This window comes from Kitasatospora sp. NPDC059327, from assembly GCF_042752535.1.
Lineage (GTDB): Bacteria > Actinomycetota > Actinomycetes > Streptomycetales > Streptomycetaceae > Kitasatospora.
Genome location: NZ_JBHYYB010000058.1, coordinates 1 through 57,667, shown reverse-complemented (window position 1 = coordinate 57,667; position 57,667 = coordinate 1). Strand labels below are relative to the sequence as shown.

Genomic DNA, 57,667 nt, shown 5'->3' with positions numbered 1-57,667 from the left:
GAGCCGGGTGCGGTGAAAGCCGCAAGCCCGGTTCGGGAAGGGGCCGCCGGAAAAGGACCTCACCCAGAGGCACCTCGCCGGCGGCCTACTTCACGCGTCCTCACCCCCGAGCAGCAGGCGCGAATCCGCCTTGATGCGGAGCACACCGAGTTCCGGTTCGAGACCGCGCACACCTGGCACTCGCTCATGGAACCGGACCGCTACCAGCGCCTCCTGCAGGTCCTGCGCGCCCACCGCGCCGAGCGGGCGCTCTACTTCGAACGCCCCTCCTCGGACGACAACTTCGAGGGCATCATGGCCCTCGTCACCGATCCGGCCGGACACCTGCTGCTGCACCACCGCGACGACAAGCCCGGCATCGCCTGGCCCGGCTACTGGACGCCGATCGGCGGGTGGCGGGAAGCCGACGAGACCCCCGAGCAGACCGCGGCCCGGGAGATCCACGAGGAAGCGGGGATCACCGTCACCCGCATCCGTCCGGTCCCCGGCCCGCAGCACGAGCTCGTACATCCGCTCACCCGCGTCCTGCACGCCACCTGGGACGGCCCCGCCTCGGACCTGCGGCTCGGCGACGAGGGCCTGGCCGTGCGCATGGTTCCCCTCGACGAGGTGCCGCTACTCAAGGTCCCGCCCTACATGCAGCACTACCTGCCGCTGATCACCGGCGGCCTCCCCTTCGAGAGGACCGCGTGAACCCCCGAGTCCACGCCGAGCCTCCGGCCGCGGGCGAGGACCCGTTGACGCTGGTCGTCGGCGTCCACCTCGTCCTCGCCGACGCCGGCACCGTGCTGCTCGGCCGGCGCCGCAACACCTCGTTCGCGAACGGCATGTGGCACCTGCCCGCAGGTCACATGCAGACCCGCGAGACGGTCACCGGCGCGATGTGCCGCGAGGCCGAGGAGGAGCTGGGCATCCGCATCGCCGAGGAGGACCTCGTCCTCCTCCACACGCTGCACCACCTCGACCCGGACGACGGCCGCTCCCGCCTCCAACTGTTCTTCCGCCCCCTGCGCCACACCGGGCGGATCCGCAACGAGGAGCCGCACAAGTGCGAGGAACTGCGCCGGTGGCCGCTCCACGCGCTGCCGGCCGACACGGTGCCGTACACCGCCCATGCGCTCGCCGAGATCGGCCGCGGCAGCACCCTGTCCACCGTCGGGTGGACCGCATGAGCGCCGCCGCGGTCCCGGACGACGTGGACCGGCTGTCCAGACCCGCCCTGACCCCCTGACCACCGTTTCCCAACCAGCCTTGGAGGTAGTGCTGTGGAGAGCCTGCGGCAGGCCGTGTCCGTCATCGCCCACGACCGGGACAACAGGCGGGTGGCGCTGATCCGCTACGCCGCGAACAGCTGGAGCACGACGCCCGTCTGGACGATCCCGGGCGGCAAGGTCGAGGTCGGCGAACGCCTCGACGAGGCCGCCGCCCGAGAGCTGCACGAGGAAACCGGCCTGGTGGTGGCGCCAGGGGACCTGCGGCTGGTCCACACGGTCCAGGTCAAGCAGGGGTGGGACGGCAAGGGCCCGTTCCTGCTGGTCGTGTTCCTCGCCACCGCCTGGGCCGGGGAGCTCACGAACACCGAACCGGACAAGCACCTCGCCGTTCAGTGGGCCCCGGCCGACGCCCTGCCGCTGCCCATGTTCCCCACCTCCCACAGCGCCCTGACCATGTACCTGACCGGCGGGCGCGGGTTCTCCACCCACGGCTGGGACGGCTCGTTCGACCCGCGCGACCTGGTCGGAGCGTGAGGCAGGTGGGCCGCCACCGACGACCCCCCGACCCGCTGCTGCCGGCCGACACGGACGCCCGCCTCGACGCGATCGCCGGCCGCCGCGCGGTCGTGGAGGAAGGCGTCGTCGTCTTCCCCCAGTCCGCCGTCCCCTACGCCTACCGCACCGTCCACCGCCCCGACGGCGGCGTCGACCGCTACCTCGAACGCCTCGAACCCCCGTCCCCGCACCTGCCCCTGTGACCGCGCCACCCGGAGGAACCACCTTGCCCCTGCTGCCCGTTCGCCCCGCCGGCCCCGACGACGCCGACGAGCTGCTGCGCCTGCGCGTCGCCGTCCTCGACGGCGGCCCGCTCACCGAACAGTGGCGCACCACCTTCCGTGACGACATGCACGAGCGCCTCGGTACCGACCCGAACCTGCTCGCCTACGTCGCCCCCGCCGAGGAGGGCCTGGCCGCCTGCGCGATCGGCATCGTCTACCGCGGCTACCTCGGACCGGCCTTCCCCACCGGCCTCTGGGGCCGCATCCACACGGTGGCGACCGACCCCGACCACCGGCGCCGCGGCCACGGCAGGGCCGTCACCACCGCACTCGTCGAGGCGTTCAAGGCCCGCGGCTGCGGCTCGATCGAACTGCGCGCCACCGCCGCCGGCGCGAGCCTGTACCGCACCCTCGGCTTCGAGGCCCTGGACGGCTTCATGACGTTGCGCCCCGGCCCGGGCGGGTGGGTGCGCTGACCGCCTTCGACCTCGACGCCTACAACGACCAGGCCCGCAACGGGCCGTGCTTCATCTGCTCGATGCTCGACGGCGTCCCCGGCTACGAGCACCGGGTCGTCCTGGACGACGGCGACCACGTCGCCTTCCTCGACCGCTATCCCACCCTGCCCGGCAAGGTGCTGGTCGCTCCGCGCGCCCACGTCGAGGACACCATCGGCGGCCTCACCGAGGACCGGTACCTCGAACTCCAGCGCGTGGTCCACCGGGTCGCCACCGCACTCGCAGCGGTCGTCCCGACCGAGCGGGTGTACGTACTGAGCCTGGGCAGTATGCAGGGCAACTCCCACGTCCACTGGCACATCGCCGCCCTGCCACCCGGCGTCCCCTACGAGCGGCAGCAGTTCCACGCCCTGATGACCGAGGGCGCGGGCGTCCTCGCGGAAAGCCCCGAGCGGGACGAACACCTTGCCGCCGCCCTGCGCACCCGCCTCGGCGGCCCGGACCCCCAGGGGACCTGACCGCCGAGCGACCCTGGCCTGCTTCGCCCCCGCGCCCCGCCGGCTGGCCGACACGGACGACCGGCCCTGATCACAGCCGCCACCCGAAGGAGAGCGCTTGAAGACCCGCAAGCCCACCACCGAACCCGACGGGGACGTCTCCGCCAGCGAGCAGTTCCTGTTCGGCGGCCGGCTGCGCTACGACTACGGCTTCACCTCCCACGAGCAGACCATGCTCACGATCGGCTTCCTCACCGTCGCCCGCCAGATCCCCGGCCTGCTGCGCACCGCCCTGCGCCTGGCGTGGCAGGCCGACCGCACCGCCCTGGTGGTCGTCGCCGTCGCCGAGACCGGTCGTGCGCTGGCCGCCGCGTTCGGGCTGCTGGCCACCAACCGGGCGCTCGGTGCCCTGTTCGCCCAGGGCAGCGCGGACCGGCTGCTGCAGGCGGCGCTGCCGGCCGTGCTCTCCGTCGGCGCCGCCTCCGCCCTGGCCGCGCTGCTCGGCATCGCCTCCGCCTGGGCGGGCGACCGGCTGGAACCCAAGACGGAGCGGGCGGCGACCGTCGCGTTCCTCGGCCGCGCGGCCCGGGTCGAGCTGGCCTCCCTGGAGGACCCGGAGTTCAGCCGGCTGCTGGAGTCCGCCCGGTTCGGCACCGCAGCGGTACGCCGCCTGATCGGCCAGAGCATCGCCGTCCTCACCGCCCTGCTCGGCCTGGTCGCCGCCGGCGGGGTGCTGCTCACCCTCGACCCGGTGCTGCTGCCGATGCTGGTGCTGATCGCGGCGCCGAAGGGCTGGGGCGCGGTGCGCTCTGCCCGGCGCCGCTACGGCTCGGTGATGGCCTGGCTCCAGCACCACCGGGCCGCGGCCATACTCGCCCAGCTGATCACCCAGCCGCACTCCGCGCCCGAGGTCCGCGTCCACGCCATCGGCCCGTTCGTCCTCGGCCACTACGTCGCGATGGCCGAGGCGTCCGAGCAGGAGCAGAACCGGCTCGCGCGCGCCACCGCCGGCACCTCGGCGCTCGCCTCCGCCCTGTCGGGGCTGGCCTCCGCCGCGACGTTCGCCGTCCTGGGCTGGCTCGTCCACGACGGGCAGATGGCCCTGGCCGTCGCCGGTACCGCGGTCGTCGGCATCCGCACCGGCGCCGCCGACATCACCTCCCTCGTCAACACCGCCAACGGCCTCTACGAGGAGGCGCTGTTCGTCGCCGACCTGGAGCGCCTGCAGCGCGAGGCCGAACGCCGCGCCATCCCCACCGGCGGCACCGACCTGCCGCACCGCCCCGAGGCGATCACCCTGGAGGACGTCGGCTTCACCTACCCCGGCCGCAGCACCCCGGCCCTGTCCGGTGTCACCCTCACGATCCCGCGCGGGAAGGTGATCGCCCTGGTCGGGGACAACGGCTCCGGCAAGTCCACACTGGTCAAGGTCCTCTGCGGCCTCTACCTGCCCGACACCGGACGGATCCGGTGGGACGGCACCGACACCGCCGGCGCCGACCGCGACCAGCTGTTCTCCTCCGTCTCCGTCCTCGAACAGGACTTCCAGCGTTGGCCGTTCACCCTGCGCGCCAACGTCCTGGTCGGCCGCCCGGAGCACGGCGACGACCCCGCCCTGCTCAAACACGCAGCCGACTACGCTGACCTGCACCCGATCGTCGAGGCGCAGGACCGCGGCTGGGACACCCTCGCCGCCCGCGGCTTCGAGGGCGGCGTGCAGCTGTCCGGCGGGCAGTGGCAGCGCGTCGGCATGGCCCGCACCCACCACCGGGCCACCACCGACGGGCCCGGCGGACGCCCGACCCACCTGGTGATCGCCGACGAGCCGACCTCCGCCCTCGACGCCCAGTCCGAGGTCGCGGCGTTCGCCCGCATCCGCGAACTCGCCGACCAGGGCCTGACCGTGGTCCTGATCACCCACCGCCTGGCCGCCACTGCCGACGCCGACCTCATCTACGTCCTCCACCAGGGCCGCCTCGCCGAACAGGGCAGCCACGCCCAGCTCATGGCCGACCCCGGCGGCCGGTACCGGGCCTCCTACCTCCTCCAGGCCGCCCAGTACGCGAGCGCCGTCCCCCACCAGCGCGACGGCGAACCGGCCGCCGAGTCCGCCTGACCCCCCGCCGGGCAGGAACCCGGCAGGGTTCCTGCCCCGTCCACCACCTGGAGGTGCTCGATGTCCGACCGGAGACGGCTGTACGACGCCGCACACGCGGTTCGCCTCGCCTACGACCAGCTCAATCAACGACGGCTCGGGCGGCGCTGGGACCTCACCGACTACGCGCTCGGCTTCGCGGGCGACGTCGGCGACCTCGCGAAGCTGGTCATGGCCCACGAAGGGCACCGCACCGACGTGGCTGCCGACCGCGAGGCTCTCGCCCACGAGCTGTCGGACTGCCTGTTCTCCCTCCTGGTGATCGCGGAGGAGACCGACATCGACCTCGAAGCCCGGTTCCCCTCCGACATGGCCGCTCTCACCGCCCGCATCCGCGCCCAGCTCGCCCCCGGCACGGCCGGATGAACCAAACACCGGTCCGGTGCGGGCAGGTCGGGTTCTGCCTGCCCGCACCGGACACCGCCGACCGACCCGACCCTGGAGCGGCCCTCGTGCGCATCGCCAACTTCAACCTCTACAAGGCCAGCCCGTCCGAGGTGGGCACGGACCGGTGGCAGGACCGCGTCACCGCGATCCGGGAACTGGCGCCCGACATTCTCACCGTGCAGGAGATCCTGGTCGACGAGGTGCCCGACCCGCAGGACTGGGACCGCGCGGCAGCCGAAGTCGTACGGCGCCTGGCGGCCGACTGCGGGCTGGTCTGCGAGGTCCCCCGCCGGGGCACGGCAGGCGTCGCAGCGGCGGCGAGCTTCCGCCGGCCCTGGTACACGGCCGTCCTGTGGAACCCCGCGGTCGCGGCCCCGGTCCCGAACGGGTTCCTGGCGTACGGGGCACCCGACTTCTGGCACGGCCTGGCAACCGTCCGCCTCGACGTCGGCGTCGCCGAGCCGTTCCTGGTCGCCTCCTACCACGGCGACCCGTTCAGGCCCGACTTCCGGGCGAACGAGGCACTGCGGCTGAAAGGGCTCCTGCGGCGCACCGGCGGTGCGAAGGTGGGCCTGGTCGCCGGGGACTTCAACTCGATCTCGGCCGCCACCGGCCCCGGAGGCGGCTTCTACGACGTGGAGCCCTACACCGGCCAGGACCACGACGACCTGGAGTACCAGTGCGTCCCGGAGACGATCGGCTCCACCAACCTGGCCGACCGCCGGCCGACCAGGGCGCTGCTGCGGAACGGGTTCACGGTCGACGCTGCCGCCTACCTCGGTGCGCGGTGGCGGCCGACCGTCGGGTACTGGGCGGACGGGGACGGTGACCCGGACCCGTGGGGCGAACGCCGTATCGACCTGTTCCTGGCCACCCGCCCGGTCGCGCCCGCGCTCGTCCGCTACGGCGTCCACCTCTCGCCGGCCGGTGCGACGGCGTCCGACCACCGGCTCGTCCACGTCGACATCGACCCCGCCGGGATCGCTCGCACCTGACGGGCACGGCCGTCGCCGTCCCCACCCGCTTCGCCAACGGGACGAGGTCCCGCATCCCCGGCCGGTCCACCGCTCCGCCGCAGTTGCCCCGCCCCGTCCGCCGGCCGGAACCCCGGCCGCACCCGCACCCCATGGAGGCACCATGTCCGAGCCCGGCAACCCCGACCCCGTCCACACCCACGGGGTTCCCGTGTCCGCTCCCGACTGGCAGGCCCTGCTGCAGCAGGGCACCGGCCCGACCCAGGCCGAGTTCCGCCGGCTCGTGGAGCAGACCAGGCACTATCACGGGTTCAGCCCGGACCTCGTCTGGGGCAACCTGCAGACCCGCGAGTACGCCAGGGAGGTCCTGCGGCTGGTCGTCGACCTTCACGACATCCCCCGCGACATCGACGCCGGGGCCGCCGAGCGCGTCGCCCGCGCCCAGTACCTCGGCCAGGGCGGGCGCACCCACCACGTCCTGCTGGGCGAGCAGGCCCTGCTCACCGGCATCGGCGGCCCGGCCGTGATGCGTCCCCAGCTCGCCCGCCTGCTGGAGGCGATGGACCTGCCCGGTCTCACCCTGGGCATCATCCCGGCCCGCGCCCGCCTGCACGTCTACCCGGGGGACGGCTTCGGGATCTTCGACGGCGCCCGGGTCGAGGTCGAGGGCTACCGCGGTGGCGAGACGATCACCGACGACCGTGTCCCGCTCTTCCAGCGGGCCTTCGACCGGCTCAAACAGTCCGCCGTGTACTTCGACGACGCCCGCGCCATCATCACCACCGCCCTGCAGAACACCTGACCGCCCCCGTTCCTCCAGCCCGCGAAGGACACCGCCTGTGCCACCGACCTCCGCCCCGTCCCTGCGAACCGGCGAGCGGCCCGGCCGCAACGACCGCCCCAGCGAGGACCGCATCCTGGCCACGCCCTCCGGCGACGCCTTCGTGGTCCTCGACGGAGTCTCCACGCTCTCCGACGACCGGCCCCGCGGCGGCTGGTACGCGGACACCCTCGGCAAGCTGATCCTCGACTGTCTCGCCTCGGGCCCGGGGGTCGAGCTGACCGAGGTCCTGCACGACGCGATCTCGGCGATCACCCGCGAATACGCGCTGACACCGGGGGCCTCGCCCGCAGCGACGGTGTCCGTCGTGCGCCTGGGCGACACGGTGGTCGAGGCCGCTGTCCTGGGCGACAGCCCCGTCGTGGTGACCGGCCACGACGGCACGGTGAAGGTCCTCACGGACACCCGCCTGGCCGAGCTGGTGGAGACCCGGCCGCAGGCTGCCGAGTACCGGCGGCGCCTGGCCGCGGGCAGCGGCTTCGACGACGGGCACCACCGGCTGCTGGTCGAGCTGCGCGACGCCCAGATGGGCTGGATCAACCGGCCGGGCGGCTACTGGGTGGCCGAGGCCGTCCCGGAGGCCGGCCGCCAGGCAGTCACGGCCACCTGGCCGCGAGCCCAGGTCGCCCAGATCCTGGCGGCCACCGACGGGGTGTCCAGCGCAGTCGACGACTACGGCCTCTACTCGTGGGCTGAGCTGGCCGCCGCCTGCCGCGCCGACGGGCCTCAGGCCGTGGTCGACGCCGTCCACGCCGCCGAGGAGCAGGACGCCCACGGCCGGGCCTGGCCCCGCTACAAGCAGAGCGACGACAAGGCCCTCGCCGTCCTCGATATCCCGCCTACCGGCTGACCCGCCGCCCGCAGCCCTGCCGGACGTGAGCATCACCACTTACGGCCCGGTAGGGCTCCCTGGGGACCCAGGCCACCCATACCGTCGAAAGCAGACAGAAAGGGTGCCCTGTGGCTGTATGGGCGGATTCCTCCGAAGCGGCAGCGCTACTGATGACGTGCTCGGATTGCCTGGAAATAACGGAATACCGCCGCTCGGGGACCTGTGGATCGTGGCCCTGCCCGGCGCGCCGGGGCGCGGGCGCCCGAGACGTCTGCGTGCTGCTGCGGACCCTGCCCGAGGACTGGCCCCCCGCGGCCCGTCGGACACCATCCGGGTTCCCCGAGATTCCCGGGCAGGCGAGGGCCGCCTGACCGCACCCCTCGGCGGGACTTCCCGACGCCGACGGGCCACTTTGCCCCACCGTCGCCTCACTGCCGGGCCGGTACCTGCGCCTTCGTGTCGTCCAGTGCCCAGGCCAGCCACTCCAGCCCCCGTTGGAGCGGGGTTCCGCGCCGGTCGGTCAGCGCATCGGGGACCTCGAACAGGTCGGGCAGCGGCACGTGCTCGCGCAGCAGCTCCTCGGCCAGCGGCGCCACCCACTCGTACCCGGGGGCGCCCGCGCGGCCGGTGACGAACCCCTCGACCACCGCGGCGGCGCGCACCGGATCGCTGGCCGTCGCTCGGATCTCCGTCTCCGGTACGTCACTCACGCGCCCGGCGTGCTCTTCGGCAGCGGCCAGCAGGAGCAGCGCCAGCGCCTGCAGCCCGTGGACGGCGTGCGAGTCGTACGGGCCCTCGTCGCCCTCCCAACGGGGTTCGACAAGTTCGGCTGCCCGCCACAGGGCATCCGACCACCCGGCCGATCGTGCCGGCGCCGCCAACGCGCCGGCCCTCCACCACAGCCTCTTCTTGACCACTCTCGTCTCCTTCTCGGCAGCCCTGCCCTCACTATGCCCGGCCGCGTACAGCAGCTGCCGCCGTTCCGTCCGACTCGGCAACCCTGTGCGGGGTTCGGAGGCTGACCGGACCCCGGTGTCGGGGCCTTGCCTTCCCGGCGCACGCCCCGGATCCCTGGCGAGGATCTGGGTGCGCGGCTCGGTCAGGTGAGTTCGGCCAGGAGTTCGTCGGCGGTGCGGGCCATGGCGTCGGTGAGCGGCCCCAGGGTGCCGGTCCGCTTGTAGGCGCGGGCGGTGTTGGCGCACAGCAGGAGGCGGGACAGCCGTCCCGAGCGGGAGGTCAGGACGTCGGCGAAGAGGTCCAGAACCTTCTCGGCGACGGCAGGCTGTGGAAGGGAGGCCGCCCAGAGGCAGGCGGCGTCGAGTCCGACGGGGGCGTTGCCCCAGTCCTCCCAGTCGAGGACGGCGAGGTCGGGGCCGCACAGGTTGGCCCAGCCGAGGTCACCGTGGGCGCAGGCCCAGTCGGTGACGGCGGTGTCGACGGTATCGCCGTAGATCTCGCGGATGCGCGCGGTGAGGTGGGCCTGGGACATGCACAGGCGGTCGGTGGTGTGGCCGCCGAGCGCGTCGAGGGCGGCGCGCAGGTCAGTCCACCACCGCTCGGGCAGGTTCGGGTCGCTGCCGAGGTCGGCGCGGTGGGAGATGGACCGGGCCGGGATGTGCGTCATCTCGTCGGCGCGCCAGACCACACCGCGCCGGGTGTCGGTCCAGGAGGCCGCGGCGAACCATTCGGGCCGGGGAACGCCGGTGAGGGCGGCGGCGGCTTCAAAGCCGGTCCAGCGTTGGCCGTTCAGCCGGTCGGGCCGTCGCCAGGCCAGCCGGACCCAGGTGCCCGCTGCCGTGGGGAACCCGGCGGAGCCGTTGTGGGCCGAGTAGTGGCCAGCCTTCCGCTGGAGGGTGCAGCCCAGGCGGCTCTCCGTGGTGTCCAGGACCTCCTCCAGGTCGACGGTCGACAGGTCATCCAGGTTCTGCTGCACGGGCGTTGTCCCCTCCTGCCTCGCGGTGTTCTCGCACCGTAGCGGCTTCGCGCAGCAGTGTCCGGTAGCGGGCGAGGGTGTCGGGGTCGGTCTCGATGTCGCGGGTGGCGGTGGCGAGTTCGGCGAGGTGCGCGGGGTCGGAGGTGCCTGCAGCGATCCGGGCAACGGCGGGTGTGCCGTAGGCGATTGCGAGGGCTGCCTGCAGGGCGGGGGCGGTGCGCCGTCCGGCGAGGAATGGCCTGGTGTCGAGCTTGTGCCAGAGAGGGTCGGCGGGGTTGCCGCCGAAGGGGGCCATGCCCCAGCGACTTCCGGGGCTGAGTTGTTCGGCGAGCCGGTCTCCAGCGTCCAGGACGTGGGCAGGGACGGCGAGGCCGGCGCGGGTCATCAGGACGTCCGGCCGGGGTGCCTCGTCGAGGTGGGCGAGGAGCGGGGCGGGGTTCCAGGTGGAGATGCCCCAGCGGCGGACGCGGCCCCGCTCGCGCAGGCGGACGAGTTCCTCGGCGGCGCGGGCGAATCCGGCCGGGTCATGCTCGGGGTTGTGCAGAAGCAGGGTGTCCGGAGGGCGGCCCAGGTCGCGGGCGGCCTGATCGGCGGCGGCACGCAGGCGGGCGGGATCGAGGTCGTGGCCGCCGGGGAAGTAGCCGATCTTGGTGGTCAGGTCGAAGCGGCGAAGGAGAGGGCCGGCCTGGTCGGCTAGCACCCGGTGGGCCTGGTGGTGCTGGTAGTTGGCAGCGGTGTCGAGGGCGGTTACGCCGAGGTCGAGGGCTGCGGCGAGTAGGTGACGGCGGGGACCAGCCCGGTATAGCCCGAGGGCGAGTCGCCGTTCAGCGGGGCGCACAGGCCCTCCTTCACGAGGTGGTCGGCGAGCGCGGCCAGGTCGGGTCCGCCGTGGGCGAGGTGGACCGGGTGGCCGGACAGCAGGGTGCGCAGGGGCTGTTCGGCGCGAGGCCGGAAGGCGAGGCGCTTGCCGGCAGCGACGACCAGGACGCTGTCGGCGGTGGTGGTGATCTCGGGTGCGAACTCGGTGACGGCGACGACGGCTTCCAGCGGGCCGAGGGAGGGGATGTGCGGGAGGTGGCGGGCTGGCGGGGTGTTGGCGCGGGTGGCCGCGAGGTAGGTGGCAGGGTCGTGGTCACGAGCGAGGTCGGCCAGGCGGGCGACGAGCAGATCGTTCGCGGGCACGCCGTCGGCGGTCTCCAGGTCGGTGCGCATGAGCTGGTCGGCGCGTGCGGTGTCGGCGAGGGCGGCGATCCAGCTGACCGGGGTGCGGCGGGTGAGGCCGAAGGTGACGTGGAGGGTGTGGCCGTCGTCGCCGGAGCCGACGCGGGTGGCGGTGTGCCAGTATCCGCGGGGGATGTGGATCACGTCGCCCGGGTTCATCACCCCGGCCCACAAGATGTCCTCGGCGGGGGTGAGATTGCGTTCAGCGTCGCGATACATCGGCACCGGCCTCGACGGGCCACGGACCTCCCACGCCTTCTGGCCGGAGACCTGGACGCAGACGACATCGTGATCGTCCCAGTGGAGGCCGAAGCCGGCGGTGTCGCCCACGCCCAGGTAGGCGTTGACCGAGACCAGTTCGCCCGACCACCACCCCAGCGCCCGGCAGGCCACCTCCAGGGTGGGGTCGAAGGTGTCGACACTGTCGAGGACCAGCGAGCCTCCGGCGGACAGGACCCTTCCGAGCGCGGCCATGTCGGCCTGCTTGACCGCCTGGCGGCGCCGGTTGACCACCTCGGTGAGGTACTCCGAGGGGTGAAGTTCCTCGCCTTCGGCGTAGCAGCGCAGCTGCGGGTTGGCCAGGTGCCTTCGCATCACCAGGTCCAGGAGCCGGTGCGACGTCATCAGCCGGGCGGCCAGGTCCGGCTCCGTGAGCTGCCCGCGGGCGAACGCGCGCCCGATGGCGCCCGGCCCGTCCCAGCCCAGCGCCTTCTCGATGCCTGCGACGAGCCGGTGCTCCATGCGGTCTCCTAGCCTCGGGGAAGGTTCAGGTCACGGTTCTCGCCGTCATCGCCGGCACTGTTGCCGGAGCTGGTGACGTCCGAGCGCTCCGCCTCGTACCGGTCATGCGCTCCGGAGAGCTGCTCGACCGCCAACAGCAGGTCATCCTCGTTCATGGGGGTCACCTCCCTTCTCTGCCCGGCGGGACGACTGACCTCGGTCGCGCGAACGGTCCGATGCCCCGATGAGCAGTCTTCGAACGTAGGCGAAAGACAGGACGATCGCAGCGCCGGAACCAGCCACAACCTGCGCTCCTCAGACCAGCCGCCGGCCTGCGGGTCGACACCGGGCGCGGTACGGAGCCGCTGGTCGTATCCGACCGCAACGGTGGCGGATTATGGGCAACCTGGCCGCGTGACCGCGTTGCTCAAGTTGGCACCCCCGGGGTTGGAACACGGGGCCGCTGCGCGGTGCCAGCCTCCGATAATTCGTTTGTCGGCACCGACCGCGCCGCGCTTCCATCAACGGATGGAGACAGTAACTCCCCAGCTCCTCAACGAGTTTCGTGACCGCGGGTACACCGTTGTGCCTGATGTCCTCGCCCCGGGCCAGGTAGCCGACTGGCGGGCGCTCGTCGGTCGGCACCTCGACCGGCAGCCGCCCGAGGACGGTCGGACCGGACCGTACTTCCTGTGGCCCGCCCTGGCCCAGGACCCCGAGCTGCGCGACCTGTACTGCACCAGTACCGTCGCCGATGCGGTCGAGCCCCTCCTGTTGGCCGGACTCCCTCTGCCGGAGCCGGAGGTCGCGCAGCTAGCGGTCACCTTGCCCCCGCACCCGCACCACCCCGGCGCTCCACACATCGACGGCCTCACCCCCACCGAGGAGGACGGTCGCCCGGGAACGTTCACCGTGCTCGCCGGCCTGCTTCTGACCGACCAGCGCTGCCGAGACCGGGGGAACCTGTGGGTGTGGCCGGGCACCCATCTGCGCACCGGGGCGTGGCTACGTGAGCACGGCGCCGACGCACTGGCCACCGCGGTGCCCTACCCGCCGGTCGAGCTGGGCGAGCCGGTCCAGGTCACCGGAGCGGCCGGAAGCCTGGTCCTGGTCCACTACCTCCTGGCGCACAACATCGGCGGGCATTTCGGGACCGCCCGCGACGAGCGGCGCGAGACCGTGTACTTCCGCCTTCGCGCAGGCGGCCACCGCAGGCGCTGGCGTGAGGTCGTAACCGCTCCGTTGATGGAGTTCGCCGGCTGACGCACACGGTCCGCACCGGGGACGCGGCGCGACTACTGCATGGGTAGCGGCGGCAAATTACGGCCAACTGCCATCCAGGACCGAGCGCTCCCTCGCCGTCAAGGTGGAGCTACGCAGCGGGTATCACGCGACGGCCTGTTCGCTGGGCGCGTCGCTGAGGTGCAGCAGCCGCTGCAGCTCGTTCTTGCGAACCCGGTACTCGACCCCCAGCCGCAGCACGGTGCAGGGGTACTGGCCGGTCCTGGCGAGCTTGTAGCCCGTCGTGCGGCTGAGCGACAGCAGCGCGTTGGCTGTCGGCAGGGGGACGGCCGGCGGCAATTGGGCGAACGAGCGCCGGATGTCGGCGTCGTCCACTCCGAGGAACTGGAGCAAGTCGGTCGTAATGACCCTGTGGCCGTCCCCCACCTGGATAATCCCGCACGGATATTGGCCGGTCCGGGCCATCAGGTAGCCCTTAGTCCGACTCAGGGCGAGCATCCGGTTGGCGTCAGTCAGCAGCAGTGCCGGGGGGAGGCTCGCGAGGGCCGCCCGCGAGTACCGGGCTCCAACCGAAGCCGCAACTTCCCTCACGTCGACCTCCAGGACATAGCGCGTTCTCTGTGAGAGAAACATCTATCACACCTTCCACGAGAGAAGCATTTCGCGGGTTACACTTCCTTCATGACATCCCAGCCAGCCATCCAAGACTTCACCGCTCGAGTCGGCAGTGCGGTCAAGGCCCTCCGCACCGAGGTCGGCCTCAGCGCACCGGAACTCGCTGCCGCATGTACCGAGCTGGGAGTGCCGGTCGCCGGGAACGCGATCAACAAGATCGAAACCCTCCGTCGGGAATCCTTGAAGCTGGAGGAGGCCCTCGCCTTCGCTGTCGCGCTCAGGGTGCCGCTCGTCAGCCTCATCGTCCCGCTCGACGGTGAGGCCGAGGTCGACCTCCTCCCCAACCTCAGACTGCCGGTCTGGGAAGCCGCGATGCTGATCACCGGCGAGGACCCGCTCGACGGCGCCGCCGCCGAAGACCGCTCCCACACCGTTCTCGCCATCTACCGCGAGCACGCGGTCGACGTCCGGACCGCCCTGATCTCGACTCGCGAGGCGCGCGAACGTCGTTCCCAGGCTGTCCAACACGAGGTCGGATCGGGCCGATATCAGCAACTCTCGCGCCAGGCATCTGAGTTCGAACGCATCGGGGCCGAGGACTGCCAGCGACTGCGGGAGACCCGCGCTCACATGCGAGAGCAGGGCCTGCACCCCTCACCTTTGCCGGCCGTTCTGGCCTTCATCGACTCGGACGAATAGGGCGAAGACTGCATGAAGGACTCCAGCGTCCTGCTCCACTGCGGCTGCTCCGAAGGGCTTCAGGGCCAGGTACGTGATGCCGACCTGCTGCAAGGAGTGCTGCCACCAGCGCATGCTTGCGCAGGCGCGACAAGATCCGGACTGGCCACCGACTCATCCCTGAAGCTCTCTCGGCCAGTCCAAGGATCACCAACGTGCACCAACTCTTCGCTCGACCCGCGGTCCCCGCGACGCATCATGCCCGTTCCGGTGAGTGTGCGCCGTGAACGATCTGCAACAACCTGGAGGCGACACCGGCCAGCCCTCGGTCGTCGACCTGCTCCACAGCGGCTGGTACACCGCGGACGAGCTGGCGCCCCTCCTGAAGGTCGATCCGTCGACCCTCCGCCGCTGGCGCACCGCCAAGCCTCCTCAAGGGCCGCCCTTCGTCCGTCTCGCCAACCGGACCGTCGTCTACTCCATACCTGACACCCAGGCGTGGCTCGTATCCCAACGAACAGTTCCCACGAAACCGGAGGCCGCATAGCTTGGCTAACACCCCAGTGATCGTCCCGATCGCAATCGACCTGACCGACGACATCGAGTTCCGGCCGGACCGGCGCCCCGACTTCCGGTACCGCGCACGTGTGCGGTGGTGGGATCCCGAAGGCGGCGGGCGAAAGTCGCTCTCCAACTCCGTTGCGTCCGAAGACGAGGCGAAGGATTGGATCGACCGTCTGCGCAAGGCGGCCAAGCGCGGAATCGTTCCGTCGCTCTCGAATGTGACGTTGGCGGACTACGGGGACGAGAACTGGGACCTGGCCATGCGTGGCCTGGAGCCGAAAACCCTCGACCCCTACCGGGCCGGGTGGAAGCTCCGGGTCGTCCCGACCATGGGACATGTCCCGGTCGTGTCGATGACCAACGGAATCACCGACCGGGCCCTGCACGCCTGGATATCCGACGAGGTCGGCAAGTCCTCCGTCAAGAACACCCTTGCCCCCCTCGTCCGTGTCATGGAGCAGGCCCGCCGCGACGGCATCATCGACCTCAACCCGTGCCGAATGACCGGCTGGCAGTCCCTGTACAAGCAGTTCGAGGACGAGCTGGACAACCCCCGCGCCCTCGCCCTGCCCGACTGGGACGCCCTCGACACCCTCGCCGAGGCGCTCGTCGCCCGTTCCCACGGGGCCTACCGGATTTGGGGCGACGTCGTCCGCTTCGCAGCGTGCACCGGCGCCCGCATCGGCGAGGTCTCCGGCGTCCGGGTGAAGGACATCAATCGCTTCGACTGGACGTGGGACCTCTGCCGGCAGACCACGCCAAGTCCCGGCGGACTCGTCGACAAGGGCACGAAGGGAAAGCGCCGCCGGACCGTCCCGATCATCGAAGAGATCCGCGACATGGTGACCTGGCGACTCACCGTCGTCGGGGACGACCCAATGGCCCGTCTGTTCACCGGTCCCCGGGGCGGGCGGATCAGCACGGCCGTCCTGCGCGATGCCACCCACTGGGACGAAGTCGTCATGAAGCTGAGCTACCACTGGTTGCGCCGCCATGGCCTTCGGCACACCGGCCTCACCTGGCTCGCCGACGCCGGAGTGCGCCTGCACGTCCTCCAGCGCATCGCCGGGCACGGGCAGATCACCACGACCCAGCGCTACCTCCACCCCTCGCACGCCGACTACGTCGAGGCCGGCAACAAGCTCAGCATCCACCTCAACGCGGGCCGAGAGACCGTGCCGGCGGATCCTGAGCCCACCGCCCCCCTCCGCCACCTCTACGTCGTCCGCTAACAGCTGTCGGGGGGTGCACCCACCGGTGGGTGCACCCCCCGAGGGCCGTTCCACACATAGGCTCCCCGAAGCCACGTCACGCCGCCAACACCCCGGAGCTGACTTTGAACCACGAGAGCGCGGCGTTCCAGAAGGCCCTCGGGCAGACGCTCACCGAGCTGGCCCGCCGCGGCGTCACGCTAGGGCCCAACGGAGTAGCGGACGCCATCGAGCAGCAGGCAACCGCCATCGCGACGGCGCTCGGCATCAGGAAGCGCGAAGCGTTGACCCATATCGACCCCGCCGCGCTCGCCGAAGCCGTCGCCTCCGTGGCCCGACAGCGCGAACACGACGGCCTCGTTGCGGGTGAGGGGCCGTTTCCGCCCGTGGACAACCCCGAACTCGCGATGATCCTCGCCGGCGTACCGGACGCCCTTGTGGAGAGTGGAGGCGATCTCTACTTCGTCATCCTCAACGTCGCGGTCAACGCCTGGATGGCCGGCCACGTGCACGGCGAAGACGGCTGCAGCGGCTGCGACTTCCGCGGCGACACCGGCCACGACTGGCCGGCCCGCATGGCCACCCTCAGCGCGGCGGCCCCGGACATCACGAAGTGGTTCGACCGGGACGTCTGGACGAAGGCCCTGGAGAACAGCGGCTACACAGTCACGCGCAGCTGAACCCCTCGGCGCCGCAGCGGCTGGTCACAGGTACACAACGACCAGGCCGTCGGCGTGCTCGGCCAGCTCCGCCGAGACGCCGTCGGCCGGGTTCTGCAGCGCCGCCTGGACGTAGCTGGGGAGGCCGGTGCGCAGGCCACGCAGCGCGTGCTCGAAGAACGGGCGGCCGAAGTGGCCCCGCGTGCCGGGCAACGCACCGAAGACTCGTCCGCTGGCTTCCAGGTCAGTGTGGACGTCGGGCAGGACTGCCGTCTCGTACGTGGCGGAGGCAGCCTTGGCGAGTTTGTCGGTCATGAACCGGGCTACCTTCCGCGCTCCGGCTTGCCCGGGGGTCAGCAACTCGCGCAGGCCGTTCATCTCCGGGCCCAGCCGCATCCGGTAGTAGAGGGCGAGGGCGGGATCGTCGCTGATGAGCCCCGGCTCGGTGAGCCTGCTGAGCGGCTCCGCGTGGTGGAAGACGTCCTCGATCGAGTCGAAGCCCCCGAGGAAGGGCAGCTTGGCTGGCGGGGCCGTCGCACGGAGCCTTGCGTTCTCGACCGCACGCTGCGCGATGAGCGCGGGCAGGATGGTCACACCGGCTCCCCGACGCTCGTGGCACGGCACACCCTGATGCCGCAGAGAGCACCGCATGCCGCTGCGGTAGACGGCATCGCCGGCATAGAAGGTGTAAGCGGCCATTACCTCGAAGAACTCAGCAGCAGCGAGGAGTCGGTCCATCTGCAGGCCGGTCCGACTCTCGTGATGGAAGCCGATCTTCCACCCTCGGCCCTTGGGGCGAATGACCTTGGCCTGGACGAGGCAGCCGAACGCCTCCCCGGTCCGGTCCACCCACCACCAGAGGTAGTCACCTCCGACCCAGCTCTCCTGCCCCTTCGCGAACTTCACGTAGGCGACCTCGGGCGGCAGACGGCTGCAGAGATGAGTGGTGACGTACTCCTCTTCGAACATCACCCCCTGGGCGAGCTGAAGGCTCATCTCGTCCTCGGCAGCAGCGATGGCCCGCAGGAACGCCCGGTGCGCGGGCGGCTGGTAGTCGGCGGGCTGTTCAGCGCTCACGGACACCTCCGAGGACAAGGGCCGACCATTGTGTCACCCCCGCGGTGCGGTCGGCGGCCACCATCCGACGAGCGCCGCGCCGGCAGGCTCGGCTGTCATCGGAGGGCGGCCACCAATGGCCTCCAGAGCGGGTGGACCAAGTCGGGCACGACGAGGTGCGCGGTCTTCCTCGCCCGGGTCATCACGACGTACAGCAACTTGGAGCCGGTAGGAAAGGGCTCGTGTTCGGGCCCGTGGTACTCGTCGCTGCCGAGCAGCAGGATCGTGGTGTCGGCCTCACGGCCCTTGGTCTGATGGAGGTTCATGACCTGGATGGGAGCGCGCCGGGCTGTGACCGTGCCGACCAAGGCGTCGTCGCGGGCCCGCAGCATCTCCTGCTCGACGGCTTCGATACCAGTTCCATCAGCCAACTTGCGTAGAGCAGACCGAGTTTGGCGGGCAGCCTGGAGCCAGGTCTCCTGGCCGCGTGAAGCGCCGACCGTGCTGTAAGCGTTCGTGATCACCTCAGCGAGCCGGTCGGTGTCGGGAAGCTCACTGCTACCGACGGCGTCCCGAAGGTCGCGGGCCAGCCGCCTCAGAGCGTTCTGCAGGACAGTGTTGGTTGACGGGTCGAGCATCTGGCTGGCAAGCGGGACACGGACCTTCTTCTTCCGCTGCTCGGTGGCCTGGACGTAGACGGCGAGTGTGCGTCGGACCCTGGAGTCGGGGAGCTTCAGGGCGAACTTGAGCAGGGCCAGCTGGGCGGCGAGGGCTTCGCCGTACGCCTCGATTTCGCCGACGAGTTCGTGAGTCATGCCTTCGACGCGAAGCGCGTCGGAGAGGCTGAACGTAGCGTGGTGCGTGTGGGTGAAGATCGCGACCGTGTGGCTGGCCCTCCGGGCCGCGCGTACGAGGCCGATGACCTCGGCGTGTCCGTTGCCGGTGGTGTAGTCGGTGACCGAGATCCTTCCGGCGTCGGCGGCGGTGCGGATCGCGGGGTGCGCGAAGTTCCGCCGCAAGGCAGCTTCAGCGGCGGCTGGCAGCGTACCGCTGGGGTCGCGGTAGCTGAGCGGCGGCAACGGGATCTTCGCTGCCCCCGGTAGGACCATGGCGTTGGCGATCCGGGCATCGGCGTCGATCTTCTTGAACCCGGCATAGATGCATTGGTTGGCGTCGCCAAGGAGGATACGGCGGGCGGACGGTGCGATGCGCTGGAGGAACTGCCACTCCTGGTCGCTGGTGTCCTGGAACTCGTCGCAGATCACGAGCCCATACCGGCCGCTGTAATGGTCCCGGACCTTGTCCAGCGCCAGCAGGCGATTCGCGGCCGGGAGCAGATCGTCGTAGGTGAGGCCGGAGCCGGATGTGGAGGCTTCGAAGAGGCGTTGTGCCTCGCTCAGCACCATCTGGGGCGCGGGGTAGCCGTGGTGCTGGCCGAAGCTGGTGATGATGCGCCAGGCGAAGCCGTGGAAGGTCGCCACCTCCAGGCGCGGCGCCATCGGGCCGATCACCCCGGCGGAGCGGTCCAGGATCTGTGCGACCGCGGTACGGGAGAAGGAGAGGAAGAGGACCCGCTCGGGGGCAGGCAGTCTCGTCCGCCGCGCGGACCGCTGAGCGGCCTGCCGCCGGAGCACGAGCTTCTCGTCCGCTGCGTCGAGGTGGCGGCGGGCTGCGGCAACGGCCGTGGTGGTCTTACCCGTTCCCGCTCCACCGAGGACCACGCGCACCGGAGCGGTGTTGTCGATGACGTCCTGTTGCGCCCCTTGCGCTTCGTAGGTCACGCCTTGTCCCCTGCCGGCCGGGGAACGTCCGGCAGGTCGATCATGGCGGGGCCGCTGTAGGCGGGGTCCGCCCCGCAGACGATGGCGTCCAGGAGAGCCTCCAGGAGCGGCGGATGGACCACAGGCTGGTCGTCGTCAACTTCCTCGTCCGGGCCGGCTGGTGCCGGTTGCAGCTCCTGGTAGAGGGCATCCAGGAACGGCTCGTGAAGGCCCTTCCTGTGGAGGCGCTCGCAGAGCTTCGTGACGCTCGCCTCGGTCGCTCCACCGGCCAGGGGGTCGGTCTCGCCGAAGGCCGTGAGGACCGAACTGGCGGCGGTCAGCTGGGGGAATCCGACGCCGGCCGTCATCGCGCGTTCGATGGCGGTCCTCTCCGGCAGCCTGATCACCACGTCACACGCCTGCTGCACCTTGGCCACCTGGGCGTCGGTCTGCGGACCCGGCTTGTCCCGGTCGATCACCCCGACGACGCGGAAGCCGAGCTGCTTGGCGAGTTCGGCGATCCGGGGAACCTGGTCGATGCCGCCGTCTCCACCCGTTCCCGCCGCGACGAGGCGGACACCGAACGCCGAAAGGGGCAGCTTGCCCGGCGGGTACCGGCGGTTGGCGAATGCGAGCACCGCGACGTCGTGCGGGCCTTCGGTGACCGCGACGGCCGGCGCGGTAATGGCGGGGAGCAGTTGCGTGTGGAGCTGGCGGTGGGCGACCAGCTCCTTGCGGTCGCTGGCCTGCGGAAGCTGGTGATGGGTCCGGGCGCCGTTGTGGCGCACGAGCCGGACGACTTCGGTTGGCTCGAACGCGCGTGCCACGTCGGGCCGGCGGGTGGACAGCCAGGTCTGGCCGGAGCGGTTACGGATGAGCGAGGCGAGGTGCTCGGCGGTTGCCGCGTCGAGCTGGTCGCCGAAGTCGTCGGCGAGCACGATCGCGCCAGGGACGTTCGCGAGGAGCATGGCTTCGGCCATGGAGAGAATTGCGGTGACGGTGCTGCCGTGGTTGGCCAGCGCCAGCGGCCCGGCGGTGTCCAGCCGAAGCGAGGCCCGGAGGGTGCGCAGGAGAGCCGCGACCGAGCCGTCCTCCGCGAGGAAGCCGACGTCCGTGGCGGTGACCGGGGTGTCGCCGAGGCGGGTGCCGGTGCCGCCGACCGCCAGCACGGCGTCGACCGCTTCGGTGATGGCGGGGTCTGCGGACAGGGCGGCCACCGCGTCGCCGACCGCGTCGCGGAGGACCTCGAAGGCTGCGGTGGCAGCCTTGGCGTCGCGCTCCTCGATGTACCGCCGCAGACTTCCGCCGGCACGCAGCTGGAGCGGCACGCTGGCGTTGAGGGTGATGACCGGGAGTTCGCGGCGCACGGCGGCCGGCACCCGGATGTACTGTCCGGTCTCCGGGTTGCTGCGGTCCGGGTAGTAGACCGCGCTCTCCCACGTCTCGGCCTCGGTGTCGTAGCTGAGCCGGTAGGCGATGCGGACGCACTGGGGCGCGGTCGGGTCGGCCTCGTCGCTCTCGACCGCGGCTCCGGAAGGGTCCAGCGGCTGGAGGTGGCCGTCGACCAGCTGCTCGACGGCCGGATCGAGGTCGGTCAGCGTGACCTCGACCTCCGCAAAGTCGGCCCGGACGAACGGCTCGGTCTCACCAGGATCCCCGCCGCAGCCGCTGTCGTCCCCGAGCGCCGGCTCGTCGTCCTCCAGGGCGTCCGCCTGTGCGGCGGCTGGCGGCTCCTGGTGGAGGTCGGAGAGGCGGGGGCTCTGCGCGGCGTCCGGATCGAGCACGCGGGCCAGCGCCTCGACGATGTCACTTCGGCCGGCGCGGGGAATCCCCGCCAGCACGACGTGGTCACGCGGACGCAGGTCGAGAGACTTCCAGCCCCGGAAGTTCGAAATCAGCAGACGGGTAACTCGCACCACCCCATCATCGCGGACAACAGGCGGCTCTGGCACCGCATTTACCGCATGAGGGATCAGAACGGACGTTCGGGATCGACCGACCCGATATGGGCCGTCCAGGCTCAGCCGAGAGCCTCCTCGGCGATCCGGCCCCAGCTGGGGCGCGGTTCACCGACCGGGTGCACGAGCGTCAGCAGGCGGCCTTCGAGGAACAGGTCGAGCCGGTGGCCCTGCTCAGTCTCCAGGCGGCGACGCTGGGCCCGGAGGTCCACGGGAACGTGCTCGCCGAGTACGCCGACGAGCACCTCGTAGCGTGCGGGGCCGACGGCGTCCGCCCTGAGCCAGGTCCCGCGCACCGGCACGCCGCCGAGCTCGCCCAACGGGCCCTCCTCCCGGCCGAAAGCCCGGTCCATGGCCGCGTCGACCACCTCCTGGGCACTGCCGCCAGCCACCTCGTCATCGGCCATCCCGTCGGGGACGTCGAGCTTCCTCATGAGGAGGGGCCGGTCCAGGTAGTCCTCCACTTCCGCCTCCACCCGCCGGCGGGGGTCGGGCCTCGGAACGCGGAAGCGCCAGGGCTGCTGGCTGCCGGGCTTCTCGATCCATCCGGTCTTCAGGCCAGCCGTGACCGCGGATTCCTCGGGCAGGAAGATGTCGACGTAGACGCCGCCCGTGCCGAGCCAGACCCAGCTCATGAAGTAGTCGTGCCCGCTGTGGTCCGCGGACCATGCGGCGAGCTTCTCCAGGCGCTTGCGCTGGTCCGCGGTGCCCTTGACGGCCGGGAGCATCTGCTTGGCGTCCCTGCGCCGGCCGCGGGCCTCCCCGGCGAGCGGGCCGGCGGCGAGGTCGTAGAGCAGGTCCGGGCGGACGCCGGTCTTCGCGTAGGCGCCCAGGAGCTTGTCGGGAAGGACGTCGAAGCTGGCGAGCCCGTCGGTAGCGGACTTCCAGTCGAACAGGGTCTCGCTGGCGGCCGTCATGACGCCGAGCCCGGTGCACTCGCTGACGAAGCGCCGGATGTGTCCGGAGCTGGAGTCGAGTGCGCCGCAGTCGACCCCGAGCGGCCCCGCTCCGGTGTCCCCGCTCAGGTAGCTGAGCAGCAGGCCGATCTCGTGGTTGCGCACGCGCTGGTCGACCGTGCGGCGCAGGTCGCAGGCAAGCGCGTTGATGTTGACCAGGGCGGCCAGCGACACCGGGAGCGGCCCCTGGCCGACCTCCGTTGCCTGGACCGCCTCCGCCCCGGCGGGCCCCTTCTCGACCGTGAAGCGCCAGACCCTGGCATGCACCGTGCTCATGGGCGAAGCCTACGGGTGCCCTGCGACAGCCCGGCCCGACCGCCTGCTTGTAGAGAGTGCACAACGGCCGCGACGGCGCCCCGGCGGGACGGAACTCGGCTGAGGTGCATATGTTCCGGGCTGGGAAAAGGCGGCCGTGCGGCTCCTGACGCCATGTCGGGCTGCCTCCGCGGCCCGAGAGGGAATCCGCTTCCCGCGTCCTCTCGGCGCATCGCAGCGCAGGCGGACGGAATCACCACAGGAGTTTGGCGGGAAGGGTGTCCACGGGACTTTCCCCGCGACTATTCTGGCCGGGAGGGGACAGGTGGGTCTTCGGCTGGCTGGTCCCCGGGGGCAGCTCCCCGAGGTCCGCTCGGAGGGCATTGGTCCCCAGCTGGTCCCCAGCAAGATCGTTTAGGGGTTTCCGCAGGTGGCTCGTTTCACTGACGGGGCGTCATGCAAAAGGCCGCTGACCTGGGATTTCTCCCGGCCAACGGCCTTTCCGACTCGCGTCGGGACGACAGGATTTGAACCTGCGACCCCTTGACCCCCAGTCAAGTGCGCTACCAAGCTGCGCCACGTCCCGTGGTCTCGGCGCCTTCGGCGGAGCCTGGGGGGCTCTGCGGTGGGGCTTCTCGACCTTGTCCCCGGTGTCCCGGTGACGTGGAAAACAATACAGCACGTCGGGGGGTGCTCGCTGCCAGGTATCGCGGGGCAGCGGGGTCAGGGGGTGGGGTGGCGGGCGTCGTAGCGGAGGAAGGCGGGGCGGCGGGCGGCGAGGAGGACGATGGCGGCGACGCAGGCGAGGCCGCCGCTGATGACGGAGGTGGCGGGGTTGGTGAGGGAGGCGACGGTGCCGGACTCGAAGTCGCCGAGGCGGGGGCCGCCGGCGACGACCACGATGAAGATGCCCTGGAGGCGGCCGCGCATCTCGTCGGGGGCCGCGACCTGCATCATCGTGTTGCGGAAGATCATGCTGACGGTGTCGGCGCAGCCAGCCACGGCGAGCAGCAGGAGACCGAGCCAGAGATTGTGGATCAGGCCGAAGGCGGCGATGGCGAGGCCCCAGGCGGCGACGGCGGCGAGGACGGCCAGTCCCTGGCGGTTGACCCTGCTGACCCAGCCTGAGAACAGGGCGCCGGTCAGGGCGCCCACCGCCGGGGCGGCGACCAGCAGGCCGACGGTGCGGGCGTCGCCCGCGTAGAAGGTGACCGCGATGGCGGGGAAGAGGGCGCGCGGCATGCCGAAGATCATCGCGGCCAGGTCGGCGAGGAAGCTGGTGCGCAGGTTCGGCTGCTCGCGCAGGAAGCGCAGGCCGTCGAGGACGGAGGCGCGGCCGCGGCGGTCGCCGAGCGGGCGCATGGCGGGCAGGCGCCACATCGCGTAGAGGGTGGCCGCGAAGGCGACGGTGTCGACCAGGTAGGCGGCCTGCGTGCCGTAGGCGCCGATGAGGACGCCGCCGAGCATGGGGCCCACGGTGAGGCCGAGGTTCATGCTGACGGTGTTCAGCGCGTTGGCGGCGGGGAGCTGGTGGCTCGGGACGAGCCGCGGGATCATCGCCGACCGGGCCGGTGAGCTGAGCGCGAAGAAGCCGGCCTGGACGGCGACCGCGGCATAGAGGACGGCGACCAGGCCCAGCCCGGCGAAGGCCTGGGCAGCGAGGACTGCGGAGACGGCCGCGAGGCCGGCCGAGCCGATCAGGCCGAGCCGGCGCCGGTCCACGGTGTCGGCGATCGCGCCGCCGTAGAGGCCGAAGGCGATCAGCGGGAAGAGCGAGAAGAGCCCGACCAGGCCGGTGGCGAAGCTGGAGCCGGTCAGGTCGTAGACCTGGACGGAGACCGCGACGGCCGTCATCTGCTGGCCGATCGAAGAGACCGCCTGGCCGAACCAGACCCGCCGGTAGTCGACGTTGTCGCGCAGGGGGCTGAGGTCCGCGAAGGCCTTCCGGTACCAGGGCACCGGCGCGGAGAGCACGGAAGCTGCGGAAGGCGCCGAAGGCCCGGAAGGCGCCACAGGCCCGGAAGGCACCGCCCCGGCGGAGGGCGACGGGGCTTCGGCACCGGACGGGGCGGCACCAGAATTGGCAGGATGATTGGTCGACACAGCCACCCATAGTCGACCCGCGTCCGCGCGCCCCGCTCACCGGGGTGTCGGCCGAGGGGCCACAGGCCCGTTGGGCTGGGCCGCCGCCACGGACGGCGCGGGCGGCCCCACCGACGGCACGTACCCCCGATGAGCGGCGACGACGGCGACCGCTACTTGGTCAGGACCTGCTTCTCCCCCGCCTCGACCGCGAAGTCCAGCCGGTTGCCGGGCGGCGGGAACGGGCAGATGAAGTGGTCGGCGAAGGCGCACGGCGGCAGGTAGGCACGGTTGAAGTCCAGCAGCGTACGGCCGTCCGCGTCGGGTGCGGGGAGGGTGATGAAGCGGAAGCGGTAGGTGTCCGCCCCGCTCGTCGCGTCCGCGATGACGCCGCTGAGCCCGCGGCCGGCGCTACTGACCGTCAGCGTGCGGTGCTCGCCCGCGACGGTGAACGCGATCCGTCCGGTGACGGCCAGCGGGCGGTCCTTGCCGTCCGCGTTGGGGACGAGGACGGGCTGGGCGTCACCCTCGAAGGGAGTGAAGACCGCCGGGACGGCCCACTCCGGCGAGTAGGGGTACGCGGAGATACCGGCGAAGGACTGCCGGCGGGCCGAGTCCGGATCGAAGACCCGCAGCGCGAGCTCGCCCTCGCGCTCGATCGGGACGAGCAGCAAGTCCCCGACGGAGGCGGTGTCGGCGGCCGGGTCGGTGTCCGGGCGGAGCAGCACCTCACCGTCGACCGGACCGGGCGCGCCGGCGACGGTGATGTCGTCGGCGGCCGTCGCCCGGAGCCGGATGCCCTCCGCGTCGGCCCACCAGTGACCGGGCAGGCCGGGTATCCCGGTGGGCTCGGGCTCCAGCCAGTGCGTGCCGGTGAGCGCCAGCTGGCCGTGCAGCGCGCTCACCGCCGCCGCGCGCCCGTCGCTCCAGTGCTTCCAGTCCTCTGCGGCTGTCGCCGTCATCGGTTTGCCCTCCCGCTCCGTCGTGGCCCACCGGGCCGTTCTCGGCGCACGGCCGGCCGCCGTCCGGCCGTGCGTCGTCCGTCATCACGTCAACGCCGACCACCGGGGTGGATCATTCCCGCGGCGGTAGGACCGGCCCCCGCGGCCGCGGGCGAACCCCGACCGAGGGGCCGCACGGGCCGCACGGGCCGACGGTCTCGGACCGGGCGCACGGCACCGGCCGGACACCGGGGACGATCAGTCCTTCAGCGGCCGGAACAGCCCCTCCTGCACCACGGACACCACCAGTTGTCCGTGGCGGTCGAAGATCTGCCCGCGCGCGAGACCGCGGGCACCGTGGGCTATCGGGGACTCCTGCTGGTACAGCAGCCAGTCGTCGGTCCGGAACGGCCGGTGGAACCACATCGCGTGGTCGAGCGAGGCCATGTCGAAGTGGCGCGTGCCCCAGAGCGGCTCGACGGGGGCGCGGACGGCGTCCAGCAGCGTCATGTCGCTCGCGTAGGTGAGCGCGCAGACGTGGATCAGCGGGTTGTCGGGCAGCGCGCCGTTGGTGCGCAGCCAGACACCGCTGCGGGCCTCGACACCGGCCAGCTCCTCCTTGGTCCACCGCAGCCGGTCGACGTAGCGGATGTCGAAGGGCTGTCGGCGGCTGATGAACGGAGGCAGCTCGCCCAGCCGGGACCCGACCTCGTCCAGTGCGCTCGGCAGGTCCTCGGGGGCGGCGACGGCGGGCATCGGGTACTGGTGCTCGATGCCGCCCTCCTCGGGGAGGTGGAAGTCGGCGGTGAGCGCGAAGATCGAACGGCCGCCCTGGATCGCGAGCACCCGGCGGGTGGTGAAGGTGCGGCCGTCGCGGATCCGGTCCACCTGGTAGACGATCGGCACGCCGGGCACACCGGGACGCAGGAAGTAGGCGTGCAACGAGTGCACGGGGCGGTCGCTGTCCACCGTGCGCCCTGCCGCCACCAGCGCCTGGCCCGCGACCTGGCCGCCGAACGTCCGCTGGAGCGCCTCCTCGGGGCTGCGCCCGCGGAAGATGTTCAGTTCGATCTGCTCAAGGTCCAGCAGCTCGACGAGTTCGTCGACAGGGGTACCCATGCGTGCGCTTCCTCTCCGGGTGGCCGACCCGGACGGAGGTTCCCGTCCGGCTGCCGACGCCCGTTCTATCGAATTCTCCCGCCCAGTCGAATCCTTCAGCGAGCCAGGGCATTCCCCCCGTCCCCGCGCTTCCCCACGGATTCACTCGAACGAGGACCCATCGCCCCGAACACCGCATCGAGGCAACACCCCCGCGACATCCCGCCCGTCGCCAACCGGCCGGGGAGCCGGCGGAGGCGCCGGAACGGGAACCGGTAGAGGGGCCGGTAGAGGGGCCGGTAGAGGGAGCGCCCGCCGGGCCGCGACGGAGCCGAGACCAGTGGACATCGAACGGCGAGCGGCGAACGGCGAACGGCGGATTACGAGCGACAACGTGGACGACGAGCGCCGGACCCGCCCCGCCAAAGCCCGTCCAAGACCCTTCAGAGGCCGGACTGGCGGACCGTGATGTTGAGCCGACCGGTCAGCCCGAGCGCCGGATCCGCCGTGCCGGGCCGGGTGCGCACGACGCCGTGGTACGCGAAACGCGTCGGGCCGCCGAACACCAGCAGGTCGCCGCTGCGCAGCTCCAGGTCGGTCCACGGCCGGGTCCGGGTCTCGGTGTTGCCGAGCCGGAAGAGACAGCTGTCACCGAGGGACAACGACACCACCGGCGCGTCCGCCCGCTCGTCGCGGTCCTGGTGCAGGCCCATCTTCGCGCCGTGCGGGTAGTGGTTGACGATCGCGACGTCCGGTTCGTACCCGACGGCTCCCGCGATGTCGCCGACGCTCCCGCCGTACGCCTCGGCGACCGCGCTGCGGGCGAGCCGGGCGAGCTCCGGTGGGAAGGCCTTGACCGGTGCGCCGTCGGCCGCGACGCGGCGGTAGCCGTAGGGGTACCAGTCCCACCCCAGGCCGACCGTGCGAACCGACATCATGGCACCGTTCGGCATCCGCACGGTATGCATCCCGGCCGGGGGACGGGCCCAGTCCCGGCAGGCGGCGACCAGGCGGAGCTGGGCGTCGGCGTCGAGCCAGCCGGGGACGAGCACCGCGCCCGGCGCCGGCTCGGACCGCCCGCGCTCCGGGGCCCCACCGGAGCCGGCAGCACCACCAGCGCCACCACCGGCACCGAACAGCTCACCCTGAATCACGCCACCATCCTCCCGCACCGGGCCGACAAAGCGGTCGGCACCGAAGCGACGCCCGGCCGGCGACACTCGGCACCGAAGCGATGCCCGGCCCGCTCACCCGTGGTCGGGAGACCCCTCGCCGATCATCCCGATCTCCCGGGCACAGGCCGGCCAGGCCTCCCAGCCCTGCGTGCGGAGGATCTCCTCGGCCACGGTGGTCTGCTGGCGCCGGCTCGCACGGTCGGGGCGGTCGGCGAAGCGCAGGCCGCCCGCCTCCTCCCAGGTCGGCGGCCAGATCTGCAGACCGCCGAAGTAGCCGTTGCCGGTGGCGGCCCGCCAGTCGCCGCCGCTCTCGCATTCGGCGAGTTCGTCCCAGATGATGTCCGCCACCGTCGCGGCGGCCCGAGCACGTCCGTCCGGGAACAGCACGGCACCCGGGAGCAGCACGGCGGTCGACGGGGCCAGGAGGGCGAGCGCGAGAACGAGGGCGCGCAGAGCGGTCGCGACGCGGGTCGCGACTGCGGCAGAGGCCCCTACCGGGACTCCGGTCGGTACGAACGATTCACGGCTGATCCTACGAACGCTGGGAAGGCACAGCAGCCGACCCTAGGCGCGCGCCCCGCCCACGCGCCCCGACACGCCGCAGACGCCGACGGCCGCTCCCCCGCACAGCGGAGAAGCGGCCGGTCGAACGACGCGTCCGGGGCACGGCGGCCACCTGGACCGGGCGGCCCGGCCGAACCGGGAGCCCGACGGACCCGAAAGAGCCGTCAGACCTGGCAGACCTGGCAGAGTCGACGGACCGGACGGACCCGTCAGGCCGGGCGGACCCCGAAGGATCAGACAGTCAGCGTCTGGCCCGGGAAGATCAGGTCGGGGTTGGCGCCGATGACCTTGGCGTTGTCGTTGTACAGGGCGTGCCAGTCGACGCCCTGGGCGGCGGCGATGGTGCTGAGGGTGTCGCCGGCCTTGACGGTGTAGTTGCCACCGGTGACCTGCTTGGCGTCGTTGGACGCCGGGGCGGCGGGCTTGGCAGGCTTCGCGGCCTTGTCGGACTTCCACGAGGCGGCGGCGTCGGAGGAGGCCTTCGGCGCGGCGGCGGCCTTCGGAGCCTCGACGGCCTTGGGCGCGGCGGCCTTCGGCGCCTCGGCGGGCTTCGGGGCCTGCACGGGCTTCGGCGCGGCGGTGGCGGCCGGGGCGGCCGGCTTCGCGGCGGTGGCCGAGCCCGCGGAGGTGTCGACGGCAGCCGGGGCGCCGCCCTTGGTCAGGCCGGCCTTGACGGAGCAGACGGGCCAGGCGCCCGGGCCCTGCGAGGCGAGGACCTTCTCGGCGACGGCGATCTGCTGCGCCTTGGTGGCCAGGTTGGCCTGCGAGGCGTACGCGGTGCCACCGAAGGCGGCCCAGGTGCTGGAGGTGAACTGCAGACCGCCGTAGAAACCGTTGCCGGTGTTGATGGCCCAGTTGCCACCGCTCTCGCACTGGGCGACAGCGTCCCAGGTCGGGACGGAGGCGGCGGAGGCCGAGGTGGCCGTGACGAGGCCGGCCACCGGAAGGGCCGCGACAGCGGCGCCCGCCACGACAGCCATCCGAACGCGGTTGCGCTTGGTGACGGTGGAGGAGGTGGCAGCGGCGGTCTCGTTACGGAAGGTCATGAGGTTCCTCTCGACAGCCCCGGGCGGGCATGCGGAACCAGACCCTCGAAAGGAGCCGAATCGCTCGCCGCGTCCATCGGGCGGCCGGGCACGTGTCGGACGTGCCGCGCCGCCCCGGCCACCCGCCACGCACCGGTGACCAGATCGAGCGGTCACATCGGCGGGCACTGCCTGCACCGGGTCGGACCGGCGGGCTGTGCGTCGGGGGTGAACCCGGGTGGTGCTCGTTGCACCGCCAATGAAGCTACGAGGCGGCCGCCGGGGAACCAAACAACCGACGGTCTGCCCAGCTCAGCAAGGCGTTACCAGCGGTAATGACCATGTAAGCGTGCCCGAATTGTCCGTTATGACCATCATTTCCTCGATCAAACCTTGGCCGGCCGTGACTCACCTCACGGTTTCATTCCGGCGGTCCCGCTGCCGACATCGACAGATTGTGAGCAGTCGGACACGTCACGCGGTCGGATCAGGGGCAATTCCCGTCAGCCTCGACACCCACCCGTGACCCCTGCCACAGGGGTCCGTTGGTAAAGGCGGCCGGAAACGCCCCTCGCCCCGCCGGCCGGTCCCACCGCACCACCCACACCACCCGCACCACCGGAGCGCACCCGCTCCCCGCCCGCGTCAATCCCTGACAGCCGGCGGACCCGACAACCCGAGGAGTACCAGTGCCGCGCATGCTCGCCGTCAGCGACGAGGTCCGATCCGAGATCGGCGACGACGAGGCCGACCGCCTGCTCGGCGGCGCCCACGCACCCGACAGCTACGAGTGCACTTCCTGCCGGACCCCCGGCGACTCGCTCCAGGAGCCCACCAGCACCGTGCTGTTCGTCGGCGATGAGACGGCGGTACTCGCCTTCGCCCATGCCCGCTGCATCCCCTCCCAGGTGGTACCGGTGTCCGAGGAGCAGTTGGTGGGCGCCGTGCGCAGCATCAGCCAGGCACAGGCCGACGGGCCCGCACCGGCCGCGTCGGTGGCCGCCCAGGCCATCCCGGGACAGGCCGTTCCGGGACAGCCCGCCCCGAGCCCCGCCCCGAGCGCCGCCGCCCAGCCCACGGCGCCGGGACAGGCCGCCATCCTCGGCATCACCTGCGGTCTCGTGCTGCACGGCGGCACCGGCCACGCGTCGATCGTCGTCGAACCCACCGGGCCGGTCGGCCGTCCGGGCAACACCAGCGGTACCGACGAGTTCCTGGACCTCCTCCAGGACGCAGGTTTCCAGCCCGTCACGGACCTCGACAAGACGCCGGACCAACTGTCCGGCTGGTCCGTCCTGGTGGCGATGGGCAAGCTGCACGCGATCCTGCAGCCGGCGGCGGCGGGGGGCAGCACCGGCTGGTGGCAGGCGCACCAGCCGCTCCAGGTCACGGATGCCTGGCGGTTCGCCGCCAACCAGCTCACCGAGGTGACCATGTACGCGGTCCCGGCCGGCATGGTCGGCCGGCAGCCGCGCGAGGACCTGCTCCGTCAGGCGCTGGAGCGTGCCGTCGCCCTGGGCCAGGTGGTCGGCGCCTCCCTTCCGCTCGCGGGCACCTGAGCCGCCCGAACGCTCCAGCCCCGCACCGGCGCACCGCGAGGCCGACGCGGCACAGGCAGCGGGCTCCCGCCCCGCCCCACCGCCCCACCGCGCTCCACCCGGCCCGGCCGGAAGGGCCGCCACCGACCGATCCGCTCCCCGATCGGCATAGGCCAACCTCCCGGCCGGGCCGACCCGCCCCGCATCCCCTGGCGGGCTCGCTCGTTGGCCCCTGTGTGTACAGCTACGACGTCTCCGCATCCCACCACCGGTCCACCACCGTCCCCCGCGTGATCCCGGGCATGCGCCCGTCGTACGACGCTGAGCACCCGCACTCGGCCACCCCGATCTACGACGAGTTGTACTCGGAGTACCGGCGGCTGTTCCGCGCGCTGCCCGGCGACCGCTCGGGCGAGGAGAACCTGAAGTTCGCCGGCTTCGCCGTCCGGGACGGTTACCCGGTGCTCGCCGAGCCGCGCCCGTACCCGCCGCAGCACCAGGCGTTCCAGACGTACGCGGGCCAGGGCGTCGGCATCCCCCAGTTCATGCCGAGCCAGCAGACCGGGCCCGGGCACACCGGCCACCACACCCACCAGTCCAGCCACGCCACGGGCGCGCACCCGTCCGCCACGCACGCCTCCGGCCCGCACCCCGCCGCCGCGCACCCCGCGGACACCCACCACACCGGCACGCACAGCACGGGCGGCCACAGCACCCACCACACCCCCGCCCACCACACCCCGACCGACGCCACCAGCGACGGCCTCGGTCACGCCGGACCGGCTGCCCAACCGGCCCAGCCCGCGGCCCACTTCACCAACGGTCAGGGCTGGGTCGCGGCCGGCTACCTGGGCCCCGTCCCGCACCCGATGCCCGCCCCGGCCCCGGCCCCGGCGAGGGGCACCGTCCCGGCCACCGGCGGCCGCCACCGCAACCTGCTCTCGCTCCCCCCGGGCCGCAGCAGCGAGCAGCACTGACCGCACCGGCGGAGCCACCGGCGCCGCCGCAGACACGCCGGTACACACGCGGCAGGGCCCCGCCACCGAAGTGGCGGGGCCCTGCCGTCGAACCGTCTGCCGTCACACCGTCCGGCGCCTGGCAGCTTCCCCGGGATCGGGCGACCGCCACCGACCGGCGGCCGCCCGCACCAAGGCCCTACTTGCGCTTGCGCTTCTCCCGCACACGCACCGAGATCGAGATCGGCGTGCCGACGAAGCCGAACTCCTCACGCAGCCGGCGCTCGACGAACCGGCGGTACCCGGCCTCCAGGAAGCCCGAGGCGAACAGCACGAAGCGCGGCGGGCGGATGCCCGCCTGGGTGCCGAACAGGATGCGCGGCTGCTTGCCACCACGGATCGGGTGCGGGTGGGCCGCGACCAGCTCACCGAGGAAGGCGTTCAGACGCGCGGTCGAGACGCGCGTCTCCCACCCGGCCAGGGCGGTCTCGATCGCCGGGACGAGCTTCTCCATGTGCCGGCCGGTCTTCGCCGAGACGTTGACCCGGGGCGCCCACTGCACCTGGACGAGATCGCGCTCGATCTCGCGCTCCAGGTAGAAGCGGCGCTCCTCGTCGAGCTGGTCCCACTTGTTGTAGGCGATGACGACGGCGCGCCCGGCCTCGACGGCCATCGAGATGATCCGGGTGTCCTGCTCGGTCAGGGTCTCGCTGGCGTCGACCAGGACGACCGCGACCTCGGCCTTCTCCAGCGCGGCGGAGGTGCGCAGCGAGGCGTAGAAGTCCGCGCCGGCGGTCATGTGGACCCGGCGGCGGATACCGGCGGTGTCGACGAACTTCCAGGTCTTGCCGCCGAGTTCGATCATCTCGTCGACCGGGTCACGGGTGGTGCCGGCCAGCTCGTTGACGACCACCCGCTCCTCGCCGGCGACCTTGTTGAGCAGGCTGGACTTGCCGACGTTCGGGCGGCCGATCAGCGCGACCCGACGCGGACCGCCGGTGGCGATGCCGAAGGTCTGCGGCGGGGCCTCGGGCATGGCGGCCATGACGGCGTCGAGCAGGTCACCGGAGCCGCGGCCGTGCAGTGCGGAGACGGGGTAGGGCTCACCGAGGCCGAGCGACCACAGGTACGCGGCCTCCGCCTCGGTGGACTGGCCGTCGACCTTGTTCGCGCAGAGCACGGTCGGCTTGCCGGCCCGACGAATGATCTTGATCAGGGCTTCGTCCGTGTCGGTGGCGCCGACCGTGGCGTCGACCACGAACAGCACCGCGTCGGCGGTCTCGATGCCCAGCTCGGCCTGCGCCGCCACCATGGCGTCGATGCCGAGGACGTCGATCTCCCAGCCGCCGGTGTCGACGACCTTGAAGCGGCGGCCGTTCCAGGTCGCCTCGTAGCTGACCCGGTCGCGGGTGACGCCCGGCTTGTCCTCGACGACGGCCTCACGGCGGCCGATGATGCGGTTCACCAGGGTCGACTTGCCGACGTTCGGGCGGCCGACGACGGCCAGCACGGGCAGCGGCACGTGCTCGCCGCCCTCAAGCCCGTCGAGGTCCTCGGGGTCGAACCCCTCCTCGGCGGCGAGCGCCATGAATTCGTCGTACTCGGCGGCGTCCAGCTCACCGTGGCCGGTGGTGGAGTGCTCTGCGGTCATGTTCGTGTTTTCCGTTTCCCGGCCCGGCCCTTCCCAGGGGCGTGCCGTGCGTACCTGCCCCGGTCGGGGCAGCGCGATCACTTCAGAGAGACGCCCTGCGGGCGTTCCCGAACAGCAGGCCGCGACCGGTGAGGTCGCGGACGATGGGCCCCGGACAGCGGACCCGGAACTACGAGGCCGGAGCCCGGAGCGATGAACCCGGAGCGGAGAACCCGCCCGGGTCCCGGACGACGCGCGGCGGCTCAGACCGCCGACAGCCCGGCCCGCTCCTCCACCAGCGCGATGATCGTGCCGATCACCTGCTCCAGGGTGAGCTCGCTGGTGTCCACCAGGACGGCGTCGACGGCCTGGGTCAGCGGGGCGGTCTCGCGCGAGGAGTCCGCCTTGTCCCGACGGGCCAGGTCGGCGGCCATCTCCGCGATGGTGGCCTCGTCGACGCCCTTGGCGCGCAGCTCGGCCGCCCGCCGCCCGGCCCGGGCCGCCTCCGAGGCAGTCAGGAAGACCTTGACGGTGGCGTCCGGGAACACCACGCTGCCCATGTCCCGGCCCTCGGCGACGATGCCGCGCTCGGCGACCTCGGCGCAGCCGCGCTGCAGCTCCACCAGACGCGTCCGCACGGCCGGCACCGCGGCGACGGCGCTGACCCGCGCGGTCACCTCGGGGCCCCGGATCGGACCGGACACGTCCTGTCCGTCCACCGTGATGGTCGGACCGGCCGCGTCGGTACCGGACACGATCACCGGCTTGCCGCAGGCGACGGTCACGGCCTCCGGGTCGTCGACGTCCACGTCGTTGGCCAGCATCCACCAGGTCAGCGCCCGGTACATCGCACCGGTGTCCAAGAAGCTCAGGCCCAGCCGGGCGGCGACCGCCCGGGAGACGGTCGACTTGCCGGAGCCGGAGGGTCCGTCGATGGCGACGACGACCGGGGCGTGCGCTCGGTCGGCAGTGTCCACGGGGCGAACCTCTCTCTGGGCCTGAGACCCGAAACCTGAATCCAGTACGGCGCGTGCCGTTCGGCGTGAAACCGGGGGATGTCTCCCTCAAGGTTAATGGACCGGCGCCAGAGCCCGGTCCGGCCCGGTCCCCCCGGAAGGCGAGCGCCTGGCCCGCCCCCGTCCCCCGCCACTCGACGGCCCTCAGCCGTCTCCTCGGCCACCCCGGATCGCCGTCAGCGCGGCGGTCGCCGCCGCGATCAGCCGCTCGTCCTCCAGCGGCGTCAGCCGCGTACCGGCCAGCCGACGCCGGTGACCGCCCAGATACGCCTCCAGCACGGGCACCGCGGGGGCGGCCGGGGTTCCGATCGCGGTGAGGTGCCGCAGCACGGTGGGCAGTTCGTCGGTCGGCCGGTCCGAGGTCAGCTCACCCAGCAGCACCGCGACGGCCGGCCCGGGCTCGCCGGTCAGTCGCCACCAGGCGTGCGCGGCCTCGACCCGGGTCCAGTCCCCGGGACTGTCCAGCAGCGCGCGAACCGCGCCGGCATGCCGGCTCGCCGTCGGGCCGAGGTCGGCCAGGTACGGCAGGTGCGGACGGCCGGGACCGGCCTCGACGGCGGCTCCCAGGGCCCGCAGGGCGAGCCGGTGGTCCCCGGTGACCCGCCAGTGCGCCCAGGCCGCCGTCTGCGTGCCGTGCCAGGGCAGGGCACGCGGGTCACGGAGGCTCGGCACCGAGGCGGGCAGGGCGACGCCCTCGGCGAGCTCCCGCAGACGCGGGGCGGCCCGCACGCCCGCCGGACCGACCCGCCCGTACCGACCCGCCGGTCCCGGGCCCGGCGCACGAGCCCGGCGCACGGGGGCCGGGGGCCGGGGGCCGGGAGCCGGGCCCGGCTCGGAGCTCAGTCCCGGACGCTCCACCCGCTCGCCCGCAGTGCCACCGTCAGCGGCATCACGGCGGCCGGCGCGACCGAGAGCTGGACGAAGCCGACCTGCTGCCCGGTCGAGTGCTCGATGTCGACGTCCTCGATGTTGACCCCGGCGGCGCCGACCTCGCCGAAGAGCCGGCCCAGCTCGCCCGGCTGGTCGCCGAGCACGACCGCCACCGTCTCGTAACGGGTGGGCGGCGCTCCGTGCTTGCCCGGGATCCGCGACTGGCCGGCGTTGCCCCGGCGCATCACGGTCTCGATCCCGGCCGCGCCCGCGCGGCGCTCCCCCTCCTCGGTGGCCTGCATCGCGCGCAGCGCGCTGACGGTCTCGCCGAGGTCGGCGGCCACCTCCTCCAGGATGTCGGCGACCGCGCCGGCGTTGGCGGAGAGGATGTCCACCCACATGCCCGGGTTGGACGCCGCGATCCGCGTGACGTCCCGAACCCCCTGACCGGAAAGCCTTATGGCCGTCTCGTCGGCCTTCTCCAAGCGGGCCGCGACCAGCGAGGAGACCAGCTGGGGAGCGTGCGAGACCAGCGCGACGGCGCGGTCGTGCGCGGCGGCGTCCATCACGATCGGCATCGCCCCGCAGAGGGCGACCAGCTCCAGGACGGCGTTGAGCGTCTCGGTGTCGGTGTCGGCGGTGGGGGTGAGCACCCAGGGCCGGCCCTCGAACAGGTCGGCGCGCGCGGCCAGCGGGCCCGACCGCTCGCGACCGGCCATCGGGTGGCTGCCGATGTAGTGGACGGTGTCGCAGCCCAACGCCGCCACCTCGGCGCGCGGCCCGTCCTTGACGCTGGCCACGTCGGTGTACCAGCGCGCCAGTCCGCGCCGCTGGCAGTCGGCGAGCACCTTGCCGACCAGCGCCGGGGGCACCGCGAGGATCGCCAGGTCCACCGGGCCGTCGGCGGGCTCCGTCGTACCGGCGCCGAGCGACGCCGCAGTGCGGGCCGCGTCCGGGTCGGCGTCCTCCAGATGAACGGTCAGCCCGCGCGCGGTCAGGGCGAGGGCGGCGGAGGTGCCGATGAGTCCGGTACCGACGACGGCGGCAGTGCGCATGGCGGGGTGGCTCTCCTCACGGGGGCTGACCTTGACGTGCCGGCCCATCCTCTCGCATCCCCACCGCCACCGCGGCCACCGCCCACTCCCGACCGGCCGCGCCCCCGCCCACCCCGACCGCAACCGCCCGACCACCGGCTCCGTCCCCTCTCACGCGACACCACGCGCAGCACACACCACGCGCAGCACGCGCACAACACACCACGCGCAGCTCGCGCGGACCGCCGCGGGCACCGCCGCACCAACACACCCGGACACGGGCCCGGACGGCGCGCGCCCGGAAAGACAGCGACACACACCGACACACACGCACGCCGCACACGCCGCACCCGGGCGAAATCCGAGGACGTCCGCCCCGATGCGAGGCAGACTGACCGCCCAGGGGGCGGCAACGCGCGATCCGCGCGAGCGGCGCGAACGAAGGGGTAGGCCGGGTGGACGATCAGCACAGGACAGACAACGGAAAGCGGTCCGACGAAGCGGCGGTACCGGCCCACCCGTCGGTGCTCGACTCGGTCGTGGTCCACGCCGTCGGCGCCGTCTGCCGCCGCCGGGCCCGGGTGGCCCTGCCGCCCGGCGGCCGACTTCGGCTCACCGGGCTGCCGCAGGCACTCGACGGGCGGTCGCTGCGGGCCCGGGTGCTCTCCGGGCCGCCCGGCACGGCCGTCACCGAGGCCCGCCTGGAGCCCGTCGTCGAGCTTCGATCTCCCGACGAACTCCCCACTCTCCAAGGCCGGTTGAAGGAGGCCAGGGAACACGAGGCGGCCGTCCGCGAGCGGCACCGGCTGACCCTCGACGTCATCGCCGAGACGTCCGCGCTGCGCGCCGTCCCGCCGGCCCGCCGCAAGGACGAACCGCTGCGCCGAACGCCCGCCGATGCCTGGCTGGAGCTGGCCGAGTTCGTCGACGAGCGACTCGCCCGGCTCCAAGTCCGCGCCGAGGAGCTGACCGAGGAACTCGAACGGGCCGAGCACGCGACCGAGACGCTGACCGACCAGGTGGACCGTTCGTCCACCGCCGGACCGACCCGCCCGGTGGAGACCTCGGCGACCGTCCTGCTCACCCTGACGACGCCCGTTGCCACTCCCGACACCGGTCCCGACCCCGTGCTGGCCCAAGACCAGGACCCCGCCCCCGAGGACCCCGCCGGCGCCGCCCCCGCCCCCGACATCGCCCCCGACATCGCCCCCGACATCGACATCGAGCTCGAATACGGCGTCCCGGCCGTCCGCTGGGTACCCGCCTACCGGCTGTCCTACCAGCAGGGCTCCGACACCGGTCGGCTGGTCCTGCGCGCCTCCGTCGCCCAGCGGACCGGCGAGGACTGGACCGGCGTGCGCCTCGCGCTGTCCACCGCCGACCTGGACCGGCGCACCGACCTGCCCAAGCTGCGCTCGCTGCGGATCGGCCGCAGCCAGCCCGCCCCACCGCCCTCCGGCTGGCGCGAGCCCCCCGCCGGCCTGGGCGACCTCTTCACCGGCTTCGACGCGGTGGGCCCCCGCCCCGAGCCCCGCCGACGCGGCCCGGTGCCCGTCACCGCCCCCGCGCCCCCGCGCTTCGCCGCACCCGCCGCGCCCGTCGCCCCCGCCGCTCCGGGCGCGCCCTACGCGGGCGGGGCCCGCCCCAGTGGCCCCCACCCCGGCGGCACCCTGTCCGCCGACGAGCCGCCGCTCCCGTCCCTCGGCTTCGCGGGCTACGGCGGACCGCCCCCGCAGCCCGGCAGCCCGCTGCCCCCGCCGGCGGCGGCACCGGCACCGGTCGCCCGCCGGGCCCGCTCCGCGCGCGGCGGCACCGAGGCGGCCGGATCCGCGTTCGCCGACGAGTTCGGGGGCGCCGCACCCTCGCCCGCATCCCCGACTGCCCCCACCCCGGGCGCCACGCTGCTCGACTACCCCTCGCTCGTCCTGGCCGGACCGGACGAACCCGCCGCGCTCCGCGGCACGCTCCACCCGCCGACCGAGACCCGCCCGGCACCCACCGGCTCACCCCTGAGCGGTCTCCCGCTCCCCCGCCACGCCGTGCCGCCGCGCGCCTCGGCCGGCTCCTTCGACCACCGGTTCGACGCCGCCGCCCCCGCCGACATCCCGTCCGACGGCAGCTGGCACACCGTCACGATCGGCGAGATCCCGGTGACCGTCCAGCCCGAGTACGTCACCGTCCCCGCCGTCGAGGAGAAGGTGTACGGCACGCTGGTGCTCGCCAACCGGACGGCCCAGGCGGTCCTGGCCGGCCCGGTCGAGGTCACGGTCGACGACGAGTTCCTGCTCACCGCCGCGCTGCCCACCCTCGCGCCGGGCGGGACGCGCCGACTCGGCATCGGTGTCACCGAGAGCGTCGAGGTGGCGCGCCGCACCGAGCTGCACGAGTCCACCACGGGCATGCTGAACACCAGCACCGTGCTCGACCACCGGGTTCACGTGGAGTTGGCGAACCGGCTCGGGCACGCCGTGACCGTCGAGGTCCGCGAGCGCGTGCCGGTCAGCCCGGACAGCGAGATCCGGATCGAGGAGCGGGCCGACTGGCACGCGCCCGCCGTCCCCTCGCCGGAGTGCCCGCCGAGCACCCGGCTCTGGCGGATCGACCTGCCGCCCGGCGGGCGCGCCGAGCTCGACGGCGGGTACCAGATCAGAATCCCGGCCGGAAAGGCCATCGTCGGCGGAAACCGGAGGAACTGAACGATGAGCAGCGAGACCATCCCCCTCCCGGTCACCGCCGTCACCTGCCTGGAGGACCGCAGCCAGATCGAGCGCACCGTCACCGTCGACCTCGCCGCCGGCGTCCAGCGGCTGCGCCTCGGCCCGATCACCGCGCTCGCCGTCGACCGGACCTTGCGCGCCGAAGCCACCCCCCTCGCCGGGGCCGCCCTGACCGCCGGACCCGCCGGACCCGCCGGACCCGCCGGAGCGACCACCGCCGTGCCCGGCGGCGCCCGCGTCCTGGACGCCCGGATCGTCCGGGCCTGGACCCCGCGCGCGCCCCTGCCGCCCGGTCCGGACGACTCCGCGCTGCGCCACCGCGTCCACGAACTCGACGCCCGGGCCCGCCACGAGGACCAGTTGCGCCACCGCCTGGAGGCCCGGCTGGCGCTGCTCGCCCAGCTCTGCGCCGACCTGCTCCGCGAGGTCGGCGAGGGGGCCGGCGTCGGCGAGGTCGAGCGGGCCCGCTGGACGCGCGAGCTGGACCGGGTGGACGCCGAGCGCGAGCGCCACGGCGAGGAGCTGCGGGCGGTCCGCTCCCGGTTGCGGGAGCTGGAGGTCGAGCGCTCGCAGGCCCGGACCGCCCTCGACGAGGCCGAGGAGGAGCCGGCCGAACTGGTCGCCCATCTCGACCTCACCGTCGAGGCGGCGACCGCCGGCCCCGCCCGGCTGACCGTCAGCCATCTGGTGCCGTGCGCCGTCTGGCGACCGTCCTACCGGGCCACCCTCGCGGACGGGACCCTGCGCCTGGAGTCCGAGGCGGTGGTCTGGCAGCGCACCGGCGAGGACTGGACGGGTGCCCGGCTCACCCTCTCCACCGCCCGGTCGGCGCTGGCCACCGCACCGCCCGCGATCACCGAGGACGTGCTGGCGCTGCGCGACCGCAACGCCGAGGAGCGCCGCACGGTCGAGGTGGAGCTGCGCGAGGAGACGATCAGTACGCTCGGCCCGGCCGCGGCGGTGCCGGGGGTGGACGACGGCGGCGAGGTCCGGGTGCTACGGGCCCCCGCGCCCGCCACCGTGCCCTCCGACGGCCGGGCGCACCGGGTTCCGCTGGGTTCGTTCACCGCTTCCGCCACCGGCGAGTTCGGGTGCGCCCCCGAGCTGTCGCCGCTGGTGACCCAGGTGGTCCGGTTCCGCAACGCGGCCGGCCACGCGCTGCTCGCCGGCCCGGTGGAACTGATCCGCGGCAGCGGCTTCACCGGTCGGGGCGAGCTGCCCTTCACCGCGGCGGGCGCCGAGGCCGAGCTGGCGTTCGGCAGCTCGGACGGCTACCGGGTGGTCCGGGAGACCGACGAACGGCAGGGCACCGCCGGGCTCACCCAGCGCTCGGTGACCACCCGGACGGTGCGGCTGCACATCTCCCGCTTCTCGGGCCCGGAGGAGCGGGACGAACAGCTGGTCACGGTGCGCGAGCGGGTGCCGGTCTCCGAGGTGTCGGCGGTGGAGGTGCGACTGCGCAAGGAGGAGTGCTCCCCGGCACCGGATGCCTTCGACACCGAGGGCATCGTCCGCTGGGACCTCCCGCTGGGCCCGGGCGCGCGCCGGACGGTGACGCTGGTGTACGAGATCTCCGCCTCCGCGAAGGTGGCCGGCCTGTGACACCAGCACCCGCGGCCGCTGGCCGCGCCCTCGCCGTGACGACCGGTCGGGTACAACAGGAACATGATCCTGCACCTCGCCCCCCTGGACGACTGGCTGGCCGACCCCGGCCGGCCGTACGCCACCGCCTCGCTGCTCACCGACGGGTTCATCCACTGCTCGGCTGACGAGCTGACGGCGCTCGCGGTGGCCAACGCCTTCTTCGCCGACACCCCCGGTCCGCTGATGGTGCTGCTGATCGAGGAGTCGCTGGTGGAGCCGATGGTGAAGTGGGAGGCCCCGAACGGCGCACCGCCGGCCGGGGCCACTTCCGGTGTGCTGTTCCCGCACATCTACGGGCGGCTGAACCGGTCCGCCGTGGTCGGCCTGGAGAAGGTCGAGCGCGGGCCGGACGGCCGCTGGGCGCACCTCACCCCCTGGAGCTGAGCCGCCCCGGCCCTGGCCCCGGCCGCGCCTCCCCCACGACGGCCGGCCCCGCTACGACCGGCCCCGCTACAGCCAGCCCCGCTCCCGGGCCGCCATACCGGCCTGGAAGCGGGTGGTGGCGCCCAGCTCCCGCATCAGGCTCTGCAGCCGGCGCTGGGTGGTCCGGGCGCTCCAGCCGAGCGAGCGGGCGATCGACTCGTCGGTGAGGCCGGCCGCCAGCAGGCCCAGCAGCTTGCGGTGGTCGGCCTCCGGCTCCAACGCGCCCTCGGTGGCGCCGATCGCGGACTGGAGCTGGACCGCCCGCTCCCACTCCGCCTCGAACAGGGTGTCCAGCGCCTGGAGCAGCGCGGACGGGTGGATCACATAGGCCGCGTCGAGGACGCTGTCACCCACGCTGATCGGGATGATCGCCATCCGGTCGTCCGACATGATCATCTTCATCGGGAGCACCGGACGGACCCGCGCCTCCTCGCCGTCCGCGACGCCGACCAGGATGTTCTTCTCCAGCCGGCCCGGCCAGGCGACCGCCTCCCGGTCGTAGATGGTCCGGAACCGCAGCCCCTCCCGCATCCGCTCGCGCTGCAGCGGGATGTTGGCCACCGGGTCCTGGATGTACGGGGGGCAGTCGAAGCCGCGGACCTGGTACTGGCTGGTCTCGGTGATGTGCTCCAGCCGCTGGGCGATCGCCTCGCCGCCGGTCAGCACCTCGACCGAGTGCGCCGGGTCGGTGTAGCGCGAGGCCTCCCGGAAGGCGTCCATCAGGCGGTGCATCTCGGCCCTGGCGTGCCGTAGCTCGGACTCGCGATGGCCGATCAGCGTGCCTATCGCGACATCGGGGGGTACCGGAAGGAAGCGGTGCCGGTCCACCGGCGCCCGGGTCGCCATGCCCTGCTGCGCCAACCGGTCCAGTGCGCGGACGCTCTGCTGGAGCGTCAGACCACAACAGAGCGCGAGGTCCTCGGCCGTGGACTGTGGGTTGGCCACCAGCGCCGCGTAGACCTGCCCGTCCGGCGCGGCCAGTCCCAGTGTGCTGAGTGGTGCATCGGACACGACGCCGCTCCCCGTCTCGACTCCCCGCCCGCGCCCCGGGTGGCGCAGTCCCGCCACCCGGCGAGTCGTGGTCAGGTGGCAATCTTCGGCCACGGATCATGACGCTGACAAGGCGATGATCAGGCGATGCGTCCCGGCTCACAGCAGGACCCGCCGAACGGCAGGAGGGCCTCCCCGCCACTTGGCGGGGAGGCCCTCCTGAACGCTCGAATATGCAGACCGGTCTACAGAGAAGCCGGGCCGTCGCGCGAAATATGTAGACCGGCCCACAGAGCCGGAGCGAAATATACAGACCGGTCTACAGAGCCAGCCAGAATATGTCGACCGGTCTAGAGACTGACTCCTCCACCGACCGGTCTACAGATTCCTGCCGATCTGCCCACCGACCGGCGTTCCCACCGGCCGACGTTCTTACAGGCCGACGTTCCTACAGGCCGACCTCGCGCATCAGCTGACCGACCTCGGGGTTGGTCAGGCGACGCAGCCAGCCGGACTTCTGGTCACCCAGCGCGATCGGACCGAAGTGCGTGCGCACCAGCTTCTCGACCGGGAACCCGGCCTCGGACAGCATCCGGCGGACGATGTGCTTGCGACCCTCGTGCAGGGTCACCTCGACCAGGTAGTTCTTGCCGACGTTGGAGACCACCTTGAAGCTGTCGGCCCGGGCGAAGCCGTCCTCCAGCTCGATGCCCTGGGCCAGCTGCTTGCCGAGGTCCCGGGGGATCGGGCCCTGGATCGCGGCCAGGTAGGTCTTGGTCACGCCGTACCGCGGGTGGGTCAGCCGGTGGGCCAGCTCGCCGTGGTTGGTGAGCAGGATGATGCCCTCGGTCTCGGTGTCCAGACGACCGACGTGGAAGAGCCTGGTCTCCCGGTTGGTCACGTAGTCACCGAGGCACTGGCGGCCGTCCGGGTCCTCCATGGTGGAGACCACGCCGGCCGGCTTGTTCAGCGCGAAGAACAGGTACGACTGGGTGGCGACGGTCAGCCCGTCCACCTTGATCTCGTCGTTCTGCGGGTCGACCCGCTTGCCCTGCTCGGTCACCCGCTTGCCGTTGACCTCGACCCGGCCCTGCTCGATCAGCTCCTCGCAGGCCCGGCGGCTGCCGATGCCGGCCCGGGCCAGCACCTTCTGCAGGCGCTCGCCCTCGGGCTCGCCGCCGGTCTTCGACACCTTCACGGCCGGCTTGTCGTGCCGGGCGAGGACGGCGTCCTCGATCCTGGCCTGCAGCTCGCGCGAGCGCTGCGGCTGGCGGCGCGGGTCGCCCGGGGCGCCCTGGCCCTCACGGCGCGGCCGCGGCGCGGGCCCCGGACGGCGACCGCTGAAGCCGCCGCGCGCGGGGGTGGCGTTGGGGCCGCCGCCGAACTCGGGGCGGTCGTAGCGCCGCTCCTCGGGCCGCAGCGGGCGGTCCGGGAACCGGCGGTCGTCGCGCCGGTCGTCCCGGCGATCGTCACGCCGGTCGTCGCGCCCGTAGGAGCCGGAGCCGCCCCGCGAGGCACCGGAGCCGCCACCGTAGGACCCGCCCCGCGAACCGGAGCCGCCGTACGAGCCCCCACGCGAGGACCCCGAGCCGCCGCCGTACGAGCCCCCGCCCGACGACCCGCCGCGCGAGCCACCGTACGAACCGCCGCCCGACGACCCGCCGCGCGAGCCCGAGCCGGACCCGTACGAGCCGGAGCCGCCCCGCGAGGACCCGGAGCCGCCGCCGTACGAACCGCCGCCGTACGAACCGCCGCCGGAGGAACCCCCGCGCGAAGCGCCCGCGCCGGAGCCACCGCGGCCCGAGCCGCCCCCGTAGGAGCCGCCGCCCCGGCCCCCGCCCTGTCCGCCGCGACCGCCGCCGCCGCCGCTGCTGTTCCTGCCGTTGCCACTGCTACGCATCAAAGTGTCCGTACGTCGTTCCGTCTGGGATGTGCGGTCGTTTCGGCCGACCTCACCGCCCCCTACCGATCGAGCGAAGCCCGATCGGCCTCGCCACTGCCGTTCGCAACCTGCGCGGCAGCGGCGGCGACCGCCTCCGCGATCATCGTGCCCTCCAGGGACTCCGCTTCCACGTCGTCGACCTCGGGCAGGAAGGGAGCGAGTTCCGGCAGCTCGTCCAGGCCGCGGAGCCCCATCCGTTCCAGGAAGTAGTTCGTCGTCCGATACAGGATCGCACCTGTTTCGGGCTCGGATCCGGCCTCTTCCACCAGTCCTCGCTGTACCAGGGTACGCATCACGCCGTCACAGTTCACACCACGGACGGCCGAGACCCGCGATCTGGACACCGGCTGCCGGTAGGCGACGACCGCCAGAGTCTCCAGCGCGGCCTGGGTCAGCCGGGCCTGCTGGCCGTCCAGAACGAAGCGGTCGACGGCCGGAGCGCACTCGGCCCGGCTGTAGAACCGCCACCCGCCGGCTACCAACCGCAGGTCGAAACCCCGCCCCTGGGCGGTGTACTCGGCGGACAGCTCACGCAGCGCCGACGCCACCTCCTCCCGCGGTCGCTCCAGGACGGACGCCAGCCGGGCCTCGGCGGCCGGCTCGTCGACGACCATCAGAATCGCCTCCAGTCCGGCCTTCAGCCCGGGTCCGCCCGCCGGCACCGCCTCGACCGGTACCCGCTCGGCTCCTGCCGCGCCAGAAGTCGACGGAGCCGACTTCTGGTGCACCACCAGCACCTCGGACACCCCCGGGGCGGGTTCGGCCACCACGGCCCCGCCGGCCAGGGCCTCGGCGCCCGCCGGCTCACCGGTCGCGCCCTCGGCCGCCACCACCCCGGCCGCCGGCTCGGCCACCGCCGCCCCGGCGGTCACGGCCCCGGCGACCACGTCGAGCACCGGTTCCGCCACCACCCCGGGCGCCGGCTCCAACCACTCCTCCGCCCTCGGCTGCCCCGGCACACCGAGCGGACGCCGCACCGGCCGCTCACCGGCGTTCGCGCCAGACGCCATCGCTCCTCCTTCCGCTCGCCCGCCGACTTCCGCCCGCCCGCCGAGTCCTACTCACCGACCGACTCCCGCTCACCGGCCGGCCGGTCGAACTCGTCCGTCACCTCGACCACGCGGCGGTCCTCCTCGGCCACCCAGCGCACCACCAGCTCGCCCAGCGCCTCGGGCTGCTCGAAGGCGAGCACCCGCTCCCGGTACAGCTCCAGCAGGGCCAGGAAGCGGGCCACCACGACCAGGGTGTCCGGCGCGTCGGCGACCAGCCGCTGGAAGGAGGCCTCGCCCAGCTCGGCGAGCAGCCCGACCACCAGTCCGGCCTGCTCCCGGACGCTGACCGGCGGGGCGTGGATGTGGTCGACGTAGACGACGGGCTTCGGCCTGGGCGCCATCGCCCTCGCCGCGAGCTGCGCGAACCGCTCCGTGGCGATGCTGATGACGACCTCGGGGAGCAGCTGCGCGTGCCGCGGCTCCAGCCCGACGCTGCGGGGGTGCCGGAGCAGCTCGGCGGCCCAGCGGTCGCCGAACAGGGCCGCGGCCCGCTTGTAGGCCCGGTACTGCAGCAACCGGGCGAAGAGCAGGTCGCGCGCCTCCAGGAGTGCGAGGTCCTCCTCGTCCTCGACCTCGGCGGCCGGCAGCAGCCGAGCGGCCTTGAGGTCGAGGAGCGTCGCGGCGACCACCAGGAACTCGGTCGCGGCGTCCAGGTCCCAGTCCGGGCCGGCGGCGCGAATGTGGGCCATGAAGTCGTCGGTGACCGTCGCCAGCGCCACCTCGGTGACGTCCAGCCTGTGCTTGGCGATCAGGCTGAGCAGCAGATCGAAGGGGCCCTCGAAGTTCTCCAGCCGCACCCGGAAGCCGCCGCGCGGCTGGTCGACGACCTCGGCAGCCGCACCGGCCACACTGGTCCCACTGGTCTCGACAACCTCGACAACCTCGACAACCTCGGCGGTCTCGGCGGTCTCGACGGCGGGCGGTTCGGAGGTGCTCGGCATGACGGTCCATCTTCACCCGGCGGCGCCGCCGGTCCCCCGCCGGGGCCGCCGACACGCCGCACGCATCGCCCGCGGCCCGGAATCACGACCCGCGCATCACGACCCGCGCATCACCGCCGGCGGACCACCGGACACCGCCCGGACTCACACCGCACCGCACCGGCACCCACCGGACACCGCCCCACTGGCACCGGCCCGCCGCCCCGGGGCGCCGAAGCACCCGGCAGCAGCCACCGCCCGGACGTCACCGCCCGCGCAACCGCCGCACCAGGATGCTCGCCTCGCCGCGCTGCTCCAGATCGGCCAGCACCACCGCGATGGCCTCCCGGACGATCCGGCCGCGGTCCACGGCCAGCCCGTGCTCACCGCGGAGCACCAGCCGGGTGTGTTCGAGGTCCATCAGCTCCTCGGCGGACACGTACACGGTGATCTTCTCGTCGTGCCGCTCCCGCCCGGTGGGGCGGCGCGGAGCCCGTCCACGCGGCCTGGGGCGCCCTGTGGCGCCCGCCTGCTCCTCGGTGGCACCCGCGTGCTGGCGCGGCGCCGGCGCGGCGCTCCGGCCGCCCTGCGCCGCCTTCCCGGCCTGCAGGGCACCCGCCGCGGTGCCGGCCGCACTGCCCGCGGCACCGCTCTGTCCGATGCCCTGGGCCCCGCCCGGCTGTGCCGGGGCCGGCACCGAGCCGCCGGCCGGCGGCTGGTGCTCGCGCGACCGACCGGCCTCACCGGCGGTCGCGGCACTTCCGGTCGTCCCGCCAGCGGCGCTCCCGGCTCCGTCGTCGACGCCCTCGGCGCCGTCCGCTCCCGGGCCGGCGCCGTTGACCGTCCGCGCGGTCTCCGGTCTGGGCGCCTCGGCGGCCGGACGCGGCGCGAGGGACGGCGACAGCGCCATCCCGCCGGTGGTCCGGAACAGCTCGTCGGCACCCGGGAGACTCACTCGGCGGGGCGGCACCGGTCGAGCACCTCCCTGGCCAGCTGACGGTAGGCGGCCGCACCGACCGAATTGGTCGCGTACGTCGTGATCGGCTCGCCGGCGACGGTGGTCTCCGGGAAACGCACGGTCCGCCCGATGACGGTGTGGAAGACGTGCTCGCCGAACGCCTCGACGACCCGGGCCAGCACCTCGCGGCTGTGCACGGTGCGCGAGTCGTACATGGTGGCCAGGATGCCGTCCAGGCGCAGCTCGGGGTTGAGCCGCTCGCAGACCTTCTCGATCGTCTCGGTGAGCAGCGCGACGCCGCGCAGCGCGAAGAACTCGCACTCCAGCGGGACGATGACGCTGTGAGCCGCGGTCAGGGCATTGACCGTCAGCAGGCCCAGCGAGGGCTGGCAGTCGATGATGACGAAGTCGTAGTCGGGCAGCAGCGGCTTCAGGGCGCGCGCCAGCGCGGACTCCCGGGCCACCTCGCTGACCAGCTGCACCTCGGCGGCGGAGAGGTCGATGTTGGAGGGCAGCAGGTCCATGCCCGGCACCGCGGTCTTCAGCAGCACCTCATCGGCCGTCAGGCCCCGCTCCATGAGCAGGTTGTAGACGGTGACGTCGAGTTCCATCGGATTGACGCCGAGACCCACCGAGAGAGCGCCCTGCGGGTCGAAGTCCACCAGCAGCACGCGGCGGCCGTACTCGGCCAGTGCCGCACCCAGGTTGATGGTCGACGTGGTCTTGCCGACGCCGCCCTTCTGGTTGCACATCGCGATGATCTGCGCGGGGCCGTGCTCGGCCACCGGCGCGGGGATCGGGAAGTACGGCAGCGGACGGCCGGTCGGGCCGACCCGCTCGCGGCGCTGGCGCGCGGCGTCGGGGGCCAGCGTGGCGGCGTACTCCGGGTCCGGTTCGTACTCGGCGTCCGGGTCGTCGTAGGCGCCGTAGGCGAACTCGCCGTAGGCCAGGCCGTGGGCCGGCAGGTCGACGTCGTAGTCGGTCACCGTGGTCACCTGTGCTGTGTTCTGGCGTGCTTCGAACGTACGGAGTGCGACCGAGCCGACCTCGGCCGAGCCCACGGTGGCATGCCGGGCCCCGGACTCCTCACTCGGCTGGACGGCGGTGTGCTCCGCCAGTCCTGGCTGACCACCCCCGGGAGCAAATGTCGACTCATTCACAAGTCGTCTTACCTCCTTGGGCATCCAGGACTCTATGTCGATTCGTCAGCGTGGCAGCATGCCGACGGTTTGCGACTCTAGGCCGTTCAAGGCGTTCGCAGCAACACAATCCACGGTAGTGGGCAGGATGTGTCGACTATCGGGCAACCCTCTGTCAAGGGATGCGCGGGCCCTTGACCCTAACGTTTCTGCGGTCGGGTGACGCGACCCACAGAAATTGACGACAGAGCGACCTGCCCATGTCACCACCCGTTCACAGGCATGCCGAAGCCCCCGATCCTCCTCCCGCCGGCACTGGGCGGGAGGAGGATCAGGGGCCTACGGGCCGCCCAGCGGGGAGCGGCCGGGGTCGGGACGGTGTGCGCCGGCGCGGCGCGGACCGCCCCGGACCGGCAAGACACCGGCAAGACACCGGAGAGGCCGCCGAACGGCGCCGGGAAGGCGCAGGTCGGGGCTCAGCCGGAGCTCGGGTCAGGCGAGCACGCTCTCCAGGGAGACGGACTCCAGGCCGAAGGCCTCGGCGACGGCGCCGAAGGTGATCTGGCCCTCGTGCACGTTCAGGCCCTTGGCCAGCGCCGGGTCGCGACGCAGCGCGTCCTTCCAGCCACGGTTGGCCAGCTCCACGATGTAGGGCAGCGTGGCGTTGGTCAGCGCGTAGGTGGAGGTGTTCGGGACGGCGCCCGGCATGTTGGCCACGCAGTAGAACACCGAGTTGTGGACCTCGAAGGTCGGCTCGGCGTGCGTGGTCGCGTGCGAGTCCTCGAAGCAGCCGCCCTGGTCGATGGCGATGTCGACGAGCACGGAGCCCGGCTTCATGCGGGAGACCAGCTCGTTGGTGACGAGCTTCGGGGCCTTGGCGCCCGGGATCAGCACGGCGCCGATCACCAGGTCGGCCTCCAGGACGGCCTTCTCCAGCTCGAAGGCGTTGGAGGCGATGGCCTTGATCTTGGTGCCGAAGACCTTGTCGGCCTCGCGCAGCTTGTTGATGTCGCGGTCGAGCAGGGTCACCTCGTAGCCCATGCCGATGGCGATGGTGGCCGCGTGCCAGCCGGAGACGCCACCGCCGATGACGACGGCCTTGGCCGGGTGGGTGCCGGGGACGCCACCGGGCAGCACGCCGCGGCCGCCGGCCGGACGCATCAGGTGGTACGAGCCGACCTGCGGGGCCAGCCGGCCCGCGACCTCGGACATCGGCGCGAGCAGCGGCAGGGCGCCGTTGGCGAGCTGCACGGTCTCGTACGCGATCGCGGTGGTGCCGGACGCGACCAGCGCGTCGGTGCCGGCGCGGTCGGCCGCCAGGTGCAGGTACGTGAAGACGGTCTGGCCCTTGCGCAGACGGTGGTACTCCTGGGCGATGGGCTCCTTGACCTTCAGCAGCAGGTCGGCGGTGGCCCAGACCTCGTCGGCGGTGGGGAGGATGGTGGCGCCGGCGGCCACGTACTCCTCGTTGGGGATCGAGGAGCCGAGACCGGCGTTGTCCTCGATGTAGACCTCGTGTCCGTTACGGACCAGCTCATGCACGCCGGCGGGCGTGATGGCCACGCGGTACTCGTGGTTCTTGACCTCGCGGGGGATGCCGACCTTCACGGCTAAACACGTCCTCTTGTGCCATGGGGGTCCCTACCGGAGAAGACCGGCGGGCGACGCGCACGTGGGGAAGCCTCCGGAAGGCACCGGGGCATGGATCGCTGCGCGACTGAGTTCGAGTGTAATGAAGCCCAGGCGGCGTGTCAGCCTTCCAAAGTGAATAAATCTGCCGGAGACATTGGCAGGTTCGTAGGCTTCCCCAGTGATCTTCCCGTCAAAGCAATGCCAACCGGGCATTAACGACAATACTCCGGAACCGCCCCCTACCACCCGCCGTCGAGACGTTCCCGCAGCTCGGCGAGGGCCGCGCCGACCGCCTGCAGCCCCCGCTTGTCGCCCAGGCGCCGCAGCACCGACAGCGACGCCCGGTACTCGCGCTCGGCCTCCTCGAACCGGCGCTGCGCGGTGTGCGCCTCGGCCACCCGGGCGAGCAGCCGCGCCTCGGCGGCGTGGTCGCCCATCGACTGCCGCAGGGCCAGCGCCCGCCCGTACCAGTCGGCGGCGCGGACCGCCTCGCCGAGCGCCCGGTAACAGCCGGCCGCGCCCTCCAGGGCCCGGGCGCAGAGCGCCTCGTCGTCGGCCGATCGGGCGTGCTCCAGGGCCGCCCGGTAGTGCGTGACGGCCTGCTCCCAGCGACCGGCGGCGGCCTGCAGGTCACCCAGGTTGAGCAGCGCGGCGGCGGCCCGGCGGGGCTTGCCGTGCCGTTCGGCCACGGTCAGCACCTGCTCGTGCAACTGGTACAGGTCGGCGGGGGCGGCGGCACCGGTCAGCGGCAGCGCCCGGAGCAGGGCGGTGACCAGGCGGCCGGCCGAACCGTCCAGATCGCCCTGGCCGATCGCGTCGGCGACCGCGCCGAGCAGGACGTCGCGCTCACCGAGCAGCCACTGCCGGGCCTCGTCGCCGGAGCGCAGCCGCAACGGGCCCGGCAGCGGGTCCGGACCGGGGCCGCCGGCCGGGTCGAGCAGCGCGCGGGCGGAGTCGGTGAGCCGGACCAGCCGCTCCAGCAGCCGGGCCCGGGCCAGTTCGAGCTCGGCGGGCCGGTCCTCGCGCTCGCGCAGCCGGACCAGTCGGGGGTAGAGCCGGCCGGGCACCCGGTAGCGGAGGGTGCCGTCGGCGGCGGGCGGCTCCTCACCGAGCAGGTCCCGCTCGGCGAGCGTGGCCAGCGTGACGGCGGCCTCCGGCGCCGGGCAACCCACCAGGGCCGAGGCGGTCCGCAGGTCGGCCAGCTGCCCCGGGGCGAGCGTGAGGGCCCGCAGCATCCGCGCCTGGGCGGCCGACAGCGTGCCGTACAGCAGGGTGAACGCGCCGATCAACGGGTCGTTGTCGGGCACCGGGACGGGCTCGGCGGGCTCGGGCGCGGGCTTCACCCAGGTGGCGGGGTCGGTCACCGGCACGGCGGCGGACGACAGGGCGGCCGCGGTACCGGCCGGGGCCGGCGACGGCGGCCGCGCGTCCGGGCCCGGGCCGACCCCCGCGGCTCCCGACCCGACCCCCGGCGCGACTCCCGCCGCTACCCGGCGGCCGGGCCGCTCCACGGCCTCGACGCCCTGGGGCGCCGGCTGCCCGTTCCGCGGCCCGCCGCGCCGCTCTCCCCGCTTCGCCCCGCCCCGGGCGGCCCCCGCCGGTCGCTTGTCGCCCTTCACTCCCCCCGGAACGTCCTTGGACCCACCGGGAGCCTGCCCGCCCGGACCCGGCCCGCCCGGAGCCCGGCCGTCCGCTCCGCCCTTTCCCCCGTTGAGCGTGTCCTTCGCCGCACCGGGACCCGCCGCCCCCGGCGCCGACCCTCCCGGAGCCGCGGTCCTGCCGGTCCCGCCGGGCGCACCCGGCGGGACCTCCTTCGCCCCGGCCGCGTTCCCGCCCGCCCGTACGCCGCCCGCCGGCTTCGCGTCGGCCTCCCGGACCGCCCGGACCAGCTCCTTCGCGGCGTCCGTGACCGCCAGCTTCGGGTTGCCCCGCAGCCATCCGGCCATCAGCCGCAGCGCGGCCGGCCGGGAGGCGCAGGCCTCGGCGAGGTCGGCCCCGCCGACCGGGTCGCAGCTGATCCGCGTCCCGCCGACCAGGTCCCCGAGCAGCTCGCCCGAGGCCTGCCGGTCGAGCCCGCCGAGGATGACCGGGTCGATGTCCTCGATGCCGGTGAGCGGCCCGGCGGTGGTGGCCAGCACGAGGCAGCCGGGCTCGTCCGCGAGCAGCGGCCAGAGCTGTCCGGCGTCCCGCACGTCGTCCAGGACCAGCAGGACCTTCCGCCCGGCCAGCGCTTCGCGCAGCGCGACGCAGGCCGGTTCGTCCCGGCCGTCCTCGACGGCTCCGGGCAGCGGGACGCCCGCGATGTCCGCGCCGAGCTGCTCCAGCAGCCGCCGGGCGGCCCGGGCGGGGGGCACCCGGCCGCCGTCGGGGGCGGAGAGCCGGGCGAACAGCACGCCGTCGGGATGGTCGGCGGCGACGGTCAGGGCGAAGCGAACGGCCAGCGTGGTCCGCCCGGAGCCGGGCCGGCCGGCCAGCACCAGGACACGGCTGCGGCCCTCGGCGGGCCGGGCGGCGGCGGCCCGCAGGGCGGCGAGCTCGGCCCGCCGGCCGACGAGCAGCGCGGGACCGGCGGGCAGCCGGTCCAGTCCGGGCACACCCTCGACGGACGCGCCGGGCCCCGCGTCCATCGTCACCGTCTTCCTCGCCACCCGTGCCACTCCCGACGTCACCCAGCGCTCAGCGGAGGCGGCCCGGGACGGGCGCCCTGTCTGCGAAGCGTAGTTCGACCGTCCGGCTCCGCCGAGGTGACATCCGGTCGTACGAACCGGTAAGTCACCCCCGCGGACCAACCGCGGGAGGCCGGCCCACCCGGTGGCACCGCACGTGGCTCACCGCGACCGGCTCACGCCACGAGGGCCGCGAAGGCACGAAGGCACGAAGGCACGAAGGCACGAAGGCCGCGGACCACCGGACGGGGCACCGGCCACCGGCCACGGGTCACCGGCCACGCCGGGGAGTCCCCCGGGCTCAGGCCGAGAACGGCCGGGCCGGCCACGGCGAGCCGGCCGGGCGCAGCGCCTCCAGGCCGCCGGGGCCGGTGAGGGCGGCGTGGACGGCCAGCGTGCCGGTGATCAGGGTGGGGTTGTGCAGCTCGCCCGCGTGGATCAGCCGGATCAGCTCGCCGACGGGCACCCGGGCGGTCTCGATCTCCAGTTCCTCGCCGTGCGCCTCGTACCGCTCGCCGTCGGCCTCGGTGAGGTCGGTGGCGAGGAAGAGCCGCAGCGCCTCGTCGGTGCCGCCGGGCGAGGTGTAGAAGTCGACCAGCACCCGCCAGGTGTCGGCCTTGCAGTGCGCCTCCTCGTACAGCTCGCGCTGGGCGGCGTGCAGCGGGTTCTCGCCGGGGACGTCGAGCAGGCCGGCCGGCAGCTCCCAGAGCCGCTGGCGGACGGGGTGGCGGTACTGGCGCAGGATCAGCACCCGCTGCCGGTCGTCCAGCGCCAGGACGGAGACCGAGCCGGGGTGGGTCTGGTAGTCGCGGCGGGCCCAGCTGCCGTCGGGCATCCGGACCTCCTCGGAGCGCACCCCGGTGACCTTGCCCTGGAACGGCGTCCCGGTCCCCCGGGTCTCCCACTCCTCGGGCACGTCAAAGATGCTCTGGTCGTCCATCGCTCTCCCCTTTTCGTCAGTACGACACAATCTAACGCCGGACGGCGGCCCCGCGGGAATCGCGGGGCCGCCGTCCGGTGACATGTCGACGACTGTTGGTCGGCTACTGGTCGGCCCTGACTACTGGCCGGCCGTCTTGATCTCGATGGCCGCCTTGACCAGGCCCGCGAAGAGCGGGTGCGGGCGGGTCGGACGGGACTTCAGCTCCGGGTGGGCCTGGGTGGCCACCAGGTAGGGGTGCACCTCGCGCGGGTACTCGACGTACTCGACCAGGTCGCCCTTCGGGGAGAGGCCGGAGAACTGCAGGCCGGTCTTCTCCAGGTCGGCGCGGTACGCGTTGTTGACCTCGTAGCGGTGGCGGTGGCGCTCCTCGACGTACTGCTCGCCGCCGTAGACCTCACGGACGATGGAGCCCTCGGCGAGCTTGGCCGGGTAGAGGCCCAGCCGCATGGTGCCGCCCAGGTCGCCCTTCCCGTCGACGATGGCCAGCTGCTCGGCCATGGTCGAGATGACCGGGTACTTGGCGGCCGCGTCGAACTCGGTGGAGTTCGCCTCGGGCAGGCCGGCCAGGTTGCGGGCCGCCTCGATGACCACGCACTGCAGCCCCAGGCAGAGCCCCAGCAGCGGGATCCCGTTCTCCCGGGCGTAGGTGATCGCGGCGACCTTGCCGTCCACACCGCGGTCGCCGAAGCCGCCGGGGATGCAGATCGCGTCCACGTCGCCGAGGTGCTCCTGCGCGCCCTCGGGCGTCTCGCAGTCGTCCGAGGTGACCCACTTGATCTCGACCCGGGCGTTGTTGGCGAAGCCGCCGGCGCGCAGCGCCTCGGTCACCGACAGGTAGGCGTCCGGCAGGTCGATGTACTTGCCGACCAGCGCGACCTTGACGATGTGCTGCGGCTCGTGGACGCGGCGCAGCAGGTCGTCCCAGGTGGTCCAGTCCACATCGCGGAACGGGAGGTCCAGACGGCGCACCACGTACGCGTCCAGGCCCTCGCCGTGCAGGACCTTGGGGATGTCGTAGATCGACTTGGCGTCGATGGCCGCGACCACGGCCTCCTCGTCCACGTCGCACATCAGCGAGATCTTGCGCTTGATGGCCTGCGGGACCTCGCGGTCGGCGCGCAGCACGATGGCGTCCGGCTGGATGCCGATGTTGCGCAGCGCGGCCACCGAGTGCTGGGTGGGCTTGGTCTTCAGCTCGCCCGAGGGGCCGATGTACGGCAGCAGGGAGACGTGCACGAAGAACACGTTGTCCCGGCCGACCTCGTGGCGGACCTGGCGGACGGCCTCCAGGAAGGGCAGCGACTCGATGTCGCCGACGGTGCCGCCGACCTCGGTGATCACCACGTCGACGTCCTCGGTCGCCATCCGGCGGATCCGGGCCTTGATCTCGTTGGTGATGTGCGGGATCACCTGGACGGTGTCGCCCAGGTACTCGCCGCGGCGCTCCTTGGCGATGACCGTCGAGTACACCTGGCCGGTGGTGACGTTCGCCGAGCCGTGCAGGTTGGTGTCGAGGAACCGCTCGTAGTGACCGACGTCGAGGTCGGTCTCGGCGCCGTCGTCGGTGACGAAGACCTCACCGTGCTGGAACGGGTTCATGGTGCCCGGGTCCACGTTGAGGTACGGGTCGAGCTTCTGCATCGTCACGCGGAGTCCGCGGGCCTTGAGCAGGGCGCCCAGGCTGGAGGCGGTGAGGCCCTTGCCGAGCGAAGAGGCGACACCCCCGGTGACGAAGAGGTGCTTGGTCGTCACGGCGCGGCCGTTCGATGCCTTGCCGGAATGGGGCTGTGCCAAGAGGGGGCTCCCGTGGGTCGCGTGTCGAAGGTGACGTGGGCGGGAAGCTCTCGGCTCGCCTTGCGCGACGGGAGTGTGATGCGGTGCACGGCACTCGGTGGGTCGTCGGTTCGGCTGGTCCGGGGCGTTTGATCCCACCGGTCCACGGGATACCAGGGTATCAGTGCCCCGGCCGGGACGCGTTCCGGCCCGCTCGTGACGCCGGGGAACCACACTCCCGGCGCACTCCCGGCTCACCACCGGCGCATCATCCGGCGCACGCGCCACACCAGTCGCACCACCGGCCCGAGCGGGCCACTCCGCGGCGCTCGGGCGGGTCATCACGGCCCCTCCCGACGGACCATCCGGAGGTGATCCTTCCGAGCCATCCTGCACGGCTCCCCCACGATGCACGGCATTTCCGCCGAATTGTGTTGCCCCACGGGGCTGCGTCCGCGTGCTTCGCCCCTTTCGTCCGTCGTAAGCTGCACGGACGCATCGCCGACAGCACGAGCACGCGGAGGGCGTGGGAGGGTCAGGACACCTCTCGGTCCCCGATGCGCGACCGGACCTCCCCGTTATCCAGCTCCTCCCCACCCACCCTGGGGCTCGACCGGGCCTCGCGCGGACACTCCAGCAAGGCCTGCCACCACCCCCCGGCAGGCCGGACGTCCCGGGGTGGCCCCGGCCCCGCAGACCCGCTGGCTCTCCTCGGATCGCCGATGCGTCCTGACCACATTGCGAACTGGAGATCCACGTGGCCGGCCGTATCGAGGACTACGCACTCATCGGGGACATGCAGACCGCTGCCCTGGTCAGCAGGGACGGGGCGGTCGACTGGCTGTGCCTGCCCCGCTTCGACTCGCCGGCCGTGTTCGCCGGCCTGCTGGGCACCGATGAACACGGCTTCTGGCGGATCGGCCCGGCCGAGGTGATGGCCGCCGAGCTGCCGGCCGTCCCCGCCCCCGCCCCGGACACCCCGCGGGTTCGCCTCACCGACACCGGCGACCTTCGGGTCCCCCCGCCCACCGCCGCCGCGCCGGCCGTCCCCGCCGACCGGCGCCGCTACCGGGGCGACTCGCTGATCCTGGAGCAGGAGTGGGACCGCGAGGGCGGCAGCGTCCGGGTGATCGACTTCATGCCCCCGCGCCCGCTGGCCGGCCGGGACGCCGTCCCGCAGATGATCCGGATCGTCGAGGGCCTGTCCGGCACCGTCCGGATGCGCTCCGCGGTGCGGATGCGGTTCAGCTACGGGCGGGTCGTGCCCTGGGTGCACCGCGTCGAGCAGGCCGACGGCGGCCACCGGACCGTGGCCGTGGCCGGCCCCGACTCGGTCTGGCTGGACGGCGAGGCCGAGACCTACGGGCGCGACCTCACCACCTACGCGGACTTCGCCGTCACGGCCGGTGAGCGGATCGCCTTCGCGCTCACCTGGCAGGCCTCCCACCTGGACGCGCCCAAGGCCCCGGACACCGAGGAGATGCTCGACGCCACCGCGGACTTCTGGCACGAGTGGGCCGACCAGTGCACCTACCAGGGCCCCTACCGGGAGGCGGTGATCCGCTCCCTGATCACCCTCAAGGGCCTCACCTACGCCCCGACCGGCGGCATCGTCGCCGCCCCCACCACCTCGCTGCCCGAGGACATCGGCGGCGAGCGGAACTGGGACTACCGCTACACCTGGCTGCGCGACGCCGCGATCACCCTCTCCTCGCTGCTGCGCACCGGCTACCGCGACGAGGCCCGCGCCTGGCGCGAGTGGCTGCTGCGCGCCGTCGCCGGGGACCCGGAGAACCTGCAGATCATGTACGGCATCGCCGGGGAGCGCGAGCTCACCGAGTCCTCGCTGGACTGGCTGCCCGGCTACGAGGGCTCGCTGCCGGTGCGGGTCGGCAACGGCGCGGCCGGCCAGCTGCAGCTGGACGTCTACGGCGAGGTCGTCGAGGCCCTGCACCTGGCCCACATGACCGGCCT

52 protein-coding genes and 1 tRNA gene are annotated in these 57,667 nt (G+C 72.9%); 22 read left to right on the top strand and 31 right to left on the bottom strand.

All coding sequences use genetic code 11. From position 1 onward, the window contains the following. The first annotated feature begins 186 nt into the window (after positions 1 to 186). The 11 genes from ACFXHB_RS29230 (at position 187) to ACFXHB_RS29180 (ending at position 8,155) form a co-directional block, all read left to right on the top strand. Complete coding sequence (locus ACFXHB_RS29230; RefSeq protein WP_380577670.1) at positions 187 to 693, top strand: NUDIX domain-containing protein; 507 nt, start codon at positions 187 to 189, stop codon at positions 691 to 693. After that, positions 690 to 1,172 carry an NUDIX domain-containing protein gene (locus ACFXHB_RS29225; protein WP_380577669.1) on the top strand — a complete coding sequence of 161 codons (483 nt, stop codon included), beginning with the start codon at positions 690 to 692 and terminating at the stop codon, positions 1,170 to 1,172. The genes ACFXHB_RS29230 and ACFXHB_RS29225 overlap by 4 nt, the downstream gene beginning before the upstream one ends. Positions 1,173 to 1,265: 93 nt before the next feature. Beyond that, positions 1,266 to 1,748 (top strand): NUDIX domain-containing protein, encoded by a 483-nt coding sequence (locus tag ACFXHB_RS29220; RefSeq protein ID WP_380577668.1) that lies wholly within the window; start codon positions 1,266 to 1,268, stop codon positions 1,746 to 1,748. A 5-nt stretch (positions 1,749 to 1,753) separates the two neighbouring features. Further along, complete coding sequence (locus tag ACFXHB_RS29215) at positions 1,754 to 1,972, top strand: hypothetical protein (protein ID WP_380577667.1); 219 nt, start codon at positions 1,754 to 1,756, stop codon at positions 1,970 to 1,972. 23 nt (positions 1,973 to 1,995) lie between these two features. After that, on the top strand, positions 1,996 to 2,469 hold the full coding sequence (locus ACFXHB_RS29210) for a GNAT family N-acetyltransferase (RefSeq protein ID WP_380577666.1): 474 nt from the start codon (positions 1,996 to 1,998) through the stop codon (positions 2,467 to 2,469). Continuing rightward, on the top strand, positions 2,457 to 2,969 hold the full coding sequence (locus tag ACFXHB_RS29205; protein WP_380577665.1) for an HIT family protein: 513 nt from the start codon (positions 2,457 to 2,459) through the stop codon (positions 2,967 to 2,969). The genes ACFXHB_RS29210 and ACFXHB_RS29205 overlap by 13 nt, the downstream gene beginning before the upstream one ends. Before the next feature lie 97 nt (positions 2,970 to 3,066). After that, a complete protein-coding gene (locus ACFXHB_RS29200; protein ID WP_380577664.1) occupies positions 3,067 to 5,064 on the top strand; it encodes an ABC transporter ATP-binding protein in 1,998 nt (665 codons plus the stop codon). Positions 5,065 to 5,124: 60 nt separating this feature from the next. Beyond that, a complete protein-coding gene (locus ACFXHB_RS29195) occupies positions 5,125 to 5,469 on the top strand; it encodes a nucleotide pyrophosphohydrolase (RefSeq protein WP_380577663.1) in 345 nt (114 codons plus the stop codon). Between the two features lie 86 nt (positions 5,470 to 5,555). Further along, entirely contained in the window at positions 5,556 to 6,485 is a 930-nt protein-coding gene (locus ACFXHB_RS29190; protein WP_380577662.1) for an endonuclease/exonuclease/phosphatase family protein, read from the top strand. Between the two features lie 142 nt (positions 6,486 to 6,627). Next, positions 6,628 to 7,266 (top strand): DUF5753 domain-containing protein, encoded by a 639-nt coding sequence (locus tag ACFXHB_RS29185; RefSeq protein WP_380577661.1) that lies wholly within the window; start codon positions 6,628 to 6,630, stop codon positions 7,264 to 7,266. A 37-nt stretch (positions 7,267 to 7,303) separates the two neighbouring features. Beyond that, on the top strand, positions 7,304 to 8,155 hold the full coding sequence (locus ACFXHB_RS29180) for a protein phosphatase 2C domain-containing protein (protein WP_380577660.1): 852 nt from the start codon (positions 7,304 to 7,306) through the stop codon (positions 8,153 to 8,155). A 410-nt stretch (positions 8,156 to 8,565) separates the two neighbouring features. Here ACFXHB_RS29180 and ACFXHB_RS29175 read toward each other — a convergent pair whose 3' ends face one another. The 5 genes from ACFXHB_RS29175 to ACFXHB_RS29155 form a co-directional block, all read right to left on the bottom strand. After that, entirely contained in the window at positions 8,566 to 9,054 is a 489-nt protein-coding gene (locus ACFXHB_RS29175; protein WP_380577659.1) for a hypothetical protein, read from the bottom strand. A gap of 182 nt (positions 9,055 to 9,236) precedes the next feature. After that, the gene (locus tag ACFXHB_RS29170) at positions 9,237 to 10,070 is read right to left on the bottom strand and encodes an aminoglycoside phosphotransferase (protein ID WP_380577658.1); all 834 of its coding nucleotides are present in this window, start codon (positions 10,068 to 10,070) and stop codon (positions 9,237 to 9,239) included. Then, a complete protein-coding gene (locus ACFXHB_RS29165) occupies positions 10,051 to 10,908 on the bottom strand; it encodes an aldo/keto reductase (protein WP_380577656.1) in 858 nt (285 codons plus the stop codon). Before ACFXHB_RS29165 ends, ACFXHB_RS29170 begins: the two co-directional genes overlap by 20 nt. Continuing rightward, entirely contained in the window at positions 10,818 to 12,032 is a 1,215-nt protein-coding gene (locus ACFXHB_RS29160; protein WP_380577655.1) for a JmjC domain-containing protein, read from the bottom strand. The genes ACFXHB_RS29165 and ACFXHB_RS29160 overlap by 91 nt, the downstream gene beginning before the upstream one ends. Before the next feature lie 8 nt (positions 12,033 to 12,040). Beyond that, entirely contained in the window at positions 12,041 to 12,187 is a 147-nt protein-coding gene (locus tag ACFXHB_RS29155; protein WP_380299731.1) for a hypothetical protein, read from the bottom strand. 352 nt (positions 12,188 to 12,539) lie between these two features. On the opposite strand from ACFXHB_RS29155, the gene ACFXHB_RS29150 reads away from it, so the two are divergent. Beyond that, a complete protein-coding gene (locus ACFXHB_RS29150) occupies positions 12,540 to 13,274 on the top strand; it encodes a phytanoyl-CoA dioxygenase family protein (protein ID WP_380577654.1) in 735 nt (244 codons plus the stop codon). A 123-nt stretch (positions 13,275 to 13,397) separates the two neighbouring features. On the opposite strand, the gene ACFXHB_RS29145 is transcribed toward ACFXHB_RS29150, so the two are convergent. Further along, the gene (locus ACFXHB_RS29145; RefSeq protein WP_380577653.1) at positions 13,398 to 13,646 is read right to left on the bottom strand and encodes an integrase; all 249 of its coding nucleotides are present in this window, start codon (positions 13,644 to 13,646) and stop codon (positions 13,398 to 13,400) included. A gap of 288 nt (positions 13,647 to 13,934) precedes the next feature. Here ACFXHB_RS29145 and ACFXHB_RS29140 point away from each other — a divergent pair, with 288 nt between their 5' ends. The 4 genes from ACFXHB_RS29140 (at position 13,935) to ACFXHB_RS29125 (ending at position 17,001) form a co-directional block, all read left to right on the top strand. Beyond that, entirely contained in the window at positions 13,935 to 14,567 is a 633-nt protein-coding gene (locus ACFXHB_RS29140; RefSeq protein WP_380577652.1) for a hypothetical protein, read from the top strand. A gap of 262 nt (positions 14,568 to 14,829) precedes the next feature. After that, complete coding sequence (locus ACFXHB_RS29135) at positions 14,830 to 15,093, top strand: helix-turn-helix transcriptional regulator (protein ID WP_380577651.1); 264 nt, start codon at positions 14,830 to 14,832, stop codon at positions 15,091 to 15,093. Position 15,094: 1 nt separating this feature from the next. Continuing rightward, complete coding sequence (gene xerC / locus ACFXHB_RS29130) at positions 15,095 to 16,342, top strand: tyrosine recombinase XerC (RefSeq protein ID WP_380577650.1); 1,248 nt, start codon at positions 15,095 to 15,097, stop codon at positions 16,340 to 16,342. Between the two features lie 104 nt (positions 16,343 to 16,446). Further along, positions 16,447 to 17,001 carry a hypothetical protein gene (locus ACFXHB_RS29125; RefSeq protein WP_380577649.1) on the top strand — a complete coding sequence of 185 codons (555 nt, stop codon included), beginning with the start codon at positions 16,447 to 16,449 and terminating at the stop codon, positions 16,999 to 17,001. A 24-nt stretch (positions 17,002 to 17,025) separates the two neighbouring features. Here ACFXHB_RS29125 and ACFXHB_RS29120 read toward each other — a convergent pair whose 3' ends face one another. The 11 genes from ACFXHB_RS29120 to ACFXHB_RS29070 all read right to left on the bottom strand — a co-directional run bounded on the left by ACFXHB_RS29120 (position 17,026) and on the right by ACFXHB_RS29070 (position 29,871). Continuing rightward, a complete protein-coding gene (locus tag ACFXHB_RS29120) occupies positions 17,026 to 18,057 on the bottom strand; it encodes a hypothetical protein (RefSeq protein ID WP_380577648.1) in 1,032 nt (343 codons plus the stop codon). 95 nt (positions 18,058 to 18,152) lie between these two features. After that, entirely contained in the window at positions 18,153 to 19,817 is a 1,665-nt protein-coding gene (locus ACFXHB_RS29115; RefSeq protein ID WP_380577647.1) for a UvrD-helicase domain-containing protein, read from the bottom strand. Continuing rightward, complete coding sequence (locus tag ACFXHB_RS29110; RefSeq protein WP_380577646.1) at positions 19,814 to 21,712, bottom strand: hypothetical protein; 1,899 nt, start codon at positions 21,710 to 21,712, stop codon at positions 19,814 to 19,816. Before ACFXHB_RS29110 ends, ACFXHB_RS29115 begins: the two co-directional genes overlap by 4 nt. A gap of 104 nt (positions 21,713 to 21,816) precedes the next feature. Beyond that, on the bottom strand, positions 21,817 to 22,986 hold the full coding sequence (locus ACFXHB_RS29105; protein ID WP_380577645.1) for a hypothetical protein: 1,170 nt from the start codon (positions 22,984 to 22,986) through the stop codon (positions 21,817 to 21,819). 491 nt (positions 22,987 to 23,477) lie between these two features. Continuing rightward, a tRNA-Pro gene (locus ACFXHB_RS29100) sits at positions 23,478 to 23,551 on the bottom strand. A 137-nt stretch (positions 23,552 to 23,688) separates the two neighbouring features. Beyond that, complete coding sequence (locus ACFXHB_RS29095; RefSeq protein ID WP_380577643.1) at positions 23,689 to 24,939, bottom strand: MFS transporter; 1,251 nt, start codon at positions 24,937 to 24,939, stop codon at positions 23,689 to 23,691. Positions 24,940 to 25,220: 281 nt separating this feature from the next. Further along, on the bottom strand, positions 25,221 to 26,009 hold the full coding sequence (locus ACFXHB_RS29090; protein WP_380577642.1) for a DUF1684 domain-containing protein: 789 nt from the start codon (positions 26,007 to 26,009) through the stop codon (positions 25,221 to 25,223). A 237-nt stretch (positions 26,010 to 26,246) separates the two neighbouring features. Beyond that, positions 26,247 to 27,107, bottom strand: coding sequence for an acyl-CoA thioesterase (locus ACFXHB_RS29085; RefSeq protein WP_380577641.1), 861 nt, complete (start codon positions 27,105 to 27,107; stop codon positions 26,247 to 26,249). A 422-nt stretch (positions 27,108 to 27,529) separates the two neighbouring features. Next, a complete protein-coding gene (locus ACFXHB_RS29080) occupies positions 27,530 to 28,138 on the bottom strand; it encodes an alpha-ketoglutarate-dependent dioxygenase AlkB (RefSeq protein ID WP_380577673.1) in 609 nt (202 codons plus the stop codon). 195 nt (positions 28,139 to 28,333) lie between these two features. Beyond that, complete coding sequence (locus ACFXHB_RS29075; protein WP_380577640.1) at positions 28,334 to 28,666, bottom strand: transglycosylase family protein; 333 nt, start codon at positions 28,664 to 28,666, stop codon at positions 28,334 to 28,336. A gap of 392 nt (positions 28,667 to 29,058) precedes the next feature. Further along, positions 29,059 to 29,871 (bottom strand): transglycosylase family protein, encoded by an 813-nt coding sequence (locus ACFXHB_RS29070; protein ID WP_380577639.1) that lies wholly within the window; start codon positions 29,869 to 29,871, stop codon positions 29,059 to 29,061. A 677-nt stretch (positions 29,872 to 30,548) separates the two neighbouring features. Here ACFXHB_RS29070 and ACFXHB_RS29065 point away from each other — a divergent pair. Then, the gene (locus tag ACFXHB_RS29065; RefSeq protein WP_380577672.1) at positions 30,549 to 31,409 is read left to right on the top strand and encodes a hypothetical protein; all 861 of its coding nucleotides are present in this window, start codon (positions 30,549 to 30,551) and stop codon (positions 31,407 to 31,409) included. Positions 31,410 to 31,678: 269 nt separating this feature from the next. After that, positions 31,679 to 32,365 (top strand): hypothetical protein, encoded by a 687-nt coding sequence (locus tag ACFXHB_RS29060; protein ID WP_380577638.1) that lies wholly within the window; start codon positions 31,679 to 31,681, stop codon positions 32,363 to 32,365. Between the two features lie 178 nt (positions 32,366 to 32,543). On the opposite strand, the gene der is transcribed toward ACFXHB_RS29060, so the two are convergent. From der to ACFXHB_RS29040, 4 genes are all read right to left on the bottom strand, one after another. After that, positions 32,544 to 33,995: a ribosome biogenesis GTPase Der gene (gene der / locus ACFXHB_RS29055; protein ID WP_380577637.1), complete on the bottom strand. Its 1,452-nt coding sequence runs from the start codon at positions 33,993 to 33,995 to the stop codon at positions 32,544 to 32,546. 242 nt (positions 33,996 to 34,237) lie between these two features. Then, positions 34,238 to 34,951: a (d)CMP kinase gene (cmk, locus tag ACFXHB_RS29050; RefSeq protein ID WP_380577636.1), complete on the bottom strand. Its 714-nt coding sequence runs from the start codon at positions 34,949 to 34,951 to the stop codon at positions 34,238 to 34,240. A 183-nt stretch (positions 34,952 to 35,134) separates the two neighbouring features. After that, a complete protein-coding gene (locus ACFXHB_RS29045; RefSeq protein ID WP_380577635.1) occupies positions 35,135 to 35,719 on the bottom strand; it encodes a hypothetical protein in 585 nt (194 codons plus the stop codon). Between the two features lie 110 nt (positions 35,720 to 35,829). Then, positions 35,830 to 36,915: a prephenate dehydrogenase gene (locus ACFXHB_RS29040; RefSeq protein ID WP_380577634.1), complete on the bottom strand. Its 1,086-nt coding sequence runs from the start codon at positions 36,913 to 36,915 to the stop codon at positions 35,830 to 35,832. Positions 36,916 to 37,349: 434 nt separating this feature from the next. Between ACFXHB_RS29040 and ACFXHB_RS29035 the strand changes: the two genes are divergently transcribed. From ACFXHB_RS29035 to ACFXHB_RS29025, 3 genes are all read left to right on the top strand, one after another. Continuing rightward, positions 37,350 to 39,590: a DUF4139 domain-containing protein gene (locus tag ACFXHB_RS29035; protein ID WP_380577633.1), complete on the top strand. Its 2,241-nt coding sequence runs from the start codon at positions 37,350 to 37,352 to the stop codon at positions 39,588 to 39,590. A 3-nt stretch (positions 39,591 to 39,593) separates the two neighbouring features. After that, the gene (locus ACFXHB_RS29030) at positions 39,594 to 41,213 is read left to right on the top strand and encodes a mucoidy inhibitor MuiA family protein (RefSeq protein WP_380577632.1); all 1,620 of its coding nucleotides are present in this window, start codon (positions 39,594 to 39,596) and stop codon (positions 41,211 to 41,213) included. Positions 41,214 to 41,276: 63 nt separating this feature from the next. Beyond that, positions 41,277 to 41,639: a DUF952 domain-containing protein gene (locus ACFXHB_RS29025; RefSeq protein ID WP_380577631.1), complete on the top strand. Its 363-nt coding sequence runs from the start codon at positions 41,277 to 41,279 to the stop codon at positions 41,637 to 41,639. Positions 41,640 to 41,705: 66 nt separating this feature from the next. On the opposite strand, the gene ACFXHB_RS29020 is transcribed toward ACFXHB_RS29025, so the two are convergent. The 10 genes from ACFXHB_RS29020 to ACFXHB_RS28975 form a co-directional block, all read right to left on the bottom strand. Continuing rightward, positions 41,706 to 42,689, bottom strand: a complete 984-nt coding sequence (locus ACFXHB_RS29020) for a helix-turn-helix domain-containing protein (protein WP_380577630.1) — start codon at positions 42,687 to 42,689, stop codon at positions 41,706 to 41,708. Positions 42,690 to 43,116: 427 nt separating this feature from the next. After that, complete coding sequence (locus ACFXHB_RS29015) at positions 43,117 to 44,568, bottom strand: pseudouridine synthase (RefSeq protein ID WP_380577629.1); 1,452 nt, start codon at positions 44,566 to 44,568, stop codon at positions 43,117 to 43,119. Positions 44,569 to 44,630: 62 nt separating this feature from the next. Beyond that, positions 44,631 to 45,224 (bottom strand): SMC-Scp complex subunit ScpB, encoded by a 594-nt coding sequence (locus ACFXHB_RS29010; RefSeq protein WP_380577671.1) that lies wholly within the window; start codon positions 45,222 to 45,224, stop codon positions 44,631 to 44,633. A 443-nt stretch (positions 45,225 to 45,667) separates the two neighbouring features. Beyond that, positions 45,668 to 46,603 carry a segregation and condensation protein A gene (locus tag ACFXHB_RS29005; protein WP_380577628.1) on the bottom strand — a complete coding sequence of 312 codons (936 nt, stop codon included), beginning with the start codon at positions 46,601 to 46,603 and terminating at the stop codon, positions 45,668 to 45,670. A gap of 244 nt (positions 46,604 to 46,847) precedes the next feature. After that, a complete protein-coding gene (locus ACFXHB_RS29000) occupies positions 46,848 to 47,537 on the bottom strand; it encodes a hypothetical protein (protein ID WP_380577627.1) in 690 nt (229 codons plus the stop codon). After that, on the bottom strand, positions 47,534 to 48,601 hold the full coding sequence (locus tag ACFXHB_RS28995) for a ParA family protein (RefSeq protein WP_380392235.1): 1,068 nt from the start codon (positions 48,599 to 48,601) through the stop codon (positions 47,534 to 47,536). The genes ACFXHB_RS29000 and ACFXHB_RS28995 overlap by 4 nt, the downstream gene beginning before the upstream one ends. A gap of 570 nt (positions 48,602 to 49,171) precedes the next feature. Continuing rightward, positions 49,172 to 50,287 carry an alanine dehydrogenase gene (ald, locus tag ACFXHB_RS28990; RefSeq protein ID WP_380577626.1) on the bottom strand — a complete coding sequence of 372 codons (1,116 nt, stop codon included), beginning with the start codon at positions 50,285 to 50,287 and terminating at the stop codon, positions 49,172 to 49,174. Between the two features lie 263 nt (positions 50,288 to 50,550). After that, positions 50,551 to 52,959, bottom strand: coding sequence for a tetratricopeptide repeat protein (locus tag ACFXHB_RS28985; RefSeq protein ID WP_380577625.1), 2,409 nt, complete (start codon positions 52,957 to 52,959; stop codon positions 50,551 to 50,553). A 319-nt stretch (positions 52,960 to 53,278) separates the two neighbouring features. Further along, complete coding sequence (locus tag ACFXHB_RS28980; protein WP_380577624.1) at positions 53,279 to 53,917, bottom strand: NUDIX domain-containing protein; 639 nt, start codon at positions 53,915 to 53,917, stop codon at positions 53,279 to 53,281. A gap of 120 nt (positions 53,918 to 54,037) precedes the next feature. Continuing rightward, positions 54,038 to 55,714, bottom strand: a complete 1,677-nt coding sequence (locus tag ACFXHB_RS28975) for a CTP synthase (protein ID WP_380577623.1) — start codon at positions 55,712 to 55,714, stop codon at positions 54,038 to 54,040. 736 nt (positions 55,715 to 56,450) lie between these two features. On the opposite strand from ACFXHB_RS28975, the gene ACFXHB_RS28970 reads away from it, so the two are divergent. Further along, positions 56,451 to 57,667, top strand: a 1,217-nt coding sequence (locus ACFXHB_RS28970; RefSeq protein ID WP_380577622.1) for a glycoside hydrolase family 15 protein, incomplete at its 3' end; no start/stop codon positions are given.

Bases quoted from the DNA above. Each gene is read 5' to 3' on its own strand.
- ACFXHB_RS29230 (WP_380577670.1), top strand. From the start codon at position 187: ATGGAACCGGACCGCTACCAGCGCCTCCTGCAGGTCCTGCGCGCCCAC.
- ACFXHB_RS29195 (WP_380577663.1), top strand. From the start codon at position 5,125: ATGTCCGACCGGAGACGGCTGTACGACGCCGCACACGCGGTTCGCCTC.
- ACFXHB_RS29185 (WP_380577661.1), top strand. From the start codon at position 6,628: ATGTCCGAGCCCGGCAACCCCGACCCCGTCCACACCCACGGGGTTCCC.
- ACFXHB_RS29160 (WP_380577655.1), bottom strand. From the start codon at position 12,032: ATGGAGCACCGGCTCGTCGCAGGCATCGAGAAGGCGCTGGGCTGGGAC.
- ACFXHB_RS29155 (WP_380299731.1), bottom strand. From the start codon at position 12,187: ATGAACGAGGATGACCTGCTGTTGGCGGTCGAGCAGCTCTCCGGAGCG.
- ACFXHB_RS29150 (WP_380577654.1), top strand. From the start codon at position 12,540: ATGGAGACAGTAACTCCCCAGCTCCTCAACGAGTTTCGTGACCGCGGG.
- ACFXHB_RS29140 (WP_380577652.1), top strand. From the start codon at position 13,935: ATGACATCCCAGCCAGCCATCCAAGACTTCACCGCTCGAGTCGGCAGT.
- ACFXHB_RS29105 (WP_380577645.1), bottom strand. From the start codon at position 22,986: ATGAGCACGGTGCATGCCAGGGTCTGGCGCTTCACGGTCGAGAAGGGG.
- ACFXHB_RS29090 (WP_380577642.1), bottom strand. From the start codon at position 26,009: ATGACGGCGACAGCCGCAGAGGACTGGAAGCACTGGAGCGACGGGCGC.
- ACFXHB_RS29085 (WP_380577641.1), bottom strand. From the start codon at position 27,107: ATGGGTACCCCTGTCGACGAACTCGTCGAGCTGCTGGACCTTGAGCAG.
- ACFXHB_RS29070 (WP_380577639.1), bottom strand. From the start codon at position 29,871: ATGACCTTCCGTAACGAGACCGCCGCTGCCACCTCCTCCACCGTCACC.
- ACFXHB_RS29065 (WP_380577672.1), top strand. From the start codon at position 30,549: ATGCTCGCCGTCAGCGACGAGGTCCGATCCGAGATCGGCGACGACGAG.
- der (WP_380577637.1), bottom strand. From the start codon at position 33,995: ATGACCGCAGAGCACTCCACCACCGGCCACGGTGAGCTGGACGCCGCC.
- ACFXHB_RS29040 (WP_380577634.1), bottom strand. From the start codon at position 36,915: ATGCGCACTGCCGCCGTCGTCGGTACCGGACTCATCGGCACCTCCGCC.
- ACFXHB_RS29030 (WP_380577632.1), top strand. From the start codon at position 39,594: ATGAGCAGCGAGACCATCCCCCTCCCGGTCACCGCCGTCACCTGCCTG.
- ACFXHB_RS29025 (WP_380577631.1), top strand. From the start codon at position 41,277: ATGATCCTGCACCTCGCCCCCCTGGACGACTGGCTGGCCGACCCCGGC.
- ACFXHB_RS29015 (WP_380577629.1), bottom strand. From the start codon at position 44,568: ATGCGTAGCAGTGGCAACGGCAGGAACAGCAGCGGCGGCGGCGGCGGT.
- ACFXHB_RS29010 (WP_380577671.1), bottom strand. From the start codon at position 45,224: ATGGTCGTCGACGAGCCGGCCGCCGAGGCCCGGCTGGCGTCCGTCCTG.
- ACFXHB_RS29005 (WP_380577628.1), bottom strand. From the start codon at position 46,603: ATGCCGAGCACCTCCGAACCGCCCGCCGTCGAGACCGCCGAGACCGCC.
- ACFXHB_RS28980 (WP_380577624.1), bottom strand. From the start codon at position 53,917: ATGGACGACCAGAGCATCTTTGACGTGCCCGAGGAGTGGGAGACCCGG.